At 62.6% G+C, this 57,671-nt stretch carries 35 protein-coding genes (2 of these 35 running past the window's edge); 9 read left to right on the top strand and 26 right to left on the bottom strand.

The genetic code is table 11. The features are described from left to right. Both Q5H92_RS07340 and Q5H92_RS07345 read left to right on the top strand, forming a co-directional pair. On the top strand, positions 1–1,242 hold the 3' end of the coding sequence (locus Q5H92_RS07340) for a fibronectin type III domain-containing protein (RefSeq protein ID WP_305010853.1). Its footprint begins 1,962 nt before the window's first position; the window shows 1,242 of its 3,204 coding nt (coding positions 1,963–3,204); its start codon lies beyond the left edge, outside the window; it ends in the stop codon at positions 1,240–1,242. Between the two features lie 319 nt (positions 1,243–1,561). Then, entirely contained in the window at positions 1,562–2,272 is a 711-nt protein-coding gene (locus Q5H92_RS07345) for a hypothetical protein (RefSeq protein WP_305010854.1), read from the top strand. Between the two features lie 110 nt (positions 2,273–2,382). Here the strand turns inward: Q5H92_RS07345 and Q5H92_RS07350 are convergent, their stop codons facing one another. The 25 genes from Q5H92_RS07350 to Q5H92_RS07470 all read right to left on the bottom strand — a co-directional run bounded on the left by Q5H92_RS07350 (position 2,383) and on the right by Q5H92_RS07470 (position 40,519). Beyond that, positions 2,383–10,494: a DUF8693 domain-containing protein gene (locus Q5H92_RS07350; protein WP_305010855.1), complete on the bottom strand. Its 8,112-nt coding sequence runs from the start codon at positions 10,492–10,494 to the stop codon at positions 2,383–2,385. A 111-nt stretch (positions 10,495–10,605) separates the two neighbouring features. Then, on the bottom strand, positions 10,606–11,562 hold the full coding sequence (locus tag Q5H92_RS07355) for a methionyl-tRNA formyltransferase (protein WP_305010856.1): 957 nt from the start codon (positions 11,560–11,562) through the stop codon (positions 10,606–10,608). An 81-nt stretch (positions 11,563–11,643) separates the two neighbouring features. After that, entirely contained in the window at positions 11,644–12,168 is a 525-nt protein-coding gene (locus Q5H92_RS07360) for a phage tail protein (RefSeq protein ID WP_305010857.1), read from the bottom strand. A 39-nt stretch (positions 12,169–12,207) separates the two neighbouring features. Continuing rightward, on the bottom strand, positions 12,208–12,747 hold the full coding sequence (locus Q5H92_RS07365; RefSeq protein ID WP_305010858.1) for a phage tail protein: 540 nt from the start codon (positions 12,745–12,747) through the stop codon (positions 12,208–12,210). A 15-nt stretch (positions 12,748–12,762) separates the two neighbouring features. Continuing rightward, positions 12,763–13,308, bottom strand: a complete 546-nt coding sequence (locus Q5H92_RS07370; RefSeq protein ID WP_305010859.1) for a phage tail protein — start codon at positions 13,306–13,308, stop codon at positions 12,763–12,765. 806 nt (positions 13,309–14,114) lie between these two features. Then, positions 14,115–14,783, bottom strand: a complete 669-nt coding sequence (locus Q5H92_RS07375; protein ID WP_305010860.1) for a response regulator transcription factor — start codon at positions 14,781–14,783, stop codon at positions 14,115–14,117. 64 nt (positions 14,784–14,847) lie between these two features. Further along, entirely contained in the window at positions 14,848–15,642 is a 795-nt protein-coding gene (locus Q5H92_RS07380; protein WP_305010861.1) for a sensor histidine kinase, read from the bottom strand. Further along, on the bottom strand, positions 15,621–16,268 hold the full coding sequence (locus Q5H92_RS07385) for a hypothetical protein (protein WP_305010862.1): 648 nt from the start codon (positions 16,266–16,268) through the stop codon (positions 15,621–15,623). Before Q5H92_RS07385 ends, Q5H92_RS07380 begins: the two co-directional genes overlap by 22 nt. 59 nt (positions 16,269–16,327) lie before the next feature. Continuing rightward, positions 16,328–17,029: a hypothetical protein gene (locus Q5H92_RS07390; RefSeq protein ID WP_305010863.1), complete on the bottom strand. Its 702-nt coding sequence runs from the start codon at positions 17,027–17,029 to the stop codon at positions 16,328–16,330. A gap of 239 nt (positions 17,030–17,268) precedes the next feature. Beyond that, the gene (locus tag Q5H92_RS07395; protein ID WP_305010864.1) at positions 17,269–18,285 is read right to left on the bottom strand and encodes a zinc-binding alcohol dehydrogenase family protein; all 1,017 of its coding nucleotides are present in this window, start codon (positions 18,283–18,285) and stop codon (positions 17,269–17,271) included. A 76-nt stretch (positions 18,286–18,361) separates the two neighbouring features. After that, positions 18,362–19,150 (bottom strand): L-fucose dehydrogenase, encoded by a 789-nt coding sequence (locus tag Q5H92_RS07400; protein WP_305010865.1) that lies wholly within the window; start codon positions 19,148–19,150, stop codon positions 18,362–18,364. 34 nt (positions 19,151–19,184) lie between these two features. Continuing rightward, positions 19,185–20,021 (bottom strand): amidohydrolase family protein, encoded by an 837-nt coding sequence (locus tag Q5H92_RS07405; protein ID WP_305010866.1) that lies wholly within the window; start codon positions 20,019–20,021, stop codon positions 19,185–19,187. Beyond that, positions 20,008–20,865, bottom strand: coding sequence for a fumarylacetoacetate hydrolase family protein (locus Q5H92_RS07410; protein ID WP_305010867.1), 858 nt, complete (start codon positions 20,863–20,865; stop codon positions 20,008–20,010). Before Q5H92_RS07410 ends, Q5H92_RS07405 begins: the two co-directional genes overlap by 14 nt. Before the next feature lie 170 nt (positions 20,866–21,035). Further along, entirely contained in the window at positions 21,036–21,800 is a 765-nt protein-coding gene (locus tag Q5H92_RS07415) for an SDR family NAD(P)-dependent oxidoreductase (protein WP_305010868.1), read from the bottom strand. Between the two features lie 227 nt (positions 21,801–22,027). Beyond that, positions 22,028–23,836, bottom strand: a complete 1,809-nt coding sequence (locus Q5H92_RS07420; RefSeq protein ID WP_305010869.1) for a RagB/SusD family nutrient uptake outer membrane protein — start codon at positions 23,834–23,836, stop codon at positions 22,028–22,030. 19 nt (positions 23,837–23,855) lie between these two features. Next, on the bottom strand, positions 23,856–27,110 hold the full coding sequence (locus Q5H92_RS07425; protein WP_305010870.1) for a SusC/RagA family TonB-linked outer membrane protein: 3,255 nt from the start codon (positions 27,108–27,110) through the stop codon (positions 23,856–23,858). A 44-nt stretch (positions 27,111–27,154) separates the two neighbouring features. Next, entirely contained in the window at positions 27,155–27,841 is a 687-nt protein-coding gene (locus Q5H92_RS07430) for a DUF3826 domain-containing protein (RefSeq protein WP_305010871.1), read from the bottom strand. Positions 27,842–28,125: 284 nt separating this feature from the next. Further along, positions 28,126–29,451 carry a bile acid:sodium symporter family protein gene (locus Q5H92_RS07435; RefSeq protein WP_305010872.1) on the bottom strand — a complete coding sequence of 442 codons (1,326 nt, stop codon included), beginning with the start codon at positions 29,449–29,451 and terminating at the stop codon, positions 28,126–28,128. 44 nt (positions 29,452–29,495) lie between these two features. Beyond that, positions 29,496–30,158 carry an aspartate/glutamate racemase family protein gene (locus tag Q5H92_RS07440; protein ID WP_305010873.1) on the bottom strand — a complete coding sequence of 221 codons (663 nt, stop codon included), beginning with the start codon at positions 30,156–30,158 and terminating at the stop codon, positions 29,496–29,498. 140 nt (positions 30,159–30,298) lie between these two features. After that, a complete protein-coding gene (locus Q5H92_RS07445) occupies positions 30,299–31,645 on the bottom strand; it encodes a four-carbon acid sugar kinase family protein (protein WP_305010874.1) in 1,347 nt (448 codons plus the stop codon). A gap of 106 nt (positions 31,646–31,751) precedes the next feature. Continuing rightward, on the bottom strand, positions 31,752–32,996 hold the full coding sequence (locus Q5H92_RS07450; protein ID WP_305010875.1) for a ribulose-bisphosphate carboxylase large subunit family protein: 1,245 nt from the start codon (positions 32,994–32,996) through the stop codon (positions 31,752–31,754). 96 nt (positions 32,997–33,092) lie between these two features. Beyond that, positions 33,093–33,998, bottom strand: coding sequence for a sugar phosphate isomerase/epimerase family protein (locus tag Q5H92_RS07455; protein WP_305010876.1), 906 nt, complete (start codon positions 33,996–33,998; stop codon positions 33,093–33,095). Positions 33,999–34,010: 12 nt separating this feature from the next. Then, positions 34,011–35,423 carry a sialate O-acetylesterase gene (locus Q5H92_RS07460; protein ID WP_305010877.1) on the bottom strand — a complete coding sequence of 471 codons (1,413 nt, stop codon included), beginning with the start codon at positions 35,421–35,423 and terminating at the stop codon, positions 34,011–34,013. Between the two features lie 134 nt (positions 35,424–35,557). Continuing rightward, positions 35,558–38,701, bottom strand: a complete 3,144-nt coding sequence (locus Q5H92_RS07465) for a DUF6298 domain-containing protein (RefSeq protein ID WP_305010878.1) — start codon at positions 38,699–38,701, stop codon at positions 35,558–35,560. A gap of 186 nt (positions 38,702–38,887) precedes the next feature. Beyond that, positions 38,888–40,519 carry a pectate lyase family protein gene (locus Q5H92_RS07470; protein WP_305010879.1) on the bottom strand — a complete coding sequence of 544 codons (1,632 nt, stop codon included), beginning with the start codon at positions 40,517–40,519 and terminating at the stop codon, positions 38,888–38,890. Positions 40,520–41,275: 756 nt separating this feature from the next. Between Q5H92_RS07470 and Q5H92_RS07475 the strand changes: the two genes are divergently transcribed. The 7 genes from Q5H92_RS07475 to Q5H92_RS07505 all read left to right on the top strand — a co-directional run bounded on the left by Q5H92_RS07475 (position 41,276) and on the right by Q5H92_RS07505 (position 56,664). Next, complete coding sequence (locus tag Q5H92_RS07475; RefSeq protein WP_305010880.1) at positions 41,276–43,966, top strand: alpha-d-galacturonidase; 2,691 nt, start codon at positions 41,276–41,278, stop codon at positions 43,964–43,966. A 125-nt stretch (positions 43,967–44,091) separates the two neighbouring features. Continuing rightward, entirely contained in the window at positions 44,092–45,636 is a 1,545-nt protein-coding gene (locus tag Q5H92_RS07480) for an MGH1-like glycoside hydrolase domain-containing protein (protein ID WP_305010881.1), read from the top strand. A gap of 132 nt (positions 45,637–45,768) precedes the next feature. Next, positions 45,769–47,322 carry a glycoside hydrolase family 28 protein gene (locus tag Q5H92_RS07485; RefSeq protein ID WP_305010882.1) on the top strand — a complete coding sequence of 518 codons (1,554 nt, stop codon included), beginning with the start codon at positions 45,769–45,771 and terminating at the stop codon, positions 47,320–47,322. Between the two features lie 102 nt (positions 47,323–47,424). Then, the gene (locus Q5H92_RS07490) at positions 47,425–50,241 is read left to right on the top strand and encodes a glycoside hydrolase family 95 protein (protein ID WP_305010883.1); all 2,817 of its coding nucleotides are present in this window, start codon (positions 47,425–47,427) and stop codon (positions 50,239–50,241) included. Between the two features lie 80 nt (positions 50,242–50,321). Beyond that, complete coding sequence (locus Q5H92_RS07495) at positions 50,322–53,846, top strand: malectin domain-containing carbohydrate-binding protein (protein ID WP_305010884.1); 3,525 nt, start codon at positions 50,322–50,324, stop codon at positions 53,844–53,846. Positions 53,847–54,087: 241 nt separating this feature from the next. Then, a complete protein-coding gene (locus Q5H92_RS07500) occupies positions 54,088–55,686 on the top strand; it encodes a sodium:solute symporter family protein (protein ID WP_305010885.1) in 1,599 nt (532 codons plus the stop codon). A 51-nt stretch (positions 55,687–55,737) separates the two neighbouring features. Beyond that, positions 55,738–56,664, top strand: a complete 927-nt coding sequence (locus Q5H92_RS07505; RefSeq protein ID WP_305010886.1) for a dihydrodipicolinate synthase family protein — start codon at positions 55,738–55,740, stop codon at positions 56,662–56,664. A 156-nt stretch (positions 56,665–56,820) separates the two neighbouring features. Here the strand turns inward: Q5H92_RS07505 and Q5H92_RS07510 are convergent, their stop codons facing one another. Next, on the bottom strand, positions 56,821–57,671 hold the 3' portion of the coding sequence (locus Q5H92_RS07510) for an AraC family transcriptional regulator (protein WP_305010887.1). Its footprint extends 46 nt past the window's final position; the window shows 851 of its 897 coding nt (coding positions 47–897); its start codon lies off the right edge, out of view; the stop codon is at positions 56,821–56,823.

Genomic DNA, 57,671 nt, shown 5'->3' on the forward strand with positions numbered 1-57,671 from the left:
TGGTTCCAGTTCACGACGGCTGCCACCGGCCCCACCAGCACGCAGGTGCGCATCACCGTCACGGGGGGCGCCGCCAGCGTGGTGCGGGCCTACTCGGGCACGGCCTGCGCCGGGCCGCTCACCTACATTTCCTGCGCCGGCACGGCCGTTAATACCGCCGCGCCGCTGCTCGACCTGACCACCCTTACGCCGAGCACCACCTACTACATCCGCGTGAACGAGTACAGCAGCGCCGGCACTCTGGGCAACTTCACCATCTGTGCCTCGCCGGTGCCCAACTGCCCGGCCCCCACGGGCCTGACCGCGAGCAACCTCACCAACAACACGGCCACCCTGAGCTGGAGCGGCACGCTGAGCACGGGCGGCACCTACTCGGTGGTTTATGGCCCCCGCGGGTTCATCCCCAGCGCCAGCGGCACCACGGTTTCGGGCCTCACGGCCAACACCACCACCATCAACGGCCTGAACCCCACCACCGACTACGATTTCTACGTGCAGCAGATTTGCGGCGGCTTCAACGGCAGCAGCACCCTGGCCGGGCCGTTTGGCTTCACCACGCCCCTCACCGCGCCCACTAACGACGAGCCCTGCGGCGCCCTGGCCCTGAGCAGCACGCCCACTACGGCTACCAACCTTGGCTCGACCACCACCACGCTGGGCAACATTTTCCTGCCGGCCTGCGTGGGCGGCCAGCAGCCCAAAGACGTGTGGTTTGCCTTCACGGCCAGCGCTACCACCAGCACCTTCACCCTGACTGGCGCCCCCGCCGGTGCGCTGCGCGTGTACACCGCTGCCAGCTGCTCGGCTGGGCCGTTCAACTCGGTGTTCTGCCAAGGCAGTGGCGCCAACAACACGGCCTTTGCCGCGCCAGTAACCGTGACGGGCCTCACGGCGGGCACCCGCTACTACGTGGCTGTGAGCGGCTTCGGTAGCTCCGACACGGCGGGCTCGTTCACCATCGCGGCCACCAACGTGCTGGCCGCCCGCGCCCAGACCAACAGCAGCGCCCTGCGCGTGTTCCCGAACCCGAGCAACACCGGCCAGCTCACCCTGCGCCTCACCGGCCTCGGGGCCAGCCAGGCCGCGCTGCTCAACGCCCTCGGCCAGAGCGTGCGCACCCTGCAGCTACCCGCCGGACAGGCCGAGCATACGCTCACGACCCACGGCCTGGCGGCTGGCGTATACACGCTGCGTCTGCAAGCCGGCCTGGAGGTATTCACCCAGAAAGTGGTGCTGGAATAACCCGCAGTCCCCATTCAGAAAAAGAGCCGCTCCAATTGGGGCGGCTCTTTTTTTTGTTCAATGAGTAAGCAGCAGGTATTCCGGTCCGGCCGCTCCCGGTGGCCCGACCGGTCGTGTAGTTGAGCAAATGAAGTCCTTGTTGCCTCAATCGGTTGGCCTGCCTAAGGCGGTTGGCTCGACAACCCTTGCTCCACACCGTTACCGAGCGCCCGCGCGTCATGCCGTGCCCAGCGAAGCATGCGGTTTCTTTCGCTGGATTATGGAAGCGCTGTTCGCCCTTGCAATGGGGGATCCTTGTCGCATTATCTTGCCATCAATCATGATTCTGAAGCTCCTTTTGTTGCCTCTGGGGCTGCTGGCCCTGCCTGCCTTCGCCCAAAAACCCAAGCTCAACGTGCGACTGCGGCAGCAGCTCGACAGCCTCGACCGGGCCTACCGGCGGCATGAACAGCGCAACGATGCCGCCTTTGCGCGGGCCGAAGCCGACTCGCTGATGAAGCCCATTCGCCTGCCCAGCGGGGCTTTGGCTGGCTACACGGGGCCGGTTCAGTGGGAGAGGTCGCCCGATAGTACCGACCTGCGCTTCGTGGCCGCCGTCATCCGGCGCTATGGCTTCCCGGGGAAGTCGCTGGTGGGCCGGCCCGCCAGCATGGTGGCCTGGCAGGTGCTGCAGCGCACCAGCCAAACCACCCGCTTCCTGCCGCAGCTGCGGATGGCCGCCGAAGCAGGCGAGCTGCCTTACCAATACTACGCGCGGGCCGTGGACACGCAGCTGATGCAGGCCGGCAAGGCGCAGCGCTACGGCACTCAATTCGTTAACTGCGTCCTCATCAACAAAGCCACCGGGCAGCTGGACATGGTGCGCTTTCTCTGGCCGGTGGCCGATGTGCGCCGCGCCAACGAGCTGCGCCGCCGGGCAGGCTTCCCCACCACCATTGCCCAAGATGCTCAGCTGCAAGGCTTTCCGGCCGAGTCGGTGACCCTGGAATATGCCCTGCGCATGAAGCAAGCCGCCGAAACCGGCGAATAAGCACCCGTCAGGCGCCGGCAATCGGCTTCGCAGCCCCAATAAATACCTTCCAAAAAAAAGCCCCAGCTGCACAGGCAGCCGGGGCTTTTTTTATGAAAGCTGAAAAGCGGCTATTCCACTACCAGCTTCTTGACCACTACACCGGCCGAAGTTTGCAGGCGTAGCGAGTACACGCCGGTGGCTACGTCGGTCAGCGGCAGGGTGTGGGTGGGGAGCCCGGCAGGCAGAGCCTGCGTGCGCACCACCCGGCCCACGGCATCAACCAGCGCAACCGTAGCAGCCGTGCGGCGCAGCGAAGCCGGCAGCTCGACGAACACTGCCTTGGTGGCCGGGTTGGGGAACACGGCTACCTGGGCGGCCAGCGCGGCCGACGCCGTGCTCAGCACGGCCTGCGGGCCAAACACGAGCTCGAAGCGCGGGGTCGTATTGGCCGCGTTCATGGTGAAGGTGTAGGTCGGGTTCACGCTCAAATCGGTGAGCGTACCCAGCTGCAGGTCGCGCAGGAAGGGCTGGGCGCCGGCCGAGAAGTTGAGCACCTGCGTCGCGTTCAGCGTGTAGGTGCCCGTGGCGGGCAGGCCGATGAACAGCGGCACGGTCACCGTCGTGGCGTTGCCGGTGGGCAGGCCGTTGATGGCCAGCTGTTGGCCGGTGGCGAAGGAGGCCAGGTTCAGGCCCGTGCTGTTGGGCAGCTTCACGGCGTCAAACTGCGAGTCTACGCCGGCGGTGGCGCCATTCTCAAAGTACACGAAGGCCTCGTCCGAATTCGTGCCCGCCGCCGCACTGCGCAGCGTGAGCTGCACCAGGGGCCGGGTTTCGGCCGCGTTGCGGTGATAGGTGGGGTTGGCGTACGTGGTGACGCGGTGGGTATTTTTGAACGTGAGCGAGGCGGCCGTCTGGCCTGCCGTCACACGCACAAAGAAGCCCTGGCCCAGCGGCAGCACCGGGGAGATGTTGCCCACGCCGTTGTTGTAGAAGCCGTAGGTGCCAACGTAGGGGTTGCTCGGGTTGTTGCTGGCGAAGACGTACATCGCGCGGTCCAGGCCCGGGCGCTCAGTATCCTGCACCTGCGACCAGTCGAGGGGCGAGGGGTAGGGGTTGCCAATCAACTGCCAGCCGGCCTGGTCCGTCGGGGTCCCGGCGTTGCGGCTGAAGTTCAGCGGCACGTTGCCGTTGTTCTGCGGGCCGGTCAGGCTGAAGGTTTGGTTGGCGGCCAGGTTCACCGTGTAGCCCTGGCCCACGGTCAGCGGGTCGCTGGTTGCGTTGGGCGAGAACCAGCCTTTGTCGAAGGCAAGCAGGTTGTTGGTCGTCGTGGCCAGGCGGCTCTGGTCGTAGCCGTAGATGGTGGGGAAGGGTACCACCAGGGTAGGCGTGGCCGAGCCGTTGTAGGCCGGGTTTACCACCGGCGAGAAGCTGCCAGTAGCCAGGCTGCCCACCGTGGCCGTGCTAATCGGGGCCGAGAAGTGGCGGTAGCCCAGGTTCGGGTTCAGGTCGGGCACGATGTAGCGCTGCACCGTCAGGTTACCCGTCACCACGGCGCTGCCGTTGTTCACCACCATGGCCGTGCCGTTGGCATCCGACACCAGGGTGAAGGGTTGCCCGGCAGTTAGGTTGCCATTGAGGGTAAGTACCCGTTGCACCGAGGCACCACCGGTGAGAGTCGACTGCGTGCCGTTGGTGCCCACCGTCAGGTTCCAGAATCTGGCGGTGCCGGTGCCACCGATGGTGGCCGCCGCACTGCCGCCCAGCGCCACCGTGCCACCGTTGGCGCTGCCGCCGCTGCCCGTGAAGCCGTTGAAGGACCCGTTGTTGGTCAGGTTGGCCGCGATGATGAGCGTGTTGGCGCTCATGCTCAGTGTAGCCCCGCTGGCGATGCTCACGTTGCGGGCGTTGGCCTGCGCCGCGTTAGCCGCGATGACGGGGAAGCGGCCGCCGCTGGGCGAGGTCGGGACGATGGCGTCGGTGGTAGCGTCGGGCACCTGGTTGGGGCTCCAGTTGTTGGCGTTAAACCAGTCGGTATTCACGTTGCCGTTCCAGGCCACCGAGGTGGGCGCCGCGATGGTCACCGTGTAGCTGCGCGAGCCGCTGTAGGCGCCCGGAGCTGCCGAGTTGTCGGTGGCCGTTATCGTGAAAGTATACGAGCCGCTGGCCGTGGGCGTGCCCGAGAGCGTGGCCCCCGTCAGCGTCAGGCCCGGGATGGGCGTGCCGGTCAGGGCGTAGGTGTAGGTGCCCGAGCCTCCCGAGGTCGAGAACGTCGCGCTGTACGCCACGCCCTGCGTACCGCCCGGCAGCGAGGCCGGGGCCACCACGATGGTGGGGGCCTGGAACTGCACGCTTACCGAGTTGCTGGCCGTGTTGCCCGTAGTGGCCGCGTCCTGGGCCACGTTGGCGGCCAGGCTTACCGTCACGGTGCTGCTGGTCGTGCTGGGCGTCACGGTGAAGGTGTAGGGACCTGCGCCGCTGCCGCTGAAGCTGGCCGCGTTCACTGTGCCGCCACTCACCGTCACGTCCGAAGCCACGAAGGTGGAACCCACGCTCTGCGAGAAATCCACCCGGAACGGAATGGGCGAGGTGCTGGTGGGGCTGCCGGAGGTCGTGCTCACCGTGGCCGACAGGGCCGGAGCGTAGCGCAGCGTATAGGCCGCCGGGGCCGCCGTGTTGAAGTTGCCGGCTGCGTCCTGGGCCACGTTGGCCACCACGTTCACCGATACGGTGCTGCCGAGGCCGGTGGGCGTCACGGTGAAGGTGTAGGGACCCGCGCCGCTGCCGCTGAAGCTGCCCGTCACGATGGTGCCGCCGCTCACCGACAGGTCGCCCTGCACGAAGCTGCCGTTCACCGTCTCCGAGAACGTCACCGAAAAGGGTATCGGCGTGGTAGCCGTGCTGCCGCCCGAGGCGCCGGCCGACGAAGTGATAACCACCGAGGGGCGCGACGTATCTACCGTGAAGGTGATAGTAGGGCTGTTCGGGCTCACCGATGAATTGGGGCTCTGGGCCGTGGCGTAAACTTGGTAGACGCCGTCGGGAACCGTCGCCGGCCCGAGGCTGAAGGTGCCGCTCGCCGAGGCGTTAAATGGCGTGCCCGCCTGGAACGCGCCGTTATTCACGCTGCTGTAGAGCACTACCGCGCTGTTGGCCGGGGCCGTGCCAGCGATGGTCACCGGCTGATTGGTGAAGCTGTTGTTGGTCGGAGCTGTGATAACCGGGGCCGCCGTGGCGGGCTGGTTGTACTGCACGCTCACCGAATTGCTGGCCGAGTTCTGGGTGTTGTTGGCATCGTTGGCCAGGTTGGCGGCCACGCTCACCGTCACCGTCCCCGCGCCGCTGGGCGTCACGGTGAAGGTGTAGGGGCCCGCGCCGCTGCCGCTGAAGCTGGCTGCATTGAGCGTACCGCCCGATACCGTCACGTCCGAGGCCGTGAAGGTGGTGCCCACGCTCTGCGGGTTAGTCCCGTCCGTGAAGCTCACCGCGAACGGAATCGGCGCTGTGCTGGTGGGGCTGGCCGAGGTCGTGCTCACGGTGGCTATCAGGGCCGGGGCAAACACGTTGAACGAGGCCGAGGTGAAGGGCTCGTACGCCGGGGTTTGGCTGGTCTGAATGCTGCCCACGAACACGTCGTTGACGAATACGTTCAGCCGCTGGTCGACCGAGGTGTAGTAGCGTTGGGCCGTCTGGAAGTTCACTTGGTAGCTGCCCGTGGGCACGGCCAGGTTCTGCGAGATGCTGGCGTTGTTGTTTCCGGCGCTCTGTATCAGGGCCACCGCGTCGCCGTTAGGCGGCAGGGGCTGGGGCTGGCTAGGGACTTGGGAGTCGAAGGCGCTGCCGTAGCGCGCCACGCCGGACGTACCGGTGAAGCTCCAGGGCGCGGCCACTACGCCATCGACCGTTTTCTTGAAGCCGTTAGCCGGCACGTTGTTGGCTTCGAAGCTGCCGTTTTGCAGGCCGTTGGGCACCACTGTGCTCGTGCCGCTTTGCAGCACCTGCACCACGTCCACGAAGGCCGTCACGTCGCCGTTGCCGCTGGCACTGCCCGCCGCCTGAATACGCAGCGTGGGCGCGGCCACGAAGCTCTTGGTGATGGTGTAGGTTTCGCCGGCCGTGTAGGGCACGTTCGACACCGTGGGCGTAATGCCCGTGCTGTTGGCTACGTTCAGCGTCAGGGTGCCGTCGCCCGTGCCGGTGTTCACCGTCACGATGTACGTCGTGCCCGAGCCGGACGTGCTGCTCACCCCCGTTCCGCTCAAGGTCACGGAGCCCGTGGTCGTCGTAGTGAAGTTGCTGACGGTAACGCCGCTCACGCTGCCCGAGAACACCACCTGATAGCGCACCTGGGCCGTGGCCGTGGGCGAAGGCGTCAGGCGCGTCACCGAAACCACCGTGGGGGCCGTTACCGTGAAGGCAGTGTTCAGCGTCTGCGAGCAAGGGGCCGTCAGCGTCAGGTTGCCCGCGCCGATGGTAGCCGTGTTGGGCACCACGAAGGTGAAGCCACTAGCCGACAAACCGCTCACGGTGGCCGAAGCGCCGTTCACCGTCACCGTGCTGCCGATGCCGCTCAGGTTCGAGCCGCTCACCGTGATGGTAGCGCCGCGCTGGGCCGGGTTGGGGCTCACGCTGCTGATGCTGATGGTCGGCGAGGGGTTCACCGTCACTTGAGCCACCGAAGTGCTGGTGCTGCTGCCGTTGCTCACGGTCAGCAGTACGTACTGGGTTTGGCCGGCCTCGGTGCAATTGTAAGTCAGGCTGGCGGCATCGGGCGAGTAAGCGGCCTGCACGGCCAGGAACTTAGACGTGCCGCCGCAGGGGTCGCCTAGTATGGGACTGTTGCGGGTATCCGTGTTGCTGGCGTACATGTCGCCACTGCTGCGGCCCACGTAGGCGTTTTGCGCGGCCGCCAAGCTGTTGGCCGCGTTGCAGGGGCCCAGGCTATAGTTGCCGTTGCCATTGTCAATGGGCGTACCGTAGCTGGCGAAGCGGATGGACGTGAAATTAGCCCCGTTGGGCGTGGTCAGTGTGAGCGGCGCGGCGCGTTCAGGAATCCGTCCGTACACAATTTTCTGGATGGTGTAGATGAGCGTGCCCGGGCCGGTGCTGTTGTTGTTGACGCTGCTGGCGCTGAGCGTGCCCGTGCCATCGGCCGCGAGGTTCACCGTCACGCTGCGCGAGGTGGCCACCAGCGGCTGCTGGAGGGTGAGCGAGTAGGTCGAAGCGGAAGCCTGGCTGTTGTTGCCGACCGCATCCTGGGCCGCGTTGGCGGCAATACGCACCGTCGTGGCCGTGCCGGCCGTGGTGGGCGTCACGGTGAAGGTGTACGCCCCGGTGCCGCTGCCTGTGGGGCCGCTGGTCACGCTGCCATTTGTCACGGTGATGCCGGTGCTGGCGAAGCCCGTCACGGCTTCCGAGAAAACTACCGAAAAATCGAAGGTCGTGGCCGTGGTCGTGCTGCCGCTGGCCCCCGTCGAGCTGCTGAAGCTGGTGACCGTTGGAGCCGTCTGGTCGATGGTGTAGGTCGAGCCAGTGATGTAGCCGCTGAGGGCGTTGCCCGCTGCGTCGACGATGCCCGAGTTGCTGGCGTTGAGGTCGAGGCGCACGGCGCCGGTGCCGCTCACGCCGCTCACCGTCACATCGTACACGCTGTTGGCCGTCACGGTGACAACCGTTTTGCCGGTGCTGCTCACCGAGCCCGACGTGGTGATGAACGTGAAGTCGGTGGCATCCACGCCCGTCACGTTCTCGCTGAAGGTCACGCGGAAGGTGAGCGAGGTGGCATTGGTGGTTGCTGCTGCGGGCGTCTGGCGGTTGATGGACGACACCGTCGGCGCTGCCGTGTCCACGGTGAACGTCACAGAGGCGCTGGCCGTGCTGGCGTTGCCCGCCGCGTCGGTGGCCGTGGCCGCAATCGTGTGCGAGCCCTGCCCCAGCGTTGCTGAAGTCAGGCTCCAGCTGCCGCCCGTGGCCGTGACCGTGCCCAGCACCGTGGTGCCTTCGCGCACCGTCACCGTGCTGCCGGTTTCGGCCGTGCCCGAGATGGTCGGGGTAGTCGAGTTGACGGCGCTTCCGTTGGCCGGCACCGTCACCACCGGCGCGGCCGGCGCCGTCTTGTCAATGTTGTACGTATCGCCCGCAAACGGCAGGGTGGTGCTGATGTCGTACGAGAGGTTCGTGTCATTGGCCAGGTTCAGCGTCAGCGTGCCGCTGCCCGTGCCCGTGGTCACCGGCACCGTCCAAGTATTGCCCGAGCCCTGGGTCGGGGTGCCCACCGTGGGCGTACCCCCGAGGCCGGTGGTAGTCAGCGAAAAATTACTGGCCGTCAGGCCCGTCACGGCCGCCCCGAAGGTCACCGTGTAATTCACCGTGGCGGCGTTGGTGGGGTTGGCGCTGGCTCGTACGATGGAGTTGACCGTGGTTTGCTGCGTGCCCGTTACCTGAATCAGGTCCATGGCCATTTCTTCATCCCCATCGCTGCTCAGCACCGTGCGGAAGTCGATGATGCCGCTTAGCGTGGCCGGCAGCGTAAAATCTATGTTGGTCAGGCCGTTGTTGAGTATGGTGCCGCCGCTGTCGGCCACGCCGTCGTTGTTAGCATCGCGTTGCAGGTTGCCCGGGCTACCGTTGCCGTAGAAGGCGCCAAACTGCACCCAGCCGCTGCTGCCCACGCGGTAGTAGAACTTGATGAAATCATCCGTCTCCCATTGAGTGGCCTTGCCCTGGGCCAGGCGCACCTGGTAGTGCAGGTTGACGTAGCTGCGGGCATCAATGGTCTGGGTTTCGAGAAAGCCAATGAGCGCCGGGTCGGGGTTATTGGCGTTGTTGGTGCCTTCGCCATACCAGTAGGAGGTCCCGCTGATGTTGGTGAACGTGGACGCGGAGTAGTCGGCCGGCGAGGCCAGGCTGGTGCGGAACCAGCCCAGCGCCCCGGCGTTGGTGCCGGTAGTGGCAAAGGTGTTAGTGGAATAGCGGGTGCCTTCGCCGTCGCTTTCAAAATCCTCGGTGTAGGGCATGGCGGCCGGCCCGGCCAGAATGGGCGTCACCACCACGGCGCGCGTCTGGGCCGAGCTATTCGTCGAGCCGTCGGCCACGGTAAAGCGGATAACCCGCCGCCCCCCCGTCGCGTTGGTCGTGTTGGAGTTAAGGTACCGGACGGAGAGGAGCGCCTGCTGGTACTGGGCCGCAGTGCCCGTGCCCGTCAGCGTCAGCGTGCCGGTCGTGCTGGTCGTGGCGTTGGCCCCGGTGCCGCAGCTGGTGCAGGAAATGCTGCTGCCCGTCGGAATCGTGAAGCTCAGCACGTCCTGCATGCTCCGGTACCCCGAGTTGATGGCGACGGTGGCCCCACTCAGGTTCGAGGCGTACGTGACCGTGAGGTTATCGGTCACCTTCACGGACGGGTCGCCCTCCGTGTAGCTGATGTCGCCTGTTTCGATGTTTTCCACCTTGGGCGGCGCGGCGCCGGCCATACCCGTCACGGTGATGTCGTCGAAGGCCAGCTCTTCCTGGCCCCCACGCTCGTCGGCCACCACGCGCACGCGTAGTGAGGTGCCGGTTTCGGTAATGTCGTAGGTGAAGGTTTGGAACGTGGCGGTGAGCTCGGTGCCCCCCGCAAGGGCCACCTCGGTCGTGGGGCTGGCGGCCGTCCAGTAGGTAGGGGCCGCGCTGTTGGCCCCCGTGAACACCCCGAGGTTGGTCCAGGTAGCGCCGGCATCCATCGAGTACTGAATGCGGATTTTGTCGTCAACTTCTGCCTGTTTGTTAACAGTATTGACGCCTCTATACGAGCCATAGCCCGCGCCGCGGGCGTCAGCAAACTTGATGCTCACCTTCAGGTTCGTATAATTAGTCACGTCCAGCGCCTTCAGCGTGAGCAGGCCCGCTGGAACTTGGTCGCTGGAAGTGCCTTCGTTAGAACTGCGCACCCCCTCGAAGGCCCAGAATCCGGTGGGGGCCGCCGTGGTACCCGAGCTGTAGATAAACCCGGTGGTCGTGCTGGTGCCAAACACGTTGGTGCCCCCAATCTGGGGCGGGTTGGTCGTCGCCCGAAAAAAGTAGTGGCCGTTCGCGAAGGGGACAGCGCTGGTGTTCAGGGAGGCCGTATTGGTCGTGTAGCGGGCGGGCGAGGCGGCTTCGCCGTCACTGTTAAAGTCCTCGGTGTAGGGCAACTGGGCCCTGGCCCCGAGCGCCATGCCCAGCGGCAGTAGCAGCAGCAGCAGCAGTCGTTGTAAAGTGAGTCTCATATCGGAGAGCGGTTGAGTGAGGATAGGTGGGGAAAAAAATGATGTTAAAAAAAGCCAGTTTGCTACTGCCTGCAAGGCAGCAAGGATAGGCCGGGCCGGCTACGGCGCCGGCTACGGCGCCGCCGCCGGCGCGGCCTGCGCCGCTGGCAGGGCCGCGAATTCGCCCAGCAACTCGCCGGTCAGCACGCCCAGCCCGGCCAGCTGCGCCCCAGTGAAGTAGCCCTCTTCCAGGACCACGATGTCGAGCCGCAGCAGCTCGCCCGCGCCGCAGGCCACCAGCAGGTCGGGCCCGGTTTGCACCACCGTGCCGGGGGGCGCCGCCACGGTGCCGGCCAGCGGTGTGGCGCCCAGCAGGCGCAGGGGCTGCTGGCGCAGGGTGGCCAGCGCCCCCCGGTTCCAGGGGTTGGTGGCCCGCACCAGCCGGTCGATGGCCGCCGCCGGCTCGGCCCAGCGCACGCACACGTCGGCCAGCGTGGCCCGGGGCCAGTAGCGGGCCGCCGCGGCCTCCTGCGGCCGGAGCGGCAGCGCATCGGCCCGCAGCGCGGCCAGCAGTTGCCGGCCCGCCGCCACGGCGTAATGGGCCAGCCGCCCCCGGTGCAGCCCGTGGGTGTCGCGCGGGCCAATGGGCACGGGCACGGCCACCAGCACCGGCCCGGTGTCGAAGTCGGCCTCCATGCGGTGAATCGTCACGGCCCCGGCGGCCTCGCCGTTGCGCAGCTGCCAGAACAGCGGCTCGGGGCCCCGGTAGCCGGGCAGGGCCGCGAAATGCACGTTCAGAAAGCCCAGCCGGGGCAGGGCCAGCACGGCCGCCGGAATGCGCCACGGCAGCGTCAGCACCAGCACGGCATCCGGGGCCAGGGGGGCCAGCCACGCCGCCAGCGCGGCCCCCAGGCCCGGCCGGTGCAGGCGCTGCACCGGCAGCCCCAGGGCCGCTACGGTCTGCGCCAGCTGCTCGGGCTCGTCGTGCCCGGTGTGGGGCACCGCCACCCCGGCCACCACGCCCTGCGCGGCCAGGTCCTGCAGCAAGGGCAGCCCGAGTCTGCTACTGATGATGACGGCGATGTGCATGAGCAAAGGCAAGTAATACAAGCAATAAAAAAGGGGGGCGTGGCCACCACCGGACCACGCCCCCGGCACTGGGGAAAGGAACTAGCCGCGCGATGGGAAAATTCCCGTCAGCGCGATGCAGTAGTTGAGCGCCAGCACCGGCTGGCGGTTGTTGTGGGGCACGCCGCTGCCCATTGCCTCCGTGGCAGTTCCCAGGTTAACGCCGTTCAGGTTGACATTGGGAGTGCCGCTGCCGTACTGCGGCACGCTGCTGGCCGCCGGGTAGTTGTCGCCCGGGCTGGCTCCCGTGTACATGTCGGCCACCTTGATAGTTCCGGAAAGGGTATGGGTGTGCGCGGGTATCTGCGTGGCATTCAGCGACACGCTTTCCGTGCCATCAATGCTCCCCATCGGATAGTTGCCGACAAAATCCGAGCCTATCGGCGTGCGGCTGCGCAGGTCGGGCAGGCCAAACGTGGTCCGGCCATCGCCGCCGTAGCTCGTGCCCAGCAGTGAGTACAGGGCCGTGTACTGATTGAGGGGCAGCATTTGCCCATTGCACTGCGCCCAGCCTTTGGGCGCAAAATTGCCGCCCATCAGGCGAATTTCACCAAGAAATGGTTCCATAAAAAAACGAAGAAATCAGGCGTGAAGAAAAGGCCGCCACTAGGGCTGCGAGGGAAATATGCCCTGAGTGGCGATGATGTAGCGCATCGTCAGATACGGCTGAAGGTTGGGGTGCTGCCCGGCGCCACCGGCCGGCGTCAGCTGCATGGCCAGTGCATCCGAAGCCAGGGTCGAGTCGCTGGCCACGTTGCTGTAAAGGTCGCCGCCCTGGTCGCCAAAGTAGGCGCCTGACGGCGACGTCTGCCCGCCCGCGCCCGTAATGCCGCGCAGGCTGCCGTTGGCCAGCGGGTGCTGGTGGGAAGGCAGGTTGGAAACGCTCAACTGTACGTTCTCCGTGCCAGTCATTTCGCCCTGGGTGAAGTTGCTCAGGCCCCTGCCCTGGCCCATGCCCACCACGGCCCGCGAGCGCAGGTCGGGCAGGCCAAAGGTGGTCTGCCCATCACCGCCGTAGGTGGTGCCTATCAGCGCATACAGCACCTCATACTCGCTGATAGAAAGTTGCTGGCCATTGCAGTCCAGCCAAGTGGCCGGCGCGAAAGTGCCGGCGAAAATGCGGATTTCTCCTACGTAGTTTTCCATGTGCGGTGGGTGGGGTTAAGGACGTTGGGGGAACTCGCCGTTCAGGCAGATGATGTAGTTGACCGCCAGCGACGGCATCATGTTGGTGTGGGCGGTGCCCCCGCCCACGGGGCCGATGGTGCCGCCTATCGAGCCGGCGCCCATCTTCACGCCTTGCGTGGACTCTTCCCCGTATTGCTGAACGTTGCCGCTGCCCGCCAGCAGGTTGCCGGCGGGAGTGGTTGACCCGCCCGAGCCCGAGTAGGTGGCCACCGCGCCGCTGCCCAGGCCGTGCGTGTGCGCCGGCATCTGGTCCATGTCCAGCGTCACCGTGGTGGTGCCGCCAGTCTGGCCCAGGGTATAGTTGCTCAGGCCGTTGCCCTGGCCCAAGTGCACGATGGTGCGACCGCGCAGGTCGGGCAGGGCAAATGTGGTCCGGCCATCGCCGCCGTATGCAATGCCCAGCAGTGAGTACAGGGCCGTGTACTGATTGATGGGCATCGTCTGCCCTTGGCAGAGCGCCCAGCCGTAGGGGGCGTAGTTGAAACCAACCGCTCGGATTTCTCCGGTGTATGCGTCCATAAAGGTGAATGAGTAAAAGGGTGAAGAATGAAAAAACCGCTTGGGTAAAAACAAAAGCAGTGAAGACAAACAAAGTGCTATGCGGCGTCAGTAGCCGTAAATGCAAAAAATATCAGCGCCCGATGGCAAGGTGTGTTGATGTCATTTTTGGGTCCTTTCCGCCACGAGTTCAGCGCCCGAAGTTGCCGGCCCCGCCCTACTGCCGCAAGCCCAGCGTGTCACCTGTTTGAGGTACACGCCGGCCAATGGTTTGCGTAATAAGTAGCCCCATGGGTTGCTTCAATGACCAGCGTGGAAAAGAGCCTGAATAGCGGCCTGATGGAAGGACAATTGCCTTGAAATTTATATAAATATAGGAAGGGTTTTTAGCTTTTGTGTATTAATCAATCTGTTAACAATTATTTCCCCCAGAACAGGCGACAAAGCCAATGGCACGGTAAAAATCTTATTATGGTCGTTTAACTGCCCCGTTGGCCCGTTAAAAAAATGCCTGCTTTCCGCTCAACAAGGGGTCCGCTTGGGCCGGGCCTCACCAGGCCAGGTAGCATAAATAGGACAAAACGAAGGGCGGGCGAGAGGAAAAACGCCGGCCCTGATTCCCGGGAGTGACGCCATGCGAACGGTGGCCGGCGTCTGCCCGCGTGTTTGCGGAAATACATACATGGCACGAGAGGAAGCGCGCAACCAACCGGTTTGCCCCAGCAAAATAAGGAGCTACCCATCGCAGGCTTTAGCGTAAAAATACGTGCTTGTAAAAACCACGTATTTTTACGGGGGTGGCCCAGCGCGATGGCTCGAAACCGGCCTTACGATTCCAGCAAGCCGTGCTTGGCGGCAAAGCCAACCAGGCCTGCCGCGTTGGGCGCGCCGGTTTTCTCCAGCAGCTTTTGCCAGTGGCCTTCCACCGTGCGCCGGCTGATGAAAAGGTGGGCGGCAATTTCGGCCGCCGTGCATCCCTCGCAGATGAGGCGCAGCACTTCCTGCTCGCGGGGGGTGAATTGCTCCTGCTCCTGCAGCTTGGCAGACGGCGGCCGGGTGGGCTGTTGCAGGCCCCGCATCAGCGCCCGCGAAATGCGGGGCGTGAAGTGGTGGCCGGTGGTGAGCACGCCTTCGAGTGCCTGAATGAGCTCCTCCTGATTGGCATCTTTGGGCAGGTAGCTGCGCACGCCGAGCTTCATCATCTGGGTGATGTACTTGTCGGCCGAGAACATCGACAGCACGATGATTTTCAGGTCAGGATATTGGCCGAGCAGCTGCTGGGCCACTTCGGCGCCGTCGGCGCCGGGCATTTGCATGTCGAGCAGCAGCACGTCGGGCAGCTGGTGCGCGCAAATGGCCAAAAGCCCGGGCAGGGTGGAGGCTTCCTCCACGACCGCCACGTAAGGCAACGATTGGAGGATGTAGCGCAAGCCCTGCCGGAACATGGGATGGTCGTCGAGCAGGGCAATGCGGGCGGGAGAGGAAGGAGCAGCCATGTGCAATGGGGGTAGCCAAAGATGGGCGAAGTTAAGGGTTAATAATCTGCGAAATGCGTGCAGACTATGCTGGCGCTTTTAGCTGAATAATGAAGCGGCTGCCCTGGCCCGGCGTCGACTGCTGGTGCAGGCGCGCGCCCAGCATCTGCACCCGCACGTCGATGTTGCGCAGGCCGGCCCCGCCCCCCGCCGGCAGCCGGGCCGCCGCAAAGCCGCAGCCGTTGTCGGCTACTTCTAGGGTGAGGTGGGGGTGGTGCTGCTGCAGGCTCACGAGCAGCGAAGTGGCGCCTTTGGCATGCTTCAGGGCGTTGTGCATCAGCTCCTGGCAGATGCGGTAGAGGGCCAGCTCCTGGGCCAGGGCCAGCGGCTGGGTGTAGTCCAGCTCCAGCTCGATGGCCAGGGTGCCCGTTTCGTTGCACACATCCACCAAGTGCTGAATGGCCTCGGCCAGGCCGAAGCGCGCGAGCACGGCCGGGTAGAGGCTGTGCGAGATGCTGCGCGCCTCGTGCACGGCGGCGGCCATGAGCTCCTCCACCATGGCCAGCAGCTCGGGCGCGTTTTCGGGCGCGGGCCGGTTGCTGAGGCGGTTGACGAGCAGCTTGGCCGTGGCAATGGTGGAGCCGATGCCGTCGTGCAAATCCTGCCCGATGCGCTCCCGCTCGCCCTCCTGCGCGTCGATAACCGCCGCCAGCAGCTGCTGCTGATGGGCCGATTCGGCCATGCGCAGGCGCAGCTCCTGCAGCAGCAGGCGCTTTTGGTAGGTGACCAGAAACAGCAGCAGGCACCCGGCGGCCAGCAGCATCATGCCAATGCTCCAGAAGAGCAGGGGCCCAAAGGTTACTTCTTCCGGGGAAGCCATAGTGCCCAGCTGTAACAGCAGTAAAGCGTGATAAACAGCAGGGAATTTACCATCCAAACGGTCATGTTCAACTGGTCGGAATAGCGCAGCAGGTAGTTGCTGAACAGCGCAATCTGCAGGTAGCCGAGGCAGTAGATGGTCAGCCCTGCTGACACCCAGAACATGGGCTCGCGCTTGAGCTGCTGCACGCGCAGCTCGTGCAGCAGCTTGCGAAAGTACAGCCCCACCAGCCCCAGCGTGAGCACGCTTTGCAGCACCTGCTGGCCGGGCCGGAATTCTTTGAGCGTGCCCACCGAAAAACTATCGAAGAGTACGTAGGCCCCAAAGCCCCCCACCAGCCAGGGCAGGGCCCGCGAGAAGGCCGGCGAGCGCAGCGTTTTGGCGTAGAGCAGGGCCAGCAGCCCAAATTCGCCAATGGCGCAGATGGGCATCAGGAACAGGTTGTTGTGCTGCTGCAGCATCAGCGCGTAGGCGATGAGGTCGAGCGGCAGAATGAACCAGACGAGGTAGGCCAGGTACCGAAGATTGCCGGGCAGGTACCGGAAGCGTAGGGCCCCAATCAGGGCCGCCACCACCACCGGCACCAGCGTCAGCCGCAACAGTATTTCCTGCAACGTAAGGTGCATCGAGTGAGGCCAGCCAGTTGCCGGTTTGGGTACACGCTAAAAGCGGATTGAGAAAGAACTTAGTGCGTGGGCGGGCAGGGAAACGACAAATCGAAGAAAAGGTCGTCGTCGTTGTCTCGGCCAACTTCCTGCAGCGGGTCGTAGCGCCGCACCACCAGCCCGAAGGTCTGCGTCAGCGAGTCGAGGTTGGTGGGCGAGTAGTAGCTGTGCAGGCCCAACCAGACGCGAATTTGTTGCTGGTCGTAGGGCTGGTCGGTAAACAGGGGCCTGAGGAAGTCCTTGAGGTCGAAGTTGTAGCCCTCGAGCGGGCCGTCGGGCGTGGCAAACAGGGCGGGCATCACGGCCGGGGCACCTTTCCAGCTATTGAGCCATTCGGCGGCCAGGTTGTTCGGCACCGGCTCGCCCAGCCCGGCGGAGGGGGCCGACGTCCACGAGGGCTCGGCCAGGTAATAGGCCGACTTGCGGCCCTCGGCCTGCTGCGTGTCATCGGCGGCAAACAGCACGAGCGAGAACTTTTTCTGCCCCCCAACCGGCAGTAGCACAAAGCGGGCCTTCAACTGCTTTGCCCCCACCGCCGACACCAGTTCGGCCACGCGCTGGATGGGAAAGCTCACGTACAGCACCCGCTCGCCTGCTTCGGTCTGAAAGCACTCGGGCAGCGTCGGGCTGTCGGGCTGGCTGACGAGCTCGCGCCAGTCGGCACTATACTGACGGAATTCGTCTGACGAAAGAAGGCCCGGGGAGGTGGAGTTGTTTTGCATTGGTTGAGAAAGATTGAAGAAGTGAGGGAAGCAAGGAAAACGGCAGCAAAGCCAAGCGGCCTGCAAAGGAGCACAAACGCCCGGGCAATCCAAGGCCTGGGCACGGCCCTTTGCCGGGCTGGCAGGGCAAAGTACAGGGGCAGCCGCAGGAGTTGCGTAGGTAGATTTACGGGGGTTCTAAAAACCACGTAAATCTACGGGGGTAGGCCTTGGGCCCAAGCCTGCACGCGGGGCCTTGCTTATGCCAGCTCCACCATGGCCTTGATGACGCCGTTGGCGGGGTCGAGCCAGCTTTCAAACTCGTCCTTCACGGCGGCGAACTGCACGCGGTGCGTGATGTAGGTGGTGGGCTGCACCAGGCCCTGCTTCATGCACTGAATGACGTGCTCGAAGTCGGCGCGGGTGGCGTTGCGGCTGCTCATGAGCGTGGCTTCGCGCTTGTGAAATTCGGGGTGCGAGAAGCTGATGTCGCCTTTTTGCAGGCCCACCAGCACAAACCGGCCGCCGGGCGCCAGGTACGGAAATGCCCCCAGAATGGCCTTCTGGCTGCCCGTGGCGTCGATGACCACCGTCGGCATGTCGCCATTGGTGATGGCGCGGAGCTGCTCCTCCACATTGGGCGCAAGTGCACTCACAGTGTGGGCCACGCCCAGCTTCTCGCGGCAAAAAGCCAGGCGCTGTTCGTTGATGTCGAGGGCAATGACATGAGCGCCGGCAATGCGGGAAAACTCCATCACCCCCAGCCCGATAGGGCCAGCGCCCACCACCAGCACAAACTCGCCGGGTTCGACGGCCGCCCGGCGCACGCCGTGGGCCCCAATGGCCAGCGGCTCCACCAGGGCCAGCTCGTCGAAGCTCAGGCCCTCGCCATGCACCAGCTTGTCGGCCGGCACGGCCACCACGTCGGTCATGCCGCCGTCCATGTGCACGCCAAATACCCGGATGCTGGCGCAGCAGTTGGGCAGGCCCCGGCGGCAGGCAATGCAGTGGCCGCAGTTGAAGTAGGGGATGAACGTGACGGCCTCGCCCACGGCAAAACCCTCGGCCCCACCGGCGTCCAGCAGCTCGCCAGCCAGCTCGTGGCCCAGCACGCGCGGGTAGCTGAAGAAGGGCTGGGTACCCTGAAAAGCGTGCAAATCGGTGCCGCAAATGCCAATGCGCCGGATGCGAATGAGTGCTTCGCCGGGCTGGGCAATGGGGTGGGGTTTCTGCTGGTAGGCAAACTGGCCGGGTTCGAGGCAGACGAGGGTGTTCAAGGGAATTATGAATTAAAAATTATGAATTATGAATTAAAAACCAGAACGCCTCACAGTCAGCAATTCATAATTAAAATCATGCATTAGCCAAAGCGCGGTCGAGGTGGACGTAGCCGCCGTCGACGTGGAAGATTTGGCCGGTGGTGTGGCTGCTGCGATTGGAAAGGAGGAAGGCGGTGGTATTGGCCAGCTCCTCGGCGGTAGTCATGCGGTTGCCGAGGGGAATTTTGCTGGTGATTTCGCGCAGCTTTTCCTCGGGGTTGGGCAGAGTTTGAATCCAGGTTTCGTAGGCCGGCGTCCAGCTTTCGGCCACCATCACGGCATTCACCCGGATGCCGTATTTGAGGAGCTCCACGGCCCACTCGCGGGTGAGGGCGTTGCGGCCTCCGTTGGCGGCGGCATAGGCCGAAGTGTTGCCCTGGCCCGTTTCGGCCGTTTTGGAAGTGATGTTGACGATGGCGCCCTGCGACTTGATGAGCTCGGGCAGCGCGTGGTGGGCCATGAGGTAGTAGTGCACCACATTGCGGTGCAGGCTCTGCATGAAGCCTTCGTAAGAGCCATTTTCCAAGCCCACACCGTCGTTCACGCCGGCATTGTTCACGAGGCCGTCGATACGGCCAAACTGGCTGATGACCGCCTGCACGGCGCGGGCGCACTCGGCGGGCTCGGCGAGCTCGGCGGCTACCTGCCCGGCCCGGCCGCCGGCGGCTTCAATGGCCGTCACGGTTTGCCGGTTGTCGGCCTCGTTGCGGCCCACGATGACCGGCACAGCGCCCTCCTGGGCCAGCAGGCGCGCAATGCCTTCGCCGATGCCCTTGGCGCCGCCGGTTACGATAATAACTTTATCCTGAAGCTGTAAATCCATGCTATTCGGTTGATAATTAACAGTGAGCAGTTAATTAGTGAGTCAGTTTGTAGAAACGCGCGGCATTGTCGCCCCAAAAGCCCGCTTGCTCCGCAGGCGAGAACTGCGCCAGGTAGTCGGCCACCAATGCGTGCATGCGACCGTAGCCGCCGGCCACGTTGCACACCGGCCAGTCGGAGCCAAACATCACGCGGCCGGGCCCGAAGGCTTCGAACACCACGTCGAGATAGGGCCGGAAATCGGCCGGCTGCCAGTGCTGCCAATCGGCTTCCGTCACCATGCCCGAGACTTTGCAGAGCACGTTTTCGTGCGCGGCCAGGGCCTGGATGTCGCGCCGCCAGGGCTCCAGCTCACCGGCTTTGATGAGCGGCTTGGCGAGGTGGTCGAGCACGAAGGGCTGGTTCGAAAAGGCTTGCGCCAGCTCGGCCGCGTAGCCCAACTGGTCGGGCAGCACCAGTAGGTCGTAGGCGAAGCCGTGGGTGGCAAGGGCCGCCAGCCCACGTTGGAACTCCGGCCGGAGCATAAGGGCGCGGTCGGTTTCTCCCTGCAACACGTGGCGGAAGCCTTTCAGCTTCTCAAACTGCGCGTAGTGCGCCAGTCGCTCCGCCACGTTTTCAGCCCGCAAATCGACCCAGCCCACCACGCCTTTGATGAAGTCGTGCTCAGCCGCCAGACTGAGCAGCCAGTCGGTTTCGGCTTCACTCTGGCTGGCCTGCACGGCCACGCAGCCGTCGAGGCCGTGCTGCTGCAAAACGGGCGCTAAGTCACCGGGTAGGAAATCGCGCCGGATGGCCGCCATGTCCGGCGTTATCCAGGCATCGCGCTCAACGTCGAACTGCCAGAAATGCTGATGCGAATCAATGCGCGGCATAGGCTTTCACGGTTTGGCGCGAGATGCCCAGTCCATCAATGCCCAGCTCCACCACGTCGCCGGGCTGCAGGTACACGGGCGGCTTCATGCCCAGGCCCACGCCGGCGGGCGTGCCCGTCGAGATGATGTCGCCGGGCAGCAAAGTCATGAATTGGCTGAGGTAGGAAATCAGGAAGGGAATCTTGAAAATGAGGTTGGCCGTGGTGCCATCCTGCATCATTTGCCCGTTCACGCTCAGCCAGAGGCGCAGGTTGTCCACGTCGCCGATTTCTTCGGGCGTGGCCAGGAAGGGGCCCACCGGCGCGAAGGTGTCGCAGCCCTTGCCCTTGTCCCAGGTGCCGCTGCGCTCCAGCTGAAACTCGCGCTCCGACACGTCGTTGTGCAGCGCGTAGCCGGCGATGTACTCGTGCGCGTCAGGCTCTTCGATGTAAGAAGCTTTCTTGCCGATGACGACGGCCAACTCCACTTCCCAGTCGGTTTTCACCGAGTTTTTGGGAATCACGAGGTCATCAAACGGCCCCACGTAGGCGGTGGTCGATTTCATGAACAGCACCGGCTCGGGCGGGGGCGTGGCGCCGGTTTCGCGGGCGTGGTCGGCGTAGTTCAGACCGATGCACATGATTTTTGACGGCCGCGCTACCGGCGGGCCCAGGCGCTCGGTGCCGCTGAGTTGCGTCAATTTTCCTTCATTTTCTTTCAGGAATTGAGCCAAGCGCGCGAGGCCATCGGTGGCGAAAAAAGCTTCGTTGTAGTCTTGGCCAAAAGCGGAAGCGTCGTAGTGCTGGTCATTCAAGATGACGCCGGGTTTTTCCTGGCCGGGCTGGCCGTGGCGGATGAGTTTCATAGGGGGTGTTGGTTGGGAAAGAATAGTAGAGAATGCTACGCAGAAAGAACGTCATGCTGAGCGTAGCGAAGCATCTTTACCGCTTCGTTGTAGCGGCATTGATTACCATCGAGGTAAAGATGCTTCGCTGCGTTCAGCATGACGTTCCTGTGGTGTCCTGTTGTGCAGATTTAAGTATTGAGCTTGATGAAGCCGCCATCGAGCGGGTAGTCGCAGCCGGTCACAAAACCGGCTTCGTCCGAGGCCAGGTAGAGGGCGAGGGCGGCCACTTCATCGGGCTGGCCCATGCGGCCGATGGGCTGGCTGTGCGAGAGCTTCTCGAAGATTTCCGCCTCTTTGCCGGCGTAGTTTTTGGCAATGAAGCCGTCCACGAAGGGCGTGTGCACGCGGGCCGGCGAGATGCTGTTGCAGCGAATGTTGCTGCCGAGATAGTCGCGCGCCACCGAGAGCGTCATGGCGAAAATGGCGCCCTTGCTCATCGAATAAGCCAGCCGGTCGGTGAGGCCCACATGCGCCGCAATGGAGGCCATGTTCACGATTGCGCCGCCGCCCTGCGCTTTCATCAGCGGCACGGCGGCGAAGAGGCAGTTGTAGGCGCCCTTCACGTTCACTTGGTACACGCGCTCGAAGTCGGCTTCGGAGGTGGTTTCTACATTCCCGACGTGGGCAATGCCGGCGTTATTCACCAGCACATCGACGCGGCCAACAGCCTGAAACACGGCCACCACGGCGGCCTGCTGGCTCACATCAGCGGCGTGGACCTGGGCCTGCCCGCCGGCTTGCTCGATTTCTGCTACCACGCCTTGGCCGGCGTCGGCGTTCAATTCGATGATGTGCACGGCGGCGCCCTGTTTGGCAAAAAGCAGCGCAATGGCCCGGCCAATGCCACTGCCGCCGCCGGTGATGACGGCCGTTTTTCCGGTTAACTTAAACATGCTGTGAAGGTGCTGGAAAGAGCTTGAAGAGTAGAAAGTGCAAGAGGCGTTGTGCTAGGAATCTGCCAGATTTTGTTTGCCGGTGATGTCTCGGCAAACTCGACATGACGGGCTGGTAATACAACGGTCCTGCGGCTGCACGACCCGCCTTATATGCCAATGCGCCGCCATCCGGGTGGGATAGCGACGCATTGATGGGTAAGGAGTTAATTCAGACTGGCCACGCCTTAGAGCATGGGGTCGAAGCTGCCGCCCCAGTCTTTGTTCTGCTGAATCTTGGTGTTGTTGTCGATGGCGGCCTGCGGAATGGGGAAGAAGTAGTACTTCGACATCCAGGCGATTCCGCCGGCGTTGCGCGTATCGAGGATTTTGGTCGACAGCGTGAAGTAATTGGTGTACACCAGGTCCAGGTTCAGGTTGTCGCGGGTGGTGGCGAAGTCGGTGGGCACGCCAGTAGTTTTCAGCGTGACGACGAGGCCCGTGCGCTTGGTGCCGTTGAAGGTTTCCATCTTGCGCCAGCGGCGCAAATCCCAGAAGCGCTTGCCTTCGAAGGCAAGCTCCAACTGCCGCTCGTAGAGCACGGCCTCGAACATCTCGGCCCGGGTCATGTTGGCTTTCAGGCCGTAGAGCTGGTCGGTGCCGGGCTCGATGCCGGCGCGGGCCCGAATGGCTTTCAGCTCGGTGTACGCCTCGCTCAGCTTGTTTACGCCGCAGGCGCTTTCGGCCAGGTTCAGCAGCACTTCGGCGTAGCGGATTTCAATCCAGTCGGTACCCAGGTACTGCACTTCGCTGGGCGAAGCCGTGGGGTTGATAGCTTTGCGGCAGTAGAAGCCCGTGTTGGTCGAGCCGCCGGTTTCGACGGTGGTGGTGCCGCGCAGGTAGGTCCAGAGGCGGTAGCCGGTATTGCCGTTCAGGGGCCAGGTAGAGCCGTTGTAAGCAATGGTTTTGTCGAAGCGCGGGTCGCGGTTTTTGTAAAACAGCTGGTCGGTGTAGGTGTATCGGCCCGTCTCGCTGCGCTTCTTGCCATCGAGCATGGGGAAAGCCTGCGCCATTTCCCAGGTGGGCTGGTTCTGGCCGCCACCGGTGCCGTTGGCGGCAGGGCGGGTCGAGTTGTCGTAGGTGTTGTTGCGCTTCAGCTGGTCGCCGGTGGCGGTGTTGTAGCTCGTCACCATCACGGCTTCGGGGTTGTTCACTTCCTGAAACCAGAGCTGGTCGAAGGACGTGTGCAGGCGGAAGCCGTTGGCCGTGAGCAGGGTTTTGGCCTGCACGTTGGCGTCGTAGGCGGCCTGCCACTTGTCGGTGGTGGTGAACTGGGGGCTGGCGGCGTACACCAGCACGCGGCCCTTGAGGGCGGCGGCGGTGCCTTTGCTCACGCGGCCCCAGTCGGTGGTGGCCGTCCACTTGCCGGGCAGCGTCTGAATAGCCGAGTCCAGGTCGGCCACGATGGCAGCGAAGGTTTCGGTGGTGCTGGCGCGGGGCAGGTAGGTCAGGTCGCGGGCTTCGGGGCCCACGCCGTTGAGCGGGCTCATCACCAGCGGCACGCCGCCGTACTGGCGCACCAGCTCGAAGTAGCGCCACGCCCGGAAGAACTGGGCCTGGCCCCGCAGGCGGCCTTTGGCGCCGGCGGGCAGCGGGCCCGCTTTCACGTTGCTCAGGAACATGTTGATGGTCCTGATTTTACCGTAGTTGTTGGTGGCGCTCAGGCCGGTGCCGAACTCGCCGCCTACGTCCGATACCTGCAGCGAGCCGGCAAACAGGCGGTTGTCAGCATACGCCTCGTCCGACAAGCCGGCCACGTTGTAGTTGCTGGCCGTGGTGTTGGCCGCGTTCAGCGTGGCCGAGATGATGGGGTCGCCCCACTCCGGCAGGTTTTGGTTGTAGATGAAGCTGAGGTTGAGGTTGGCCAGCGTGGAGTCTTTAAAAACGAGCTCCGTCGTGGACTGCCCCAGGTTCTCCTTGTCCAGCACTTTTTCGCAGCTGCTCAGCCCGAAAGCGGAGGCAATGGTGGCGAGTGCGATGTAATGAAATGGTTTCATGATGCGGATGGGGTGGGAATTAGAAGCCAACGTTCAGACCCAGCGAGAGCGAGCGCAGCGTAGGGTACGAGTCGTAGGAGCCCGTGTAGGTTTTGTAGCTGTAAGGGTTGTAGAAGTTCAGGGGGTTGATGGCGGTGAAGAACACGCGCACCGACCCGATGCCGGCCCGGTTGGTGAGGGCGGCGGGCAAGCTGTACGAGATGTTGGCGTTGCGCATGCCGGCCGAGAACGAGCTGCGGAACCAGAACGAGGAGGCCACGTCGTAGGTGCTGGCGTAGGCCGGCGCAGGGTAGGTGGCGTCCGGGGTTTCCGGCGTCCAGTGGTCGGTCCAGAACTCGGGGCGATTGGCCGTGGCCGTGCCCACCTTGCGGGCGGCCGACTCCACCGTGGCCTGGCCACCCCACGAGATGCCCATCGTGGCCGAAATGCTCAGCGACTTGTAGGTGATGGTGGGGTTGAAGCCGATGCCGTAGTGGTTGCTTTCCTTGGGGGTCAGGTAGGTCTGGTCCACTTCAGTGATGATGCCGTCGGGAGCGGTGTAGTTGCCCGAAGCATCCTTGGGGCCGCGGATGTCTTCGTAGTAGAGCATGCCGGGCTTGGGGGCCGAGCCGAAGATTTTATAGTTGGGGTTGGCCTGCAGCAGGGCGTCCACATCGGCCTGGGAGCGGAGCATGCCCACGTACTTGTAGCCCACCACGCCTTGGTCGGTGGAGCGGCCCGTCGGGTCGTCCCACTGGCCCAGCTGGCCGCGGCTCACGTCCACCAGCACTTGCTTGTTGTCGCTCCACGAGAAGAACGTGTTCAGGCGGAAGCCCAGGTCTTTGGTGATTTTGTCGCCGTAGCCCACCGATACTTCGTAGCCGAAACCGTCAACCGACGAGTAGTTTTCCGAGGGCAGGGCGGCGCCAATCACCAGCGGAGCCGAGTTCACCAGCGCCGTGAGCATGTTGTAGCGGTGGTCGTAGAAACCGTCCACGGTCAGCGAGAGGCGGTTGCCCAGGAACGCTGCGTCGATGCCGGCGTTGTACTTGGTGTCGTCGTCCCAACGGGCGGCGCGGTTGGCCAGCGCGTTGTTGGCGGCAAATACCAGCGAACGGTCGCCGTTGCCGCCGAACACGGCGCCCTGGCCGGTTTTCAGGCCGTAGCTCGTTTGCCAGTTGAAGGCCTTGGTGGCGTCGCCGCCCAGGAAGCCCAGCGAGCCGCGCAGCTTAAGCAGGTTCACGAAATTCACGTTGTCCTTGAAGAAATTCTCCTGCGACAATACCCAGCCCACCGATACCGACGGGAACAAACCCCAGCGGTATTCCGGCGCGAAGTTGGTCGAGGCATCGTAGCGCAGCGTGGTTTCGAGCAGGTACTTGCCGTCGTAGTCGTAGTTGAAGCGACCGGCGTAGGAAAGGGTACCGGCTTCGCTGGCCGTTTCCGTGGTGGTTTGCGCGCCGGTGGCGAAGTTCTGGTAATCGAGGTTGGGCACGCCGGCGGCAATGATGGCGCCTTCGGCCATGGCGGCCACGCCGTCGATGGCGGTTTCCGACTGTTCGAAGAAACCGATAGCCGCCACGTGGTGCTTGCCAAACTGCCGGTCATACGTGAGGTAGCCGTTCAGCTGGTAGCTGTCGAAGGTGGTGGGGTTGAGGCGCACCCGGTCGCCGTTGTTCAGCACGATGGGGTTGCCCGTCACGTTGCCGCCGTAGATGTGCTTGTTGGTGCCCAGCATGGTGAGGCGGTACACGTTGTACTTCGTGCCGTACTGCTTGCCGAAGCCGTTGTCCATGGTTTTGCTGAACAACACCCGGGCTTTCAAGCCCTTGAGAAAGGGCAGCTCGTAGTCGGCGCTGGCCGTCACGTTCAGGCCCGTGTTGCGGGTCGACGTGTAGTTGTCCGAGTTCTGCACCTCGAAGAAGTGGAAGGCGTCCACCGTGTTCAGGTTGGCGTTGCTGGCGTTGGTGAGCAGCGTCGGCAGGCCGTTCACGTACGTGGGCACCCACTGCGGCGTGTAGAGCAGGCTCTTCATGTCGTTTTCCACGTTTTCACCACCCTGTTTGAGGTAGTACATCCGCTTCTGCGACAAGTCGCCGCTCACCGACAACGCCACCTTCAAGCCGCGGGCCACCTTCACGTCGGTGCTGGCGCGGTAGGTCCACTTGTTGGCGTTGATGTTGTCGAAGTTGGCGTTCTGGTAGTTGTAGCTCACGCCGGCGAAGTAGGTCACCCGGTCGGTGCCGCCGCTCATGTTCAGGGCGTGGCGCGTCACGGTGGCCGGCTTCCAAGCCGTGCGCAGCCAGTCGGTGTTGTTGTTGGCGAAGTAGTCCAGTTCGTCCTGCGTGTAGTAGGCCGCGTTGGTAGACGCCACACCGTTGGCGCGGTTGATGTCGTTCAGGTAGGTGGCCTGCTGCACGGCATTCATCATCTTGGGCAGCATCACGGCATCGGTGGTGCCCACCGAGCCGCTGTAGCTAAACTTGGGCGCACCCAGCTGGCCGCGCCGTGTGGCCACCAGCACCACGCCTTGGGCGCCGCGGGCACCGTAGATGGCGGCGGCCGCGTCCTTCAGCACCGAAATCGATTCTACTTCCGACTGGTCGAGCACGTTGAAGTCGTCCTCCGTGCGCACCACGCCGTCGATAACGAACAAGGGGCGCAGCGTGCCGCCGTCCTTCGACAGAATGATGGGGTTGCGTACCGTGATGGCGCCCGGGTCGCCGGGGCGGCCCGTGCCGCCGCTCACGCCCACGCCTGGCAGTTGCCCTTGCAGCGCCGTGGAAAGGCTGCCGACTGGCAAATCCTGGATTTTCTGCATGTCGACCACGGCCACGGCCCCGGTCATGGTGGCGCGGGTTTGGGTGCCGTAGCCCACCACCACCACTTCTTCCAGGGCGGCGTTGTCGTCCTCAAGGGCCACTTCCAGCGTGGTGCGGCCGTTCACGGCCACTTCCTGGCTCTTGAAGCCGATGAAGCTGAAAATCAGCGTTTCGTTGCCGGTGGGCAAGTTGAAGTGGAAGGTGCCGTCGGGGCCCGAGCTGGTGCCGCTCTTGGTGCCCTTGATGAGCACCGTCACGCCCGGCAGCGGGTTGCCTTTGGCGTCCTTCACAATGCCCGTGAAGCCAACCTTGATGCCTTTCGACGACTTTGCCGCTTTGGGGTTGACGGGCGGGCCGGCCACAGCGGCCAGGACCGGATTGGCGGCCATCAGCGTGCTGCCCATAAGGAGCGCGCAGGCTAGCCGCGGGGCCACTGCCGAAAGCGGCAGTGATTTGGGTAAGGAGTGGGCCATAACAGTTTGGTGGGTTAAACTGAGAAAAAGGGTGTAATGAATTCTTATTGATTGCCAGCGGCTTTGCGGGCCGCGATGCGGGCCTGCCAGTCCTTGCCGGCCTGGTTCATGTCGATGCCGGCGGCCGAGAGGTAGTTGTTGATGCGCCCCTTGTACTTGCCAAACCAGGCGTGCTTCTGTTCCGAGGTGCCGCCGTCCATGGCGTGCTCGCGGGCCTCCGTCAGCCAGGCCAGCATCTGGGCGCGCTGCTCGGCCGTGAGGTTGGGCAGCATGTCGTTGTAGGCGCCCATCGTGAGGGGCAGCACGCCATAGGTCATGCCGTCCTTCACCTGCTCAATCTGGGCCGGGGTAAGACGGCGGCTCAGCTTCCGGAGGTACTGCGGGTGCAGCTTGTCGAGGGCGGCGGTGGTTTCGGTTTCTACTTTGGCCAGCTCGGCCTTGGTGGCGTCCGTCTGGGGCTGGGCTTTGAGGGCGGCCTTGCGGGTTTTCTGCTGCTCGTAGATGTCGTTAAGAGCCCGGTACTGGTCGGCGATGACGTCGCGCACCTGCACCGAGTCTTTGGCTTTGAGGCCATCGATTTTGGCCACGATTTTGGCCGCGCGCTCCGTGATGGTCCGCGTATAGGCGGCTTCTTTGGTTTCGGCCGGCGCGGGCGTCTGGGCCGAGGCCTGAGAGAGGGTAGTTGCAGTTAGAAAGCCAGCTAAAAACAGGCTTTGCAATGATTTATTCATGATTCACGGATAGTGCTAGAATAGTAGCAAGTTATCCGTGTTTTTGAGGCCAGTACTGTAACTTTTAGCTAACTTATTGTACGATATTATCATGAGTATGAAGTTTTGATTAAGCTAGTTTTTATTCCTCCTCAAAATGCCCCTCCTGATAGCACAAGGGCAGTTTAAGCGGCTTATTCCTCATACCCAATCAAAACCTAAAAAGTGCCCAGACGGCTTAAAAAAGCCACGCAATCGTTCCCGGACTTTTGGTGCGATATCGTATAATCGGCTACCCACCGGACTCAGGCTTCGGGCAAAGCCACCGGGCTATATATCGTTTCATGGGGCGTAACGGAGGCTGTCGCCGGCCGCTTGCGCCAGTAGTTGGCCAGAATGGAGCCCGAAATATTCATCCAAGGACTGAACACGGCCGCCGGCAGCCCCACGGTGCCCAGCTTGCCCATGCCGCCCGCCAGCCCCGAGGCCATGCCGCCATTCTGCAGCCCCACTTCAAACGCCACCGTGCGGGCCGAATTCACATCGAGCCCAAACAGCCGGCTGAGCCAGTAGCCAAAGAAATACCCCGCCGCGTTGTGCAGCACCGAGGCCAGAAACAGCAGGAAGCCCACCCGCAACAGGTTGTCGTGCCCCGCCGCTGTGGTCACGGCCGTGAAATAGATGATGCCAAACATGGATAAGTAAGGCATCACTTCATCGATTTTGGGCAACCTTTTCGCCAATTGATGATAAAGCACGCCCACCACCACAGCCGCCACGAGGAAGCTGAGTATCTCTAGTGCCTGCACGGCTTCGGGGCTCGGCAGGCTGCGCACCAACGCCGCCCACAAGCCCAGCGGGAGCGCCGCCAGCCACAGCACGCCCGCGCCGGCCAGCAGGCCCACCGTGCGCCGGCCCCGCGGCGTGGCGGTTTTAAGATAGTCGTGCAGCAAAGCGGCCATGATGGGCACCAGCACGATTTTGATGATTTCCATCATCATGCTCACAAACTTTACTTCGATGAGCGTGCCGGCCAGCAGCTTTAATAATAAAGGAGTGAGAAACGGCGCCGCCAGCGTGGCCATGGCCGTGACGACCACCGACAGCACCATATTGGCCCGGGCCAGATACACCATCACATTGGAGGCCAATCCGCTGGAGCAGGAACCGATGAGGATGATGCCGGCTGCAATTTCGGGTTCGAAGTGAAACACTTTGGTGAGCAGCAGGCCCATGAGCGGCATCACCGAAAAGTGGCACAGCAGGCCAATGAGCACGCCCTTGCCGGTGCTGCCCAGCCCCGCAAAATCCCGAATGCTCATCTGAATTCCCATGCCAAACATTACCAATTGCACCACGAATAGAATTAACCACTTGTTGCGCAAATCGACTCCGCCCCAGTGCGTGAACGCGGCCGGGTACATCATGGCCGCCACCACCGCCACTATAATCCAGGCCGTATACTGGTAGCTGCGCAGCCACGGCACGGCTTTGAAGCCCAGGGCCAGGCCGACTGCCGCTACCACGGCCGCCGGCTGCCACAGCGCCGCCGCGTGCAAGGCAACACCGGCCAACAACACCAAGCCCGCGAGGCCGGCAACCACCAGACAGAACTGAAAAAGTCGATTCATTGCAGAAAGGGGAAGGGGTTGGCCGGATGATACAAGGGGCCGGACTACGCCAGCTGGGCCGCCAAATGCTGAATGGCAATGCCAGGGCTGGCCAGAATGGGCACCACGCGGTCGGCCGCGTCCAGCGCCTCAACGACGCGCGCCATGCTGGCCTGGGCCAGCACGATTACATCGACTTTAGTCACCAGCTCCTTGAGGGTTGCCGATACGATGGCGTCGTGGCGGGCGCCATCGCCGCTCATCAGGGCCTCGAAGGCGCCTTCGCAGAGCACAGAAGTCAGCGCGATTTCCTTGCCGGCGCGCGCGGCACGGCGTTGCACCAGGTCGGCGGTGGGGCTGAGGGTGCTGGCCAACGTGGCAATGACGCCGATGCGCCGGCCGGCTTGCACGGCCTGGTCTGCCATGGGCTGGTCGACGCGCAACACGGGCACGCCGCTCAGGCCCGCCGCCTGCTCCACCGCCGCGCCGATGGACGAGCAGGTAACCAGCACGTAATCGGCCCCGCCGGCTTCGGCCGAATTCACGTAGCCCACCACGCGGCGGGCCACGGCGGGCGTCAGCTCGCCTTCGCGGATGATGGTGCGCACCAGGCTGTCATCAACGATGTTAAAAACCTGCACGCCGGGCAGGTGCTCGGCGCAAAGCTGCTGGAACACGGGCACCATGATGGCGGAAGTGTGGACGAGGGCGAGGGTTTTGGGAGGCATGAGGGGTGGGAAAATAGAGTTTATAAATAGGCCGGTCATGCTGAGCGTAGTCGAAGCATCTTTACCGCTTCATTGCAGCGAATTGGATTTCTCCTGCGGTAGAGACGCTTCGACTGCGCTCAGCATGAAGTTCTTATATGTCAGTTATTCAACATCCGGCCTTCGAGTAGCACGCCGAAATACTCCGGCGCACCCACCTGGCCGCCTTTAAAATTGACTTCGACGCCGTGCAAGGGTGAGCCCGGCGCGGAGGCGCGGCACAGCGGCGCGCCGAGGTAGAGCGGCGCTATCATCTCCACGGCTTCGATGCCCATGGCGCGGGCGGCGTAGCTGGAGGTGTCGCCGCCGGCCACCACCACACGGCGCACGCTGGTTTGGCCCACCACTTCGCGGCCAATGCGGCCCAGCGCCGTGCCCAGCTTTTCGGCCGAGAGACTTTGCACCGCGCCAGCCGCGCCGCCGTTGGTGTGGACGATGACGCTTTGGTTTTGGCTGATAAGGCGAATGGCCTGTTCTTGGTAATGAGCCAGTTCCGTTGACGCTTCCGCAGCTGAGGTAGCTGCCAGACGTTGTGCATCCAGCACCATTTCGGCAAAGCCATTGGCCTGGGCCCAGGCCACCTGCCCGGCCGTGACGGGTGAGCAGCTGCCCGACACCACCAGCAGCGGCGCGGCGCGGCCAGGAGCGGGCCAGTTGGTCACGGGCGTCAGCGCGCCGTTTTCGGCCCAAAGTTGCCCCAGCGCCATTTCGATACCGGAAGAGCCTACCGAAAATAGCGGCCCTGCGGCGGAAGCGTAGCTGTCGAGGGCTGCGCCGATGCCCAGCAACTGTTCCTCGTAAAGCGCATCGAACAGGATGATTTCGGCTCCTGCTTCCACTTGCGCGGCCACAGTGGCTTGCATCTCCGGCAGTGGCCGGGTGATTTGCAGAATGTCGAGCAGGCCGGTTTTGAGCCCGGTTTGGCGGGCCAGGTGGAGGCGCAGGTCGCTTTCGTCGGCGGGCGTAGTGGGGTGCCGGCTCATCGACGGGTGCCGGTCAAGGCGGAAGATGCCGCCGTCGCTGCCGATGCCAAGCCGCGCGAACAAGTGGCCGAAGGCGCAGTAGCGGCCCAGCGGCGGAGCGGCTACCAGCAACGGCACAAAGGCACTGGGAAACACTCGGCGCCCCACTTCAATAGCCCGTCCAATGCTGCCGATGGTTGGCGAGGAATCAAAAGTCGAACACACCTTATAATGTACGTGGCGCGGCCCCAGCGCCCGTAGCGCCGCGAAGGCGGGTTCCAAGACGGCCTCCATGGCATCCGGCGGCATGGCGCGGGTGAGGCCGGCCACGCCGATGGCGTCCAGGTCGGGGTAGGCGGCGAGCTGGGCGGGCGTGGGCGGGGCGATGAACAGGGCGGTGCGCGCCCCCGCGCGGCTCAGAAATTCGAGCGCGTCGGTGCTGCCGGTGAAGTCGTCGCCGTAGTAGGCCAGGAGAAGATTATTCATTAGGCTGTCATGCAGCGCGCAGCGAAGCATCTCGCGTGTGGTAGTGACTCAATCGTAAGGATTACTTCGGCACGCGAAATGCTTCGCTGTGCGCTGCATGACGTTCTTATTTGCCGCCGAATTTTTGCACTGCCGCCGCAAATTCCGGGTGCAAGGCGGCGGTTTTCTCAAACGTGAGGCCGTCCACGGCACCCTGCCAGGCTTGCTGCAGGGCCTGCACGCCCGCGGCCGGACCCATTGGGTGGGCCAGGATGCCGCCGCCGGCCATGTAAAGCAGGTCGGTGGTGCGGGTGCGGCGGTAGGTTTCGAACGCCTGCCCGCCCCATTGGCCCGACGACACCACCGGCAGCACCGAGTAGCCGCCCAGCAGCGGCGTCTGGCAGGCTTCGATGGACGCAACCACACTGTCGTCGGATTCCCAGAACTTATTCTGGATGCCGTTGACGTGCAGCTGGTCGACGCCAGCCAAGCGCCACAGTTTCTGGTAGGCACGGAAATCGATGCCTAGCAGCGGGTGCCGCGTGAGCATGCCCCAGCCGTTGCGGTGCCCGTGAATGGCCAGCGCCCGCTGGTCGCAGATTTTGCGGGTGCCCGCGAGGCCCACGCTGTTGATGCTGACCATGGCGCAAGTGCCACCGGCGCGCACCATGTACTCGTAGCGGCGCAGCATCTCGTCGATTTCCCCGCTGATATTGAAGGCATACATCACTTTTTTGCCGGTGCGGTCGGCGTGGCGGTTCACGACGGCCATCACGGCATCGACGCGCGCCTCGAAGGGCGAGTTGGCGGCGGCCATCTGCAGCTCGTCGTCCTTCACGAAATCAATGCCGGCCTCGGCCAATGTGCCTACCAGTCCGGCCGTTTGCTCGGGCGTGAGACCGATGCTGGGCTTGATAATGGTGCCGATGAGCGGCCGCCCCTGCACGCCCGTCAGCTCACGGCAGCCCGCCACACCAAACGCCGGTCCGGCAAAGTGTTGCGCATATGAAGCCGGCACGTCAATGTCCATCAGCTTCAGCCCCGTAAACTGGCGGATTTCATACAGATTCCCTTGCAGCGTGGACACCAGCAGCGGCAGGTTGTACCCAAAATTCTCCACCGACCACGACACCCGCACCCGCGCCCGATGGTACAGCCCGCTGCTGCTCGTCGCGCCCGGAATGGCCGGCTCCCGCACCGTTTCCAGCGCCTCTACCGACTCCACGCGGGCGGCAAAGCGTTGCTTGAGCTCGGCGGTTTCGCCTGGCACCGCCACGAAGGTACCGGACGACTGCTCGCCCGCCAGCACGGCGGCCGCGGCGGCCGGGTCGAATGGGGTTTCGATGTAGTAAGTGGCGGTAATGCGTTCCATGGGTTGTAGCGTGGACTCTGCGAGTCCGCGCATTGGTGTTCTGTATTATTCGTTCGTTCGTTCGTTCAGACGCGGACTCGCAGAGTCCACGCTACATCAACTTTGAAAAATTGACTTCAAATAGGCCGCGTTGGCTCCGAAATTCTTCTTCACATTCCGGGCGTCGTTGGCGTCGCGCGAGCGTTCAATCACCAGCCAGCCCTCCCAGTTGATGTCGGCCAGGGTTTGCTTCACCTTGTTCATATCCAGGCGCGTATTGTTTTGCAGCCACACGCCGTCCTCGTCGGTGGCGTGAATCTGGCAGATGCGCTTGCCCCCCAGAATCTTCAGTTCCTGATGCAAGTCGCGGCCTTCCTTGAGCGGGTTTGAAAAGTTGAAGTAAATCTGGATGTTTTTCGAGTTGATTTCCTTCAGCAAAGCCACTTCGCCGGTGGCATCCAGCGCGGTTTCGATGCCGACGACGACGCCCGCCTTCTTCGCCATTGCGCCCACCACCTTCAGTCGCTCCACGATGGCGGGGCGTAGCTCGGGGTTCTTTTTCAAATCGCCCTGCGTGCCGAGCGGTAGGAAAGCCACCTTCACATTCAGCGCCTTCATCGTGTCGAGGCAGTCCTGAATCATGCGCTGGTAGGTGGGGCGCGTGGCGAACGATTGGGCGTAGAAACCCGTCATGGCCAGCGAGCAGATTTCCAGGTTCAGCTCTTTCGCTTTATCAATGAACTGCTGGCGAATTTCGGGATTGGCGAGCTGGTTGTCGAAGGTTTCGCGCTGGCCCAGGCCACCCACGTCCACCTCCACGCCGTCGGCCCCGATGTCTTTGGTGAGCTGCAAGGCACCCAGTTTCTGCCGCTTCAGAATCATCAGGTCAACCACCGCGACTTTGTAAGTCAGCCTCTTTTTGGTGGGCGCAAGGGCGCGGGCCCAGCCGGGCAGCAGCAGGCCGCCCGTTAGAAACGAGCTGGCTTTCAAGAAATCGCGGCGGGAAGCAGTATCGGTTTTCATCACAAAGCTGATTTAGCGGGTCTTATCCGTACGAAATGGGCGAGCCGGCAGCCCGGCTTCGGAAAACAGGTTGGGCTGCGCCACTTCGTCCCAGCCGAAGCGCACGGCCGTGGGCTGCTTCACTTCCGGGGCCGAAACCAGTACTTGCCGGCCCTCGATGCGCGCCTGGGCGGGCACAAACACGCCATCGGGCCCGGCAATGGCAAAGTCCGTCAGCGCCTTGCCGTCTTTGCTGACCAGTGGGGCGGCCGAAGTAAACGAAACGGCCGCCACCTCACCCTTCACTTTCAGGCTGTGAAAAACCGGGCCTTCGGCTACCACACCGGGCATCTGGTAGGTTTTGGCCAACGCCAGCAACGCCAGCCGCCGCCCAATTTCCCATTTGAAGCCGGGGTGAATGCCGCCCTCGGTATTGGCCAGGTCAGTGGTTTCAATCATGCCTGTGTGCGGCACGAGTTGCAGCACCGCTGCCTGCGCTTCGCGGATGCGGGGCAGGGTTTCGCGCGTCAGCACCACTTTGTCGTGGGTGTCAGAGTACTTGAACGGGGCCAGCGACACGTAGTAGAACGGCAGATTCTGGTCGCCCCAGGCCGCGCGCCAACTGCCGATGAGCGTGCGCATTTTCTGGGTGTACGTCGTCGTCTCAGCCAGAAAGCAATTGCTTTCGCCCTGGTACCACAGGAAGCCGCGCACCGCCAACGGTGCCAGCGGCTTCACCATCGTCTCCCAGAATTTGCCCGGGTCGCCGTCTACTTTCTTCCCCACAAAAGCCGGGTCTTTGGCAAAAGCTGCTTCCGAAACCCAGGGCTCGATGCGGCTGCCGGGCACGGCCGATGATACCATGCCCACCGGCACATTGAGGCGCATATTCAGCTCTTTGGCGAAGAAATATGCGGCGGCCGAGAACGAGCGCAGAGCCGAATCCTGCGCCACGGCCCAGTCGCGGTGTAGGGTGTCGGGCTTTGCCAGGGTCTTGCGGTTGACCAGGAAAATGCGGATGGCGGGATTGTGAGCGTAGTTCAGCTCGTCCACGGGATTGGGGCCGGGCACGTCGGGGCGCGTCACCTTGCTGTTTTTGCGCATGGTGTATTCCATGTTCGACTGGCCCGAGCACACCCAGACTTCGCCCACCAGCACATTGCGCAGCCGAATAATGTTGCTGCCGCTGATCATCAACTCGGCCGGCGTAGCCGATGCCTTCAGTGGCTTGAGCAGCACCTGCCACTTGCCCGCCGCGTCGGCCTTGGTGCTGGGGTGCTGGCCGGCAAACTGCACCGTCACGGCCTCGCCCGGAGCGGCCGTGCCCCAGATGGGCACCGGCTTCTCGCGTTGCAGCACCATGTCGTGCCCGAGGATTCGGGGGAGGGTGATAGTGGCGTGGGCGGGTAATGCGGCAAATAGTGCCAGCACGATATAGAGACGCAATATTTTGCGTCTCGTCGTTGAACGAATGGAACCGCGCCGTCCGAATTGTTCGGGCGTCATCGTTCGAACATTATTGTTCAACGACGAGATGCAAAATATTGCGTCTCTACACTGTCCTATTGTCTCTATTATCCTCATTTCTTCGCCAACCAGATAATTTCCGCACCTGTCGCCGCGCCGTTCAATGTGGTAACCTTACCACCCTTCACCGATTCTACCGCGCCCGTTACCTGCCCGGTTTTTGGGTTCAGATGCCGCACGGCGAACGTGCCACTTATCCCCGACAAGTCAACCTGCACCGGCGACTTGCCCTCCCGGTACAGCAGCAGGCCGGTTTTGCCGTCGCCCATCGCCCACTGGTCGGCGGGCTTGCCGGGCAGCTCCACCGGCTTCATGGCGGCCACGGATGTTGCAAAGCCAGCATCTGCTACGCGGGGCAGGCTGGCCATGGAGCCGCCCGCCAGCAGAACGGCCCAGCCGAAGGCATCGTAGCCATCGGCCGAATAGAGCACGGCTTTGTCCGGAAATTGCTGGCGGTATTCGCGTACGGCGCGGTATACCTGCTCGAACGAGCTGCGCTTGGGCGGCGTGAGGCGGGCATGCTGGCGCGGGGCCAGGTTCTGGCCGCCGGCCGGCGCATAGGCCGTGCCGTTGAATTGGTAGTGCCAGTAGTTGATGTCAATAACGTCGACCACCTGGGCCCGGGCCGGGTCGGCCAGAATGGCGTCCTGCACGTCTTTGGTAGTGCTCAGCGCAATAGTGGGGTGCTGGCCGGTTTCGGTTTCCCACTCCTTGATGGTGTCGAGCCAGAACTGCACGAAGGTGAGCGGCCCGGTAAATTCGGCCCCGATGAGGTGGATGACGCCGGTCTGGCCCTTGAAATTGGCGAGGCACTGGCGGATGTAGGCGCGGTGCAACGGCCGGCGCGTGGCATCGGTCACGTCGTAAAACTGCTCGGCCATGAAGATGCGCTTGTCGCCGGCGTAGGGCGCGGGCTCCGGGAAGCCGGTGTTGTTCACGTTGTTCACCGGGCGCCAGGGGAAGTCGGCGTAGTGCGCGCCGGCTTCGATGATGTTGTGCTGGAAATAGTGCTGGTTGAGCAGCACGAGGCCCTTTTGGTCGGCCAAATCGGCAAACTGGTTCAGGCGGCTCCAGTACCAGGCGTTGTATTTAGTGAGGTCGTAGCGGCTGAGTCCGTCCCAGGCCTGGCCGGTGCCGCTGCGGGCGAAGGGCAACTCGTAAAACGGCGCCCACACCTCGCCGTCCATCCGCTTGATGCGCTCGTGGTCGTCGCGCCGGCGCTCGTACCAGAGGCCGTAGTTGTGGTGCAGGGCCACCACGTTCTGGGCCCGCATCGAGTCGGTCATCTCGGCCAAATCATCGGTCAGCCCCCGGCCAATCTGGCCCGGCACGAAGCGCGTGATGTGCGGTTTGGGATTGAGCAGACCGTAGGGGCGGGCGCTGCCGTTCCACCACGGCACTTCCTGGCGGCGGCCCAGCACGAGGGCATTGCCGCGCACCAGCACGCCCTGCGCCACGTGCAGCGGAGCCGCGTAGGTGGGCGCCGGGGCCGTTTTTACCTTCAGCTTATCGATGCTGGGCGCGGAGTTCTGAAGCGAAATCGGCTGGCGCGTGGGGGCGGCTTTCACGAATTCCAGCACGGTAGGCGCGGGGTTCACCGAGAGGCGCGTCAGCTCCTGCGCCACGGCCACTTTCGGGCTACTGCTGGCCTCAGTGGGCACGGGCAGCAGGATGGCGCGGGCCTTGGCGGCCTCGCCCAGCCGCTCCTGTAGCTGCGAGTAGTAGAGGCTGCGCGGGTTGATGTTTTCGTTGGACTGGTCCCAGAAGCCGTTGCCGCCGAACTGCGCCCAGGTGCCGAAAGCCCAGTTTTGGGCGGTGGGCGGCTGGTAGCAGTCCACACGGGCGGCGGTGCACTGCCAGAACACGCTGTTGGCCACGGCCCATCCTGCTCCCTGTCCATCCTGCTCGCGGTTGCCGAAGCGCAGGGCCTGGCCGTATTCTTTCACGATGTCGAACAGCACGCCCGAAGCCCAGCTATCCACGCCGCCGCTGAAACTCAGCGCCTGCTCGGCCTCGCACTGCACGAAGGCGTTGGGGCCGGCCGCGCAGTAGCCCAAGGCAAAATCGTGATAACCATTCTCCGCATACAGCCGCTGAAAAAGCGTCTGCGAGCCCAGGGTATAGAAGGTATTGCGCCGCTCATTGCCGATTTCCGACACCGGCTCCGTCGAAATACAGTCCTCTACCGTCACGCGCCGGGCTGTGGCCTGCGCCAAAACGGCCGAGCCGGCGAAGTGCCGAAACGCCACCTGCCGCACCCAGGCATCCTGCGCATTTTCAATATCAATAGCCACCCAGCGGTGGTTTTCATCCTTCGGGTTAGCCGCATCGAAGCTGGATTCCAGCCGTAGGTTTTCGACGCCGACCTGCGAAATCAGGCCCGGCCAGGAGTAGCGGGCCATGGTGCCGCCGCCGTAAGCTTGGTCCAGCGCGGTAGTCAAAGGAGCATCTAAGGTGATGCCGTTGGCATCCACGACCACCACCTGGCGGTCCCAGGCGAGGTCGCGCTGGCCGGGTTTCCAGCCCAGCGAGGACAGGCCGCCGCCGAAGGTTTCCATGCCCAACTTGTGCACCCACGCGGCCGTACTGGGCCGCCGCACCTGCACTCGGTCGCCTACTTTAAAGGCGCTGGCATTGGCGATTTTGATGGTGCAGGCATTCACCGGCACGTATTTGTCGGTAACCGGCAGCGCGGTTTCAAACCGGCGGTCATTGCGCCCGCCCACCGTAATCAAATGGTCGCGGCTCACGCCCGTGCCGATGACAACGGTGCCGCTCTCGCCCATGCCGGAGCCGCGTAGCACCACACCCGAGGCGCGAATAAACAGCCGGCCCGCTACCTCATAAGTGCCCTTCTCCAGCAGTATCGCGCCGCGCAGGCCATCCTTGCCCACCGGCAAGCCGGCCACGTAATCCAGCGCCGACTGAATGCGGGCTGTGGCATCGCCGGCCTTCACGGGCACCGTCACTTTAATGGTGGCCGTGGGAATAGCCGCATCGCCCGCCCGGTAGCCGGTATAGGAAAAGTCCGGCACTCTGTTGCCCAGCGAATCCGGCGCGTAGCTCAGCTTGCCGTCCTTGTACTCGATGGGCGAGGGCGGCGGCAGCGGCTTGGGTGCTTTCTGCGCGGCGGCCGGGCTGGCGGTGAAGATGCCGGAGAGGAGTAGGAAGGCAAAGGTGCGGGTAGGCTGGTGCACGGGTGTTTGTTTTCAGGTAGCAACCTAAAGGAACGTCATGCAGAGCGCAGCGAAGCATCTCGCTCGAATTATTGCAGAAGCATTATTTACTACCACAAGCGAGATACTTCGCTGCGCTCTGCATGACGTTCTTTCGTCTACAATCGTCAGGCTCCCCTCTCCTGAGGAGAGGGGCCGGGGGTGAGGTTACGGCTTCACCGTGCTCAGCGCCACCAAGCCATTGAGGTAATTCTCAATGTTTGAGTAGCCGTTTTTCGTAATCGTAGCCGCGTCAGCCGCATTTTTTGGGTCTAGGCCGTTCTTCTTTTCGTAGTCGTCGGGCATGCCGTCCTTGTCGGCATCAGCGTAGGGCTTGCCGGCGTAGGTGGGATAACCGCCTACCTGAACGGGGTCGGTGATGATGCCCTGCTTGTAGGAATCAATCGGCAAGCGGCGGTGCTCAAACTGCGTGGTAGGCAGCTTCACGTTCTTGATGAAGTCGATTTTGCCGGTACGCACCTGCTCCACCACGCGGGTGTCCACGGGGTCGCGCTTGGGCAGGATGGCACCGGCATTTTCCAGCACGTAGCTGTAAGCTTTTTCGGCCGGGATGATGGTGATTTCCGGCATCGGCAGCGGCTTGCTCGCCTTCATATCGGCCGTGTACTTGCCGGTGTTGGGCATTTCCTCCACCTGCACGCCGCCGTTCCAGTTGTCTTTGGTCACCTCGGGGAAGCCTTCCACCACGTTGCCGGCCACATAGGCGCGGCCGTACACCTGGTACTTCAGCTTGCTGCGGCCCGATTCGGGCTTCAGGATGCGGTGGCCGATGTTAGTGTCCTTCGGGGTGGAGGGACCGGGCTTGTAGTAGTTGTTGATGATGTTGTAAAGGGCGCGGTAGTCGCCGCCGTCCACGGAGCGGTGCACCCAGTTGAACATCACGTTGTTGGCGAAGTTGAACACGCCGTTCCAGCCGATGGACGGGTTGCGGCCCGCGTTGTCGGCCCACAGGTTGCGCATGAACGTGCAGTTCTCGCCGCCCAGCGTGCTGCCAAAAGCGTGGTTCCAGGTGTCGAGCGACTCCGAGAAGATGGAGTTTTGAATGGTGATGTTCACCGTACCCAGCTTCTGCTCCGGGATGCCGGTGCTGTCGTTGTACATGTGGCGGTACATCGACATGTTCTCATCCAGCCCCCAACTCGCCGAGACGTGGTCAATCATGATGTTGCCAATCGGGTTGCCGCCGATGGAATCGTCGCGCCGGCCCACGTTCGTCTCGCCGCGGCGGAAGCGCATGAAGCGAATCAGCACGTCGTGCGTGTTCAGCCACACCGACTCGCCGGCTACGCAAATGCCGTCGCCGGGCGCGCTCTGGCCCTCAATGGTGATGTAGGGCGCCCGAATCATGAGCGGCGTTTTCAGCCGAATGATGCCCGCCACGTTGAACACCACGATGCGGGCGCCGCCCTGCTCGCAGGCCTCGCGCAGGGAGCCGGGGCCGCTGTCGGCCAGGCTCGTCACCACAATTACGCGCCCGCCGCGCCCGCCAAACGTGTAGGCCCCGCCGCCCTCGGCGCCCGGAAACGCCGGGATGCTGGCCTGCGGCAAATCGATGGGGCGGGCCGCCCACGGAATGTAGGGCTTGCCCTCGCGCTGCTCCTGTTGAATGATGGGGTAGGCCTTGTTCCAGGCAATTTCGGACTGCCGGTAGGCGTCCTTCATCATGGCCTCGCTGGCCTTCTGCACGTCCTGCGGAATCTTCGGATACTGGGCGTGAGCCGCAAACTGCGTCGAAAAAAAGAGGCCCAAGGCACCGAGGGAAGCAAGCGGTTTGTTCATAAGGGGTGGGGAAGTTTGGATGGAACGAAATAACAGGACAAAAACCGCCATCACCTATATCATTTTCTCGTCCCTGTGTAGGATGTTATCATTCGCCTTTGCTGCGGTAAGCAGGGCCGCCGTTTAGCTGAGTAAACGCTCACCGGGCCTTCTCTTTAACTGTTACCAACGGCTGCCCATGCCGGAATTAAGTGGCTGGCTGTTTAATGAAATGAGAAAGCAAAGAACCCTTTAGCCGTTGCCAGAGCATCTGGAGCAGCCGGATGCAACGACTGGCCACGCTTCGCCAGAACTAGTTTGTGACGCCTCACCCGCTCAACTTGACTGTACTTCCGAAGTTGCTTCACCTTCTAATTTATCGATTGTGTAAAAGCGGCTTTTGCGATGGCAACATGCTATAAAAGCCGGCGAACATGGTACACAGAATTGGTGCGGGCGCCCGATAATTTTGACCTGATGCCATTCGTCCATTCCGCTCCCGTTTTCCATGAATTGCCCGCGCGCCCAAACCGCTGGCATCAACTTGTTAGCTACTCCTTTTTGTTGGTCGGCCTGTTGCTGGGCGCGGCGCAGGTTGGAGCTGCTGCCACTGTGGCTTTGGCAGTCAAAGTGTCAGGTGGAATAACCTCAGAACGGCGTAGTGGCGCGGCCCTTCGCGCCTCCTCGTTGAGCGGCCGGAACCGGACAACTAAAGCCGAACCCAAGCTACCGCAGCAACGCCGCGCCGCGAAGGGACGCGTCGCTACATCCCGCCATTTGGCTGCCCAAACCCGCACCATTCTGCTGCCCAAAACAGCCCACGCCCGCCTGCAATACGGCGCTTCTCAACTGGCCACCGCACTGCGCGCCGCTGGCTATCAGGTGCAGATTCAGCAGGTCGATAAGCTGCCGAAAGCCAAGGGCTTGATTGTCGTAGGCCGTGCCACCGATGCACTGGTGCAGCAGGCCGCCACCGCCTTTCGCACGACCGCCGAAAAAGCGACCGGCAAGGAAGGCTTCGTGCTTTCTTCGGCCAAAGATGACAACCTGCTTATCAACGGAGCCGACAACTCGGGGGCCCTCTACGGCTGTATGGAACTGGCGGAACAAGTGAAAGCCAAAGGCAAAATCAACGAGAACATCCACCTCGCCGACCAGCCCGAAATGGTGCTGCGCGGCACCTGCATCGGCGTCCAGAAGCCCTATTACCTGCCCGGCCGCACGGTGTACGAGTATCCGTACACGCCCGAAACCTTCCCGTGGTTTTACGATAAGGCGCTCTGGGTGAAGTACCTCGATATGATGGTGGACAACCGGTACAACTCGCTCTATCTCTGGAACGGGCACCCGTTTGCCTCGCTGGTGCGGCTCAAGGACTACCCGTTTGCGGTGGAAGTAGACGATGCCACGTTCAAAAAGAACGAGGAGATGTACCGCTTCCTTACCGAGGAGGCCGACAAGCGCGGCATCTGGGTGATTCAGATGTTCTACAACATCATCGTTTCCAAGCCCTTCGCCGAGCATTACAACATCAAAACCCAAGACCGCGCCCGGCCCATCGTGCCGCTCATTGCCGACTATACCCGCAAGTCCATCGCGGCTTTCGTGGAGAAATACCCGCACGTGGGCCTGATGGTGGCGCTGGGCGAAGCCATGGAAGGCACCGGGCAGGACGACGTGGACTGGTTCACGAAAACCATTATTCCCGGCGTGCAAGACGGCCTCAAAGCCCTCGGCCAGACCGAGCAGCCGCCCATTGTGCTGCGCGCTCACGACACCGACGCGCCCCGCGTTATCGCCGCCGCGTCGCCGCTTTACAAGAACCTCTACACCGAAGCCAAATTCAACGGCGAGGCGCTGACCACCTACACGCCCCGCGGCTCCTGGGCCGAGCTGCATCGCAAGCTCAGCAGCATGAATTCGGTGCACATCGAGAACGTGCACATCCTCGCCAACCTGGAGCCGTTCCGCTACGGCTCGGCCGATTTTATCCAGAAATCGGTGCAGGCCATGCACAACACTTACGGCGCCAACGGCTTGCACCTCTACCCGGAGTCGTCGTACTGGGACTGGCCTTACTCGGCCGACAACGTGCCCGGCCGCCAGCTGCAGGTCGACCGCGACTGGCTCTGGTATGCCGAATGGGCCCGCTACGCCTGGCGCGCCAACCGCCCCCGCCCGGCCGAAGTCGCTTACTGGAGCCAGAAGCTGGCCGCGCAATTTGGCTGCGACCCGGCCGCCGGCCAGCAAATTCTGACGGCCTACGAAGAAGCCGGCGAAATCGAGCCCAAGCTGCTGCGCCGCTACGGCATCACCGACGGTAACCGCCAGACGCTCACGCTGGGCATGCTCATGAACCAGCTCATCGACCCCAAGCGCTACGGCTTGTTTACACTGCTTTATGAGTCGGAATCGCCAGAAGGTGAGATGATTATCGAGTATGCCGAAAAGGAGGCGAAAGGGGAGAAGCATGTCGGCGAAACGCCACCGCAGGTGGCCAATGAGGTGGTGGCGCACGGTAAGGCCGCCATCGCAGCCATTGAGAAAGCAGCCCCATCCATCAAGAAGAATCAGACCGAGTTTGCCCGCGTCAAAAATGACATGTACTGCCAGGATGCGCTGGCCAATTTCTACGCCGAAAAGGCCCGGGCCGCTTTGCAGGTGCTACGCTACAAGTACTCGCACAACGTGCAGGACCTGACCGCCGCTGTGCCGCTGCTGCAAAGCAGCGTGGCGCACTGGCAGAAGCTCGTCGACCTCACCAAAGACAGCTACCTCTACGCCAACAGCATGCAAACCGCCCAGCGCAAAATCCCGATGCGCGGCGTGGACGGTACCTACAAAACCTGGGCGGAAATGCTGCCTGTTTATCAGAAAGAACTGGCCGATTTTCAGCATAACATCGACTCGCTGAAGAACACGAAAACCAATGTCGCCACGCGGAAAACAGAGGTGCTTCGCAATGCCCCGGTGGTGCTGCTGAACAAGAAGCCAAAGCCTTTATGGGTCGCATTAGGGCAACCTGCTTTCGCCGATACCACGGCGCAGATTACGGCCTTCGCGCCGGAACTGGCGGGGCTGGAAGGCGTTCTGTTCAGCAAGGCGCAGCAGGTGGCGCAGGGCACGGAAATTCGGTTTTCGACTAAAAAGCCGGTGCAAGTACTGGTCGGGTTTTTCAACCAGAAAAGCCCGCGCTACCTGCCCGTGCCGACCCTGGAAATTGATGCCAGTGCCAACGACTACGGCCAAGCTGAGAGCCGGATTTTGAACGCGCTATCCATCCCCGGCCTGCCGCCTGTCAACGTCCACGCCTACTCCTTCAAAGCCGGCACGCATACGCTGAACCTGGCCCGCGGCGCCTGCATGATTCTGGGGTTTGTGGATGCCACGCAACCGGTGCCGACTTACAATGCCGGGCTGGGCAGCGCAGTGGCACCGGGCCGGGAAATTGACTGGTTGTTTGAGTAATCAAGAACGTCATGCAGAGCAGAGCGAAGCATCCCGCGTGCCGAAGTAAACCAATCGATTGAGTTGCTATTGCCCGCGAGATGCTTCGCTACGCTCTGCATGACGTTCTTTCTTATTGCTATCGTATGCAATTAAAACCCACCCACCTACTCCTTTGCCTCGGTTTGCTTAGCGCCGCGCCCGCCGCGGCCCAGGTCCTCACGCCCGAGCACCTGCGTGCCAGCGTGGCCCGCTTCAATGCGCTGGACAAGGAGGACGTCATCAACCTCGTGCCCAATGCCCAGGCGGCCGACTGGCTGGCCCGCGAAGTACCTTTGTTCGAGTGCCCCGATTCGGCCATTCAGGAAACGTACTACTACCGCTGGTGGACCTTCCGCAAGCACCTGAAGCAGACGCCCGACGGCTACGTATTCACGGAGTTCATCACGCCAATGAAGCACGCCGGGCCTTACAACACCATCAGCAGCGCCCTGGGCCACCACCTCAACGAAGGCCGCTGGCTGCACGACCCGCAGTACATCGACCAGTACACGAAGTTCTGGTTATTCGCCAAGCAACCGCAGGTGAATGCCAAGCTGCATAGCTTCAGCAGCTGGCTGCCCGATGCGGTGTATGAGCTATACAAGGTGAATAATAACCAAGCCTTTGTGCAGGAGACGCTGCCTGCGCTCAACGCCGACTACCGGCAGTGGGAAAAGGAGCGAATGCTCCCCAGCGGCCTGTTTTGGCAGTACGACGTGAAGGATGCAATGGAGGAATCCATCAGCGGTGGGCGCAAGGAAAAGAACGTGCGGCCCACCATCAACAGCTACATGTACGGCAATGCCAAAGCCCTGGCTACCATGGCAAAGCTGACCAAGAACGACACGCTAGAGCGTAAGTACGCCGCCAAGGCCAAGCAGCTCCGCGCCGACGTGCAGAAGACGTTGTGGGACCCCAAAGCCAGTTTTTTCAAGGTGCAGTATGAGAAGGGCGGCCTTTGCGAGGCGCGGGAGGAACTGGGCTATATTCCCTGGTATTTCAACCTGCCCGCCGATAAGCCGCAGTACGCCAAGCAGTGGGCGCAGCTTACCGATGAAGGTGGTTTCCGAGCACCCTGGGGCCTCACCACGGCCGAGCGGCGCGCGCCCGGCTTCCGCACCCACGGCTCGGGCCACGGCTGCGAGTGGGACGGTGCGGTGTGGCCCTACGCCACCACCCAAACCCTGAAAGGCCTCGCCAACCTGCTCACAGACTATAAGCACCACGACGGCATGACGGCTCAGATTTACTACGACGAGTTGCGCAAATACGCCCTCTCGCACCGGAAAAACGGCGTGCCCTACCTCGGTGAGTACCAGGATGAAAAGACCGGCGAGTGGCTGAAGGGCGACAACCCGCGCAGCAGCTATTACAACCATTCCGGCTTCGCCGATTTGGTGATAACCGGCCTCGTAGGCCTTAAGCCGCGAACCGATAACGTGGTGGAAGTATTTCCGCTGGTGCCCGCCGGGCAGTGGGACTGGTTTGCGCTGGACCAGGTGCGCTACCACGGCCGGATGATTGCCGTGATTTGGGACAAAACCGGCCAGAAGTACGGACGGGGCCAGGGCCTGCGCATCTTCGCCGACGGCAAGGAAATTGGCCGCGCCAGCGAGCTGAAAAAGCTGACGGCCAAACTGCCGGGATAGTTAGCAGATACGAAAAGGCACGTCATGCTGAGCGGAGTCGAAGCATCTCTACTGCCCAACTAATCAGATTTACTATTGCGGTAGAGATGCTTCGACTCCGCTCAGCATGACCGTTTCAATACACTGTTCAGAATGAAACACTTCCTCTCCGCCTTTCTCCTGCTGTTCACCATCTCGGCCGCCCGCGCCCAGGACTATTACAACGTTCTGAAATACGGCGCGAAAAACGATAGCACAAAGCTCTCCACCGCCGCCATTGCCAAGGCCATTGACGCGGCGGCGAAGGCGGGCGGCGGCACCATCTACTTTCCGGCGGGCCGCTACCTGACCGGCCCCATTCGCCTCAAAAGCAACATTACCATTGAGGTAGGGGCCGGCGCCATTATCTACTTCAGCAACAATTTCGACGACTACCTGCCCATGGTGCCCTCGCGCTATGAAGGCATCGATGTGACCAGCTTTTCGCCGCTGTTCTACGCCTACAAGGCCGAAAACATCACCATCAAGGGCCGGGGCATTATCGACGGGCAGGGCAAAAAGTGGTGGGACTACGCCGAAGGGCAGTCGCGCAAAAGCCAGGATTCGAAGTGGCAGCAGGAGTTTAAGCGGCTCAATGCCAATATTATTCGGCCCGACGAGCAGGGCGGCGTGATTGACCGGGCGTTTCTACGGCCGCCGTTTATCCAGCCCATGTTTTGCAAAAATGTGTTGATTGAAGGCATCACCATCCGCAACTCGCCGTTCTGGACGGTGAACCCCGAATTCTGCGAAAACGTGACCATTACGGGCGTCACCATCAATAATCCGAAGTCGCCCAATACCGACGGCATCAACCCCGAATCGTGCCGCTACGTGCACATTTCGAACTGCCACATCAGCGTGGGCGACGACTGCATCACCATCAAATCGGGCAAGGACGCGGCCGGGCGCAAGATGAATATGCCAGCCGAAAACTACACCATCACCAACTGCACCATGCTGAGCGGGCACGGCGGCGTGGTGATTGGCTCGGAGATGTCGGGCGGAGTGAAGAAAATCACGATTTCGAACTGCATTTTCGATGGCACCGACCGGGGCATCCGCATCAAAACGGCCCGGGGCCGGGGCGGCGTGGTGGAGGACATTCGCGTCGATAACATCGTGATGAAGAACATTCGTGAGCAGATGATTGTGCTCGATATGCAGTACGCCAAGTCGACGCCCGAGCCGGTTTCGGAGCGCACGCCGCGCTTCCGCAACATCCATTTCAGCAACATCACGGCCGAGGGCAACCAGGCGGGCCTGCTGAACGGCCTGAGCGAAATGCCCATCGAAAACGTAACGTTCAGCAACTGCAACTTCGACGCGAAACAGGGCTTTACGGTGAAGGAGGCCCGCAACATTGCGTTTCATAACGTGGAAGTGAACACGACCATCGGCCCGAGCGTGCGCGCCGAAAACGTGCAGCAAATCTGGCTCGACGGCATTCGCAGCGCCCGCCCGGTAGCCGCTACTTCGCTGCTAGAGTTGAATAACACCGTTGATGCTTTCGTGTATAATTGCTTCCCGGCGGCCGGTACCGAAACGTTTCTGACGCTGAAAGGGGCCAACACGCGCAACATCGGCCTGCAAAACAACAACCTGAAATACGTGAAAATCCCCGTGAGCCAGGCCGCCGATGTGAAGGAGCGGGTGGTAGGGCCGTAGCACCGTAGCGTGGACTCTGCGAGTCCGCGCATTAGCTGACTTCTCCGCATTTGCTACCCCGCCCATGCGCGGACTTGCAGAGTCCACGCTACAATCTTCCCGATGCTGCGTCTTCTCCTTTTCTTCCTGCTCTTAAGCTCCGTGGCCGCCGCCCAGCAGCCGCTCATGCTCCGCTACGCCCAGCCGGCCGCGAAATGGACCGACGCGCTACCCATCGGCAACGGCCGGCTGGGCGGCATGGTGTATGGCGGGGTAGGGCAGGAGCACATTCAGTTCAACGAAGCCACGCTCTGGACCGGCCGGCCACGGGCCTACGCCCGGCCCGGCGCCGCGCAATATTTGCCCCAAATCCGACAGTTGCTGGCCGAGGGCAAACAGGCCGACGCCGAAAAGTTGGCCGAGCAGCATTTTATGGGCCTGAAGGACCACGAGGAAACGTATGATGCTGAAAAAGCCGCTTGGCTTCAGAAAATCCAGGCCGTGAGTGTGGCCCAGGCCGTGGCCAAGCCGGGCTGGAAACCCTGGGCTGTGCCCTCGCCCAACGGCTGGGAGGCCGCCGGATTGGATGGGTTGGACGGGGCGGTCTGGTTCAGAACCACCTTCGACCTGCCCGCCGCTTGGGCTGGCAAAGACCTTACCCTAAGCCTGGGCCGCATCCGCGACGCGGACGTGACCTATGTGAACGGCCAGCAAATCGGTGCTGACGAGGGCATCAGCAAGAAGCGGCGCTACCGGGTGCCAGCCGCCGCGCTCAAGGCGGGCCGCAACGAGGTGGTTATTCAGGTGCTCAATTTTTATGACAAGGGTGGGCTGATTGGCGTGAAGGAAAAGCAGCCGGTTTTCGTGGCCTATCCCGAGGGCGCGGCCCCCGAAACCGGTGTGGCACTGAGCCCCGACTGGCAATATTGGGTGCAGGATGCCAACCCGCCATTGGCCCCGAGCTACCAGGCGTCGTACCAACCGTTTGGGGATTTGTGGCTGGATTTTCCAGCGGCCGGCCCGGCTACCGGCTACCAGCGCAGCTTGGACATCGGCCAGGCGGTGGCCCGCACGCAATACCGGCAGGGTGGCACCACGTTTACGCGGGAGTATTTTGCCAGCGCCCCCGGCCAGGCCGTCGTCTCGCACCTGGCTGCCGGCACGAGGGGCAAGCTAACCTTTACGGCCCGTCTCGGCAGTGTGCACGACCGGCGCCACACCTCCCGCCTCGACGACCACACCCTGGCCCTGGCCGTGCAGGTGCGCGACGGCGTGCTACGCGGCGTGAGCTACCTGCGCATCATCTCCGATGGCAAAGTCACCGTGACGGACGGGCAGATTCGGGTGGAAAATGCCAGTCAGGCCACGCTTTACCTCACGGCCGCTACCAATTTCAGGAGTTACCAGGACGTATCGGGGCAGCCCGAGCAGCTGGCGAAACGGGCGCTGGATAAGGCATCGCAGCAGCCTTACGCCGACCTCAAGGCCGCGCACGTTCGGGACTATAAGAAGCTGTTCGACACCTTCGCCATCGACCTCGGCCATACCCAAAACGAGCAGCTGCCCACCGATACCCGCATCCTGCAGTTCAGCCCCACGGCCGACCCGGCGCTGCTGGCGTTGTACCTGCAGTTCGGGCGCTATTTGCTCATATCATCGTCGCGGGCGGGTGGGCCGCCGGCCAACCTGCAGGGGCTGTGGAACGACTCGCTGACGCCTTCCTGGGGTAGCAAGTTCACCACCAACATCAACCTGGAAATGAACTACTGGCCGGCTGAGGAGCTGAACCTCTCGGCCTGCACCGCGCCGTTGTTCAGCTTCATCGACCAGCTTGCCCAAACCGGCCAGACCACTGCCCAGGCCAACTACCACGCCCCTGGCTGGGTGCTACACCACAACACCGATATCTGGGCCGGTACCGCGCCCATCAACGCCGCCAACCACGGCATTTGGGTAACGGGCGCGGCCTGGCTCTGCCAGCCCATTTGGGAGCACTACCAGTTCACGCAGGACCGAGAATTTCTGAGTCAGCAATACCCAGTGTTAAAGCAGGCGTCGCAGTTTTACGCCGACTTTCTGGTGAAGGACCCGCGCACCGGCTGGCTCATCAGCTCGCCCTCCAACTCGCCAGAGCACGGCGGGCTGGTGGCCGGCCCCACAATGGACCACCAGATTATTCGGGAGCTTTTCAAAACCACCAGCGCCGCCGCCAAAACGCTCGGCGTTGATGCTGACTTGCAACAGGAATTAGCCGAAAAAGCCCGCCAGCTGGCGCCCAACCAAATCGGTAAGCACGGCCAGCTGCAGGAGTGGCTCGAAGACAAGGATGACCCTGCCGACACGCACCGCCACGTGTCGCACCTCTGGGGCGTGTTTCCGGGCACCGATATCAGCGGCGACACCACGGCGGCCCTGACGCGGGCGGCCCGCAAGTCGCTGCTGCTGCGCGGCGACGACGGCACCGGCTGGAGCCTGGCCTGGAAAGTCAACCTTTGGGCCCGCTTCCGCGACGGCAACCACGCCCTGCGCATCCTCGAAAAGCTGCTTTCGCCCGCCGAAAACGGCACCGGCGCCGAGCAGGGCGGCGTGTACCACAACCTGTTTGATGCCCATCCGCCCTTTCAGATTGACGGCAACTTCGGCGGCGCGGCCGGCATGGCCGAAATGCTGCTGCAAAGCCAGGCCGGCTATCTGGATGTGTTGCCGGCGCTGCCCACCGCCTGGGCCAGTGGCAGCGTACGCGGCCTGCGGGCGCGGGGCGGCTTCGTGGTCGATATGAAGTGGGCCCAAGGCAAGCTGTCGGAGGTCGAAATCAAGTCGGAAGCCGGGCGGGAGTGCGTGGTGAAATATGCGGGGAAAGAGGTGCGGCTTGCTACGAAAGCAGGCGGCGTTTATAAACTGGCGGACGTAGGGGCGGGGCTTGCCCCCGCCCGTCGTTGAAGGAAGACAGAATGATGACTTTGCGGCTGCTGCAACGATTTTGGTCAACGACGGGCGGGGGCAAGCCCTGCCCCTACATCGTGCTGATTTGGCTCCTGCTGGCATTCCAAACCCACGCCCAAACCCGCACCATCATCCCGCTGCTCGACAATTGGCGCACCGCCGCCGACGACCACAACCAACAGGCCCATCCCACCTTCGAACGCCCCGATTTCAACGACCAAGCCTGGCAAACCGTGGCCGTGCCCCACAACTGGGACGCCTACGAAGGCTACCGCCGCCAGCGCCACGGCAACCGCCACGGCTACGCCTGGTACCGCAAAACCTTCGCGTCGCCCACCGCCGCAAAAGATGCCCGCAGCTTCCTGTTCTTCGAGGGTGTGGGCTCCTACGCCACCGTTTGGCTGAACGGCCGGCAGGTGGGCTACCACGCCGGGGGCCGCACCACGTTCACGCTCGAGGTAACCGCTGCCCTCAGCCCCGCCGGCCGGCCCAACGTGCTGGCCGTGCGCGCCGACCATCCGGCCAACATCCAGGACTTGCCCTGGGTGTGCGGCGGCTGCTCCGAGGAGCGAGGCTTTTCGGAAGGCTCGCAGCCCATGGGGATTTTCCGGCCCGTGTCGCTAGTCGTTACTAATTCGGTGCGCGTGGAGCCTTTCGGTGTGCATATATGGGCCGATTCCACGGTGTCGGCCCAATCGGCGCAGTTGCGAGTAGATACCGAGCTAAAAAACTACGGCGATAAGGCGCAGACGCTCACCATCACCAACCAACTATTGGACCGGCAGGGGAGGAGTGTAGCGGAAAGCAGCACGAAGCAAAAGCTGGCAGCAGGCACAGCTACGCAGCTTCTTCAGCAACTGCCGGTGCTCAGGCAGCCGCACCTGTGGTCGCTGGCCGACCCGTATTTGTATCGGCTGGTTACGAAAATCAGCGCCAAAGGCAAGCTGCTGGATGAGCTGGAAACGCCCTACGGCATCCGCTGGGTGAGCTGGCCGATTGGCCGGGCCGCCGCAGCTGGGCAGAAGCAGTTTTTGCTCAATGGTAAGCCGGTTTTCATTAACGGCATTGCCGAATACGAACACCTGATTGGCCAGAGCCACGCCTTCACGCCGGAGCAAATTCGCACCCGTGTGCAGATGGTAAAAGCTGCCGGCTTCAATGCCTTCCGTGACGCTCACCAGCCGCATAACCTGCGTTATCAGGCCAATTGGGACTCGCTGGGGCTGCTGTGGTGGCCGCAACTGGCCGCCCACGTGTGGTACGACACGCCGGCCTTCCGCCAGAACTTCAAAACCATGCTCACCGATTGGGTGAAGGAGCGCCGCAACAGCCCCTCGGTAGTGCTCTGGGGCCTCGAAAACGAAAGCACCCTGCCGGCTGATTTTGCCCGCGAGTGCAGCGCCCTCATTCGCCAGCTGGACCCCACGGCCTCGCGCGAGCGCAAAATCACGACCTGCAACGGCGGCCAGGGCACTGACTGGGACGTGCCCCAAAACTGGACCGGTACCTACGGCGGCGACCCCAATCAATACGGTGCCGATGTGGCCCGGCAAGTCCTCATCGGCGAGTACGGCGCTTGGCGCACCCTCGACCTGCACCAGTCTGGCCCGCCCGCTTTCAACAGCGGCCCGTTCAGCGAAGACCGGTTTGCGCAGTTGATGGAGCTGAAAGTGCGCCTCGCCGAAACAGCCAAAGACCAGACGGCCGGCCACTTTTTCTGGCTGCTGACCTCGCACGACAACCCCGGCCGGGTGCAGGGCGGCGAAGGCCAGCGCGAGCTCGACCGCGTGGGCCCCGTGAACTACAAGGGCCTGCTCACGCCCTGGGAAGAGCCGACGGATGCCTTCTACATGTTCCGCGCCAACTACGCGCCCAAGGAGCGGGAGCCAATGGTCTACCTTGCCTCCCACACCTGGCCCGACCGCTGGCTGACGCCCGGCCGGAAAGACAGCATCACGGTCTATTCCAACTGCGACGAAGTGGAGCTGTTCAACGATGTGAATGCGGCTTCGCTGGGCCGCAAAAGCCGCGCTGGCGGCATTGGTACGCACTTTCAATGGGACAAAGTTGATATCAAATACAATGTGCTTTATGCCGTGGGCTACGTGGCCGGCAAGGCCGTGGCGAAGGACTATATCGTCCTGCACCACTTGCCCAAAGCGCCGAATTTCGACCAATTCCTGGTCGATGCGCAGCCCCTTGCCCAGCCCCAGCCGGGCCTCAATTACCTCTACCGTGTGAACTGCGGCGGCCCCGCCTACCAGGACCAGCACGGCAGCATCTGGCAGGCCGACCAACCCCGCACTGACCCTAAAACCTGGGGTTCTGAGTCGTGGACGCAGGAGTTTCCGGGCATCACACCCTTCTTCGCCAGCCAGCGCCGCACGTTTGACCCCATAGCCGGCACCCGCGACTGGCCGCTGTTTCAGAGCTTCCGCTATGGCCGCGAGAAGCTGCGCTATGCCTTCCCCGTGCCCGATGGGGAGTATGCGGTTGAGCTGTATTTCGCGGAGCCCTGGCTGGGAACCGGCGGCGGGCTGGACTGCACCGGCTGTCGCTTGTTTGATGTGGCCATCAACGGTGAAACCGTGCTCAATAACCTTGACATCTGGAAGGAAGCTGGCCACGACCACGCCCTGAAAAAGACCGTGCGCGCCCGTGTGACGGGCGGCCAGCTCATCATCTCCTTCCCGCGCGTCGCCTCTGGCCAGGCACTCATTTCCGCCATTGCCATCGGCACTGCAGATGCCAGGGCGCAGCTTGCACCCGCGCCACTGCCCGTCATCGTCAACCTGAAAATCAACAACCCAGCCCAGACTGCGCAATGGTCGGCCCAAACCTGGCTCGATACGGGCACCCAGAGTTTCAGCGACGCTTCGGCAACTTTCAGCGCCTTGCCTTCTGCGCTATATGGAGCCGAATGGCTGCGCGGGCCAGGCAAGCCCAATGCCGCTGGCGGCACGTTCAGCGTCAGCACCGCCGCCGATGTGTACGTGGGCCTTGACACGAAGCAGGCAACCCATCCGGCTTGGCTCAAAGAATACGAGGATACCAAAACGAACCTCGAAACCGCTGGTCCAGTCACAAGTACTTTCCGTTTGTATCGCAAGCGCTTCCCGGCCAACGCCACCGTTGCCTTCGGCCCCAATAGCAGTCCCTACATAGTAGCCGTGAACCGCGCCAGCACCATCGAGCCGGCCTACGACCTCAAGGCCATTACCGGCTACAAGCCCGCCACTGCCCGCCTTCTCGGCCCCGGCCTGATGAAGGAAACCGTCAATACCAAGGAAAGTATCGCCTTCAAAGAGCCCGCCGGCAGCGCCGTGGAGTGGACCATCCAAACCGGCGTGGCTGATACCTACTCGCTCACCTTTCGCTACGCCAACCCGGGCGCCCGGCCACTCACCGCCCAATTTAGCCTAGCCTTGGCCGACGGCACGGTCCTCAAAACCGAAACCGTAGAACTGGTGCCCTCCAAACCAGGCAAGTGGAATTACCTCACTACCTCCACCGGCGGCATGATAAATGCCGGCAGCTACAAGGTGAAGCTCACTGCTACGGATGCGGCGGGGCTGAGCGTGTCGGGGCTGGATGTGCAGTAGGCGGTCACCTCACCCCCGGCCCCTCTCCCGCGGAGAGGGGTGCCTAACGATTACCAGCCGCGCCGCCGTGGCTCCCCTCTCCGCGGGAGAGGGGCCGGGGGTGAGGTGCCCTGCGCTAAGATGTTACAATAGGAGGCTAACAATCTACACGGCCTCCGCCGGCCCCGCCGGTAAATTTGCTATTGACTACGGCAGCCCTCTTTTCCGGCTCAATGTCGCGGCAATTTGGTAATATGGCCTCATGAGCAATTTGCGAGTTCTTGACCTTGTTATCATTGCGCTGTATCTGGCGGCCATGATTGCCGTAGGCGCCTGGTTTGCCCGGAAAAACGACAGCGCCGAGCAATATTCCAGCGCTTCCGGCCTGATTCCGGGCTGGGCCATTGGCATGTCCATCTACGCTACTTTTCTGAGTAGCAACACCTTTCTGGGCGTGCCGGGCAAAGCTTTTGGCACCAACTGGAACGCCTTTGTTTTCAGCATTTCCATGCCGCTGGCGGCTTGGGTAGCTACCAAATATTTCGTGCCGTTCTACCGTAGCACCGGCGAAATATCGGCCTACACGCACCTGGAGCACCGTTTTGGCAGCTGGGCGCGCACCTATGCGGTGGCCTGCTTCCTGCTCACGCAGCTGGCCCGCATCGGCTCCATCTTCTTCGGCATTGCCCTCACCTTGCAGGCCCTCACCGGCTTCTCCATGGAGTGGATTATGCTCATCACCGGCAGCTGCATCATCGTCTACACGGTGCTGGGCGGCATCGAGGCTGTTATCTGGACCGAGGTGGTGCAGGGCGTGGTTAAGACCTTCGGCGCGCTGCTGATTCTGTACCTGATTGTGACCAACATGCCGGGCGGCTTCGCCAAAATTGTGGCCATCGGCGAGCAGCAGCACAAGTTCAGCCTCGGCGGTTTCTCGCCTGATTTCACGCAATCAACCTTCTGGGTGGTGCTGCTCTATGGCTTCTTCATCAACCTCAACAACTTCGGGGTCGACCAGAACTACGTGCAGCGCTACCACACCGCTACGTCGGCCAAGCAGGCGGCTAAGTCTATCTGGCTCTGCGTGTTGATTTACGTGCCGGCCTCGCTGCTGTTCTTTGTTATCGGTTCGGCGCTGTTTGCCTACTACCAGGTGCACCCCGAGCTGATTGAGGCCGTGAAACTGAAAGTGGCCGCTGAGAAGCTGCCCCTCAGCGCTACCGCCGGCCAGATTGCCCAGGCCGCCGCCGCCCTGCAGCCCGCCGACTACGGCGATAAGGTGATGCCGCACTTCATGGTGACGAAAATCCCGCCCGGCTTCGTCGGCCTCATCGTGTCGGCCATTCTGTCGGCGGCCATGAGCACCATCAGCTCGGGCATGAACGCCTCGGCCACCGTCTTCACCGTCGACATCTACCAGCGCTACTTCCGGCCCAACCTCAGCGTGAAGCAAACCATGCGCAGCCTGCACATCGGCACCGTGCTGGTGGGCTTGGCGGGTATGGGCGTGGGCATCGCCATGATTGGCGTGAAAAGTGTGCTCGACGTGTGGTGGCAGTTGTCGGGCATCTTCGCGGCGGGCATGCTGGGCTTGTTCCTGCTCGGCATCATCAGCCGCCAGACGCGCAACGCTGAGGCGCTCACCGCCACCATCATCGGCGTGCTGGTCATCCTCTGGCTCACGCTCTCGCCCAAGCTGCCCGAGGGCCTGGCCGGGCTGCGCAATCCGCTGCACCAGAGTATGGTGATTGTGGTGGGCACGCTCACCATTTTCCTGCTGGGTTTGCTGCTCACGCGCTTCCGCCAGCGCCGTGCCGCACCCCTCGCCTCCGAAGAAATCCTAACACAGTCCGTCCATTAGCCGGCCCACATTTACAACCTCCGCGGCTCACCCGCCCCAGCCTTTATCCTTATGAAAAATGCATCCAAGGGATTTATCCCCGTTATGCTCATGCCCTTTCAAAACGACGGGCAAATTGATTATCCGGCCCTTACTGGACTGACGGAGATGTATTTAAAAGCCGGGGCCGTCGGCCTCTTCGCCAATTGCCTCTCCAGCGAGATGTTCGAGCTGAGCGCTGAGGAGCGCCTGCAAAGCATTCGCCACATCGTGGACGTGGCGGGCGGCGCGGTGCCCGTGGTGGCCACCGGCACCTTCGCTGGCGCCCTCAACGAGCAGGCCGATTTCGTGAAGCAAGTCTACGAAGCCGGTACTGAGGCCGTCATCGTCATCACCGGCCTGCTGGCCGCGCAAGAGGAGTCCGACGCCGTGTTCAACGAGCGGTTCCACCGCCTGTTGGATTGGACCAGCGGCGTGCCCCTGGGCTTCTACGAGTGCCCTGAGCCCTACAAGCGCGTCCTCACGGCCGAGCAGTTAGGCCAGTTCGTAGCCACCGGCCGCGTCACTTACCACAAAGACACCTGCCTTGATATTGAGCAGATTCGGGCCAAGCTGGCCGCCACCGCGGGCCACAAATTTGGTCTGTATGATGCCTACATGGGCCACGCCGTGGAGTCGTTGAAAGCCGGAGCTGCCGGGCTATCCTGCATCCAGGGCAATTTCTTTCCCGAACTCATCGTGTGGCTCTGCCGCAACTACGATAACGCCTCGCTGCAGCACGAAGTAGCTGAGGTGCAGGAGTTCTTCATCAAGAACATGGGCGTGATGCACGACGTGTACCCTACCGTGGCCAAGTACTCGCTCAAGCAGCGCGGGGTAGATATTTCCACCTTCACCCGCCGCAAGGTGGGGAATTTTACCGGCACCGTGCGGGCTGGGGTAGAGGCGTTGTATGGCGACTACAGCACGTTGAGCCGGCAACTGGAATTGGTGGCATAGATAGTAAAAGGCTATAGACAAAGGTAGAACGTCATGCTGAGCGTAGCCGAGGCATCTCGCGTGCAGCAGTAATCAAAATCGATTCAACGATTGAGTTACTGCCACACGCGAGATGTCTCGGCTGCGCTTAGCATGACGTTCTGTTTAAATACTGCCTTACGCCGCCATGGCCAGTTCCTTGTGGTTGTGCAGGTATTTTTTCTTGTATTCCAGCGGCGTCATCTTCGTGATTTTCTTGAAGTGACGGTAGAAATTCGACACGTTATTAAAGCCACATTCAAAACAGACGACCTCCGTTGGTAGCTTGTCCTCAATCAATTGCCGGCAGGCTTGGCTGATGCGGATTTCGATGAGAAAATCATAGTACGTTTTCTTCGTAATCAGCTTGAAATAGCGGCAGAAGGACGTGACGCTCAGGTTGCTGATGGACGCAATTTCGTCCAATGTGATTTCCTTCTTGTAGTTCGACAGCGTGTAATTGCACACCTTGTTGATGCGCTGCACGTCCGACTCATTGCTCTGCTTGAAGGCGTGGTGCTCCGAGGCGATGGTCTGGGTTTCCGTGGTTTCGGAAAGCACTTTCAGGATGGAGAGGAAGATGATGATGCGGTCGAGGTCCGTGGCGTTGACCGCCTGGCGCATGAGAGGCGCCAGCTTGGCCTTGGCCTTGCCGGTGATGAGCAGGCCGCTTTTGGCTTTCTCGAACAGCTTGGGGATGAGGTAGGCCTCGGGCAGGCCGAAGAGGTAACGACCCAAGCACTCGGGCAGAAACTGGATAACGATGGCCTCGACCTGCTTCTCCGGGTTGCCCTGGAAATACTCTTCGTTGCAGCGCCACACGTGCGGCAGATTGGCGCCCACGAGCACCATCTCGCCCGCCGAAAAATTGTCAATATTGTCGCCGATGAGCCGCACGCCCTCCCCCTTAATGGTATAGACCAGCTCCAGCTCGGGGTGGTAGTGCCAGGTGGTACCAAAATACGATTTCACGTCGTGGCGAATGCTGA

Source organism: Hymenobacter mellowenesis (assembly GCF_030581005.1).
Classification (GTDB): Bacteria; Bacteroidota; Bacteroidia; order Cytophagales; family Hymenobacteraceae; genus Hymenobacter; species Hymenobacter mellowenesis.

Excerpts from the sequence above, each read along its gene's own strand:
- Q5H92_RS07345 (WP_305010854.1), top strand. The coding sequence starts at position 1,562 with ATGATTCTGAAGCTCCTTTTGTTGCCTCTGGGGCTGCTGGCCCTGCCT.
- Q5H92_RS07350 (WP_305010855.1), bottom strand. The coding sequence starts at position 10,494 with ATGAGACTCACTTTACAACGACTGCTGCTGCTGCTGCTACTGCCGCTG.
- Q5H92_RS07355 (WP_305010856.1), bottom strand. The coding sequence starts at position 11,562 with ATGCACATCGCCGTCATCATCAGTAGCAGACTCGGGCTGCCCTTGCTG.
- Q5H92_RS07360 (WP_305010857.1), bottom strand. The coding sequence starts at position 12,168 with ATGGAACCATTTCTTGGTGAAATTCGCCTGATGGGCGGCAATTTTGCG.
- Q5H92_RS07365 (WP_305010858.1), bottom strand. The coding sequence starts at position 12,747 with ATGGAAAACTACGTAGGAGAAATCCGCATTTTCGCCGGCACTTTCGCG.
- Q5H92_RS07370 (WP_305010859.1), bottom strand. The coding sequence starts at position 13,308 with ATGGACGCATACACCGGAGAAATCCGAGCGGTTGGTTTCAACTACGCC.
- Q5H92_RS07375 (WP_305010860.1), bottom strand. The coding sequence starts at position 14,783 with ATGGCTGCTCCTTCCTCTCCCGCCCGCATTGCCCTGCTCGACGACCAT.
- Q5H92_RS07380 (WP_305010861.1), bottom strand. The coding sequence starts at position 15,642 with ATGGCTTCCCCGGAAGAAGTAACCTTTGGGCCCCTGCTCTTCTGGAGC.
- Q5H92_RS07385 (WP_305010862.1), bottom strand. The coding sequence starts at position 16,268 with ATGCACCTTACGTTGCAGGAAATACTGTTGCGGCTGACGCTGGTGCCG.
- Q5H92_RS07390 (WP_305010863.1), bottom strand. The coding sequence starts at position 17,029 with ATGCAAAACAACTCCACCTCCCCGGGCCTTCTTTCGTCAGACGAATTC.
- Q5H92_RS07400 (WP_305010865.1), bottom strand. The coding sequence starts at position 19,150 with ATGGATTTACAGCTTCAGGATAAAGTTATTATCGTAACCGGCGGCGCC.
- Q5H92_RS07405 (WP_305010866.1), bottom strand. The coding sequence starts at position 20,021 with ATGCCGCGCATTGATTCGCATCAGCATTTCTGGCAGTTCGACGTTGAG.
- Q5H92_RS07410 (WP_305010867.1), bottom strand. The coding sequence starts at position 20,865 with ATGAAACTCATCCGCCACGGCCAGCCCGGCCAGGAAAAACCCGGCGTC.
- Q5H92_RS07415 (WP_305010868.1), bottom strand. The coding sequence starts at position 21,800 with ATGTTTAAGTTAACCGGAAAAACGGCCGTCATCACCGGCGGCGGCAGT.
- Q5H92_RS07420 (WP_305010869.1), bottom strand. The coding sequence starts at position 23,836 with ATGAAACCATTTCATTACATCGCACTCGCCACCATTGCCTCCGCTTTC.
- Q5H92_RS07425 (WP_305010870.1), bottom strand. The coding sequence starts at position 27,110 with ATGGCCCACTCCTTACCCAAATCACTGCCGCTTTCGGCAGTGGCCCCG.
- Q5H92_RS07430 (WP_305010871.1), bottom strand. The coding sequence starts at position 27,841 with ATGAATAAATCATTGCAAAGCCTGTTTTTAGCTGGCTTTCTAACTGCA.
- Q5H92_RS07435 (WP_305010872.1), bottom strand. The coding sequence starts at position 29,451 with ATGAATCGACTTTTTCAGTTCTGTCTGGTGGTTGCCGGCCTCGCGGGC.
- Q5H92_RS07440 (WP_305010873.1), bottom strand. The coding sequence starts at position 30,158 with ATGCCTCCCAAAACCCTCGCCCTCGTCCACACTTCCGCCATCATGGTG.
- Q5H92_RS07445 (WP_305010874.1), bottom strand. The coding sequence starts at position 31,645 with ATGAATAATCTTCTCCTGGCCTACTACGGCGACGACTTCACCGGCAGC.
- Q5H92_RS07450 (WP_305010875.1), bottom strand. The coding sequence starts at position 32,996 with ATGGAACGCATTACCGCCACTTACTACATCGAAACCCCATTCGACCCG.
- Q5H92_RS07455 (WP_305010876.1), bottom strand. The coding sequence starts at position 33,998 with ATGAAAACCGATACTGCTTCCCGCCGCGATTTCTTGAAAGCCAGCTCG.
- Q5H92_RS07470 (WP_305010879.1), bottom strand. The coding sequence starts at position 40,519 with ATGAACAAACCGCTTGCTTCCCTCGGTGCCTTGGGCCTCTTTTTTTCG.
- Q5H92_RS07480 (WP_305010881.1), top strand. The coding sequence starts at position 44,092 with ATGCAATTAAAACCCACCCACCTACTCCTTTGCCTCGGTTTGCTTAGC.
- Q5H92_RS07485 (WP_305010882.1), top strand. The coding sequence starts at position 45,769 with ATGAAACACTTCCTCTCCGCCTTTCTCCTGCTGTTCACCATCTCGGCC.
- Q5H92_RS07490 (WP_305010883.1), top strand. The coding sequence starts at position 47,425 with ATGCTGCGTCTTCTCCTTTTCTTCCTGCTCTTAAGCTCCGTGGCCGCC.
- Q5H92_RS07500 (WP_305010885.1), top strand. The coding sequence starts at position 54,088 with ATGAGCAATTTGCGAGTTCTTGACCTTGTTATCATTGCGCTGTATCTG.
- Q5H92_RS07505 (WP_305010886.1), top strand. The coding sequence starts at position 55,738 with ATGAAAAATGCATCCAAGGGATTTATCCCCGTTATGCTCATGCCCTTT.